The following is a 55246-nucleotide window of genomic DNA, read 5'->3' as shown; positions in this document are numbered from 1 at the left end:
GCCATCTGCTCGACCACCGGCATCGGGATGTATTCGTTCTGCAGGTGCCATTCATGGGCATGCGGCGTGACCTGCTGCTCGCAGAACCGGCGCATCTCCGTGCGGATCGCTTCCAATGTCTCGTCGAGGCCGGGATCGCCGACGCTGGCGAGGCCCTGGCTCTGGCTGAACAAGGCGACGAAGCGGGCGCGGTTCTCCGGTGTGTTGCCCTCGGCGATCAGCTGCTCGGCTGCGTCCGAGCAGGCGGCGGCAACGGCCTTTGCCGAAAGCCCGAGCGTCGGCAGGCGGACGATCTCACCCTGGCTCATCGGGATGCCGCCGAAGATCTGGGCGGCGTATTCGCCGGCGCCGATCCGGATCGCGTAATCCTCGATCGCGCCGTAGCGATCCTCGGCCTGCAGGCGCTCGCCGTAGGCCTTGAGCTCGCGCAGGCCCGTCACATAGGTGGCGAGCCAGGAAAGGCCGTGGGCGGCGTGCTGCTCCTGCTCCAGCTTGGCCGAGGAGATGCGGCCCTCGACCAGCACCTTCTGCCTGACCGCAGCCACTGCCTCTTCCAGCAGAGCCTCGAAACCGGGCAAGGCGGCGGCGATCAGCGCGACGGCATTGGCTTCGGAATCGGCCTTGAGGACGGCAGCATTCATGTCTCTCTCCCTTTGTTGCGGCGCAGCATACGGGACAAATCCCCGATCGGGAAAGCTGTCTTTTGGCGGAGAGCCGCCGATGCGAGCGGACGGCCGTTAACCGCCTTTCAACCCTGACAAGGGATTATCCAACTGTCGCGAATTTGCATCATCGGATTCGCGGCCACTCGTCTTTCGTCTTCTTGGTGTGAGGGCCTGGGTCAGTTGCGTCTGCGTCGGCGATCGAAGCGAATGGGCTGGCAGAAGCTGCGCTGGGCGCTGGCGACCGTCGCTCCCTGGGCGCTTTCGGCCGGCATGCTGGTCTCCTTCACCGCCTCGGCCGGGCAGAAACCCGATGTCCTCGGCCCGCCGGGCTCGCTGATCCCCCGCACCGCGCCCGGTGCGCTCTCGGAACTCGCGGAGGGCCCGTCCCTACTGGTCGCTGCCAGCGCCTTCCGTATGCCGGAGCGCGCCTATGCCAGGTTGATCCAGCCGGCACGCCTCTCCTTCGAGACACCCGAGCGGACCTTCGCGATCGATCCGCGCCAGCCGCGCGAGGACATGAAGCGCACCGCCAGCGCCTTCCCGCAGGTCGACCGCAGCAGCAAGGGCGATCCGATCGTGCCCCTGCGTCCGACGCTGACCCGCAACGGCCCGCCCGGCGAGCTCGAACAGGTCGTTTTCGGCGACACCCAGCCCGGGCTGATCTCGGGCGGCTTTTCGCTCGAAGCGCAGGAAAGCCCGGAGGAGCCGCCGCTCGGCTTCGAACCGTTCCTGCGCGATGAAGGCGTCACTGACCCCGCCCTGTCGGATTCCTCACCGACGGCGGTTCCGAAGAGCCTCGGCTCGCCGCGCCATGGCGAACTCTCTCCGGAAAACCTCGACGGCTCGACGCCATCCGTCTCCACAGCGCTCGGTCAGTCCTCCAACACGCCGACGGCCACCGGCCTCGCCGGAGCGGCCTCCGCCACACCGATGCAGATGGCGCCCGTCGCTGCCGAGCCGAAATCGCGTAGCCGCATCGCCAAGTCGGAGCGTGGCACGACCACGGACCTGCGCACCGTCGATCCCAGCGAGAAGCAGATCTACACCAGCCTGATCGCGCCCGAGAACATGGCCAAGGAGCAGCGCTGCCTGGCCGAGGCCGTCTATTTCGAGGCGCGCTCGGAAGGCGAGCAGGGCCGCGCCGCGGTGGCGCAGGTGGTTCTCAACCGGGTCAAGAGCGGGCTCTACCCGAACACGGTCTGCGGCGCGGTCTACCAGAACGCCAGCCGCCACCTCGCCTGCCAGTTCACCTTCGCCTGCGAGGGCAAGTCGCTGCGCATCACCGAGCCCGGCCCCTGGCGCGACGCCGTCCGCATCGCCCGCGAGGTCTATGACGGCACGACCTATCTGGCGGAAGTCGGCGCCTCCACCCACTACCACGCCGACTATGTCCGGCCGTACTGGGCGCGGAAGCTGAAGAAGATGGACACGATCGGCCGGCACGTCTTCTACAAGCTGCGACCGGGGCAGACATAGTCAACGCGTTGTCCAACTGTCCGACACGGCAATCATTGACTATCATCCTGAGTGCTCAAGCGCACTCATTCATCTGATATCGACGATCTCCAAGCGACACGCGCGGAGTCTATTTGCTTGATCGACCGGGTGTCTTTTCTCCGCGAGAGCCTTATATCGATTCGGCGCTCTTCGCAGATTTCAACAGAAATTATGATTAATATTCGTGGACCGTTGCTTCTTGGCTCCGCCATTAACGCTGCCAATAACATGCTGTGGCACTTTACCGATCAACTAGTAAGGTGACTTCAAAGACGACGAACAGCTGCGTCACAGCAGATCGAGGCGTTTTTGATTTCGGCCTGTGCATCCAAAAGCCTGCTTGGACAGTAAACTGTCTCAAGCTGTTCAGGCTCGCGTGAGCACTCCCGCGATAGAAGCGTTTTCGGTTCTGACGGCCGCAAGCTGCAGGGTGATCTGGTGTGTTGGAGCGCCGCCATGGACCACGACAGAGTTCGGCAGGCTCAGGCCCTGCGCGTGAAAGCGTTGATGTGCCGCCGCTGGGCCGATACCGCCCGGGACAGCGAGGGTGCAGCCCGCCTGGCCGCCATGGCGAGCGCCTATGAAGGGCAAGCGGACGCATTCGAACAGGAAGCCGCGACGCCCGGCTGCGCACAGCGGGGACGATAGGCGCCGGCGACGCTCGTCAGGGCCGTATCGTGGCGCCCTCAGTGCTCTCACTGGCGGGGCTCGAGCCCAGCTCGATCACCCCGAGCGCCTATTCGCCGTAGAGCGCCGAGTGCCGCGCCGCAGCGAGGCGATCGACGTTGTCTTTGGCGACGGCGTCGGGGTTGTAGAGCCAGCAGATCGACTCGCCCTCGTTCATCATCCGGCCCTGCGCCAGCTCGGCGCCGGCATAGCCGGCCTCGCGCAGGTCGCGCTTCAGCCGGCGGACGTCCCATCTGATCGCGGCATAGCCGAAAGCATCGTTGTCGAGGACAAAGCCGTCCTCCTTGATCCGCAGGAGGGCGTTCGTGATGTCTTGCGCTGAGTATGTCATGGCCTGTTCTGGGCTGTGATGCTCTTCCTCTAGCCCGCGCCCCATTGGCCAACTGATACGGATTTAGCTCGCATTTTAGCGGATCGTCGATTTCTAGCTGCGTCGGGGCCGGCTCCACTCCCCGCAAGAGCACGAGGCCAGGACTGATCCCGGCCTCGCTGATATTCCTGAGACAACGCCCTCTAGTCCTGGAAGGCCCAGGCGGCCGGCAGCCAGCGATACTGGCCTTGATCGGCGACGACGCGGCCGAGCCCTGGGAAGGGCATATGCGTCGCGGCGATCAGAGCGCCCTCGCCCACAGCGCGCTGGAAGAAGCGGGTGCGCATCGCCTGCGCTGCCGGGCGGTCCTGCTCGAACAGGAAATTCACGTCGAGCCCCGCCGGATGGACCACCGGGAAGAGCATGTCGCCGGCCATGATCAGGCTCTGGCCGGCATCGGCGATGCGCACGCCGATATGGCCCGGAGTGTGGCCGGCAAGGTCGACGATCGAGACGCCGGGTATGATCTCCCGCTCACCGTCGATGGCCTGCAGCTTGGGATAGAGGCGTGCGACCTCGCCGGAGAGCTTGATGCCGTTCTGGAGATAGGACGGCGAGGCCGAGCGGGTCGCCGGGTCGGTCCAGTGCGCGAGCTCGCGCCGATCGACATAGATCTCGGCCTTGGCGAAATTGGCCTGATCCCCGGAGACGAGGCCGCCGATATGGTCCTGGTGCATGTGGGTGACGATCACGGCGTCGATCCTGCCGCGGTCGAGGCCGAGTGCGGCTAAGCCCGCCGGCAGCTTCCCAGACTGGCCGATGGTGCCGCCCGGGCCGGCATCGATCAGGATACGATTGCTGCCGTCCTCGATCAGGTACTGGTTGAACATCATCCTGACGCCGCCGGGCCGGGCCGAGAACTGCGCCTTCGCCAGGGCCTCGACCTCGGCGGCGGAGCGGCCGGGGAAGTATTCATAGGGCATGTCGACATAGCCGTCGCTCAGCGCCGTCACCTTGAAGCGGCCGATCCTGAGCTGCGCCAAGGGCGGCGGCAGCGCGCGCTCGGCCGTTGCCGGCGCCTGTGCCAGGCCGGCCGCGGGCAAGCCAGCGCCCGCTGCCGCCAGGGCCGGGAGGCCGAGCGAAAATCCCCTGCGTGAAAGACCGGTCATCGTGAACTCCTGGGCTCGTCAGAGCGCGAGGCGCCACGAGCGGCGCCTTCATGGACAACGACGTAGTCCTCCCGATCATCGGGTGCTATGGACAGGCCATGGAGATACCCTCCCGAATTATGGAAACCTGATGGACCGCCTGGACGCCATGGCGGTGCTGCTCGCGGTGGTCGAGGCTGGGAGCCTGTCGGCGGCCGCGCGCAAGCTGCGCATGCCGCTCGCCACCGTCAGCCGCAAGATCGCCGATCTCGAAATGCATTTGCGGGCCAGGCTGATGCTGCGCACGCGGCGCGGGACTGAGCTGACCGAGGCCGGCCTGGCCTATCTCGAAGCCAGCAAGCGCATCCTCGAACAGGTCGAGGAGGCCGAGCGGATCGCCGCCGGTGAATACAGCGCGCCTCGCGGCGAACTGCGCCTCACAGCGTCGACGCTGTTCGGCCAGCGCCATGTCATGCCGGTCGCCCTCGCCTTCCTGGAGCAGAACCCGGAGATCTCCCTGAGACTCCACCTCGAAGACCGGCAGATCAACCTCATCGACGAGCATATCGACGTCGCCGTGCGGATCGGCCACCTCGACGCCGGTGGGCTGATCGCGACGAAGGTCGGCGAAGTCCGCCGCGTCATCTGCGCCAGCCCGGCCTATCTCGACCGCCGCGGTAGGCCGCGGACGCCGGAAGACCTCGGGGCCCATGACGGCATCTCCTTCCGCGGCTTCTCGGTCACCCCGGAATGGCGCTATCGCGGCGACAATCCAGCCCTCGGCGAGGAGCCCAGGGCGCGGCTTTCGGTGAACTCGACGGTCGCGGCCATCGATGCGGCGCTGGCGGGTTTCGGCCTGGTGCGTGTGCTGTCCTATCAGGTCGAAGACGAACTCCGGCAAGGCACCCTCGAAGCGGTGCTGGACGACTTCGCCCCGGCGCCGCTGCCGGTCAGCCTCGCCTATGCGGAAGGAGGCCTGCGCAGCCTGAAAGTCCGCGCCTTCCTGGACTGGGCAGCGCCACGCCTGCGCGCGCGCCTGGTGGCTCGTGGCGGGGACCATTCCTAGGCGATCGCAGAGCCGGCATTTGCCGGTGGCGCAGCTTTTTCTGCCGAACCATTCCGCCGCCCGCGCGTTCCTCCAGCATACCCATCACGAACACGAGGAGCGTCCAATGGACTGGAACCGCGTCGAAGGAAACTGGAAGCAGCTCAAGGGCAAGGTCAAGGAGCAATGGGGCAAGCTGACCGATGACGATCTCGACGTCATCGCCGGCAAGCGCGACCAGCTCGAGGGCAAGATCCAGGAGCGCTACGGGATCGAGAAGGACAAGGTCCGGACCGATGTCGACGACTGGTACGGCCGCCAGACCTGGCACTAAGCACGCCGCTTGCGAGCCGGCACTCCATCTGGCCCGCCGGCTCGCGCCGGCGGGTCTTGCCTATGGGCGCCGGAGACGACGCTCAGCTTCCGTTCATCGCTGTCCCCTATCCTTCTCAGACGATCCCGCCCTTGGCTTTGGCCTCGCGCAGAACAGGAGTACAGGCACGATGTTCAAGACGCTCGCCATCGCGGCCCTCATCGGAGCGGCCATCTCGTCCACAACCAGCGCGAACGCCCAGTATTACGATCCCTACCGGCCGGCGCCGCGCTACGATTACGATCGGCCGCCGCCACCCTATGGCTACGACCGCCCGCGCTATGGCTATGAGCGGCCCTATCGCCGCCAGCGCTTCGGCGATACCTGCGTGACCTCGCGCGGCTCGTGCGAAGCCAGGCCGGCGCCAGCCAATTCGTCCTGCAGCTGCTATATCGAAGGCTTCGGCATGAAGCGCGGCGCGATCGACTGACGGCCGACCGGAAAGCTGCTTCCAGACAAGGCCGGCGGTGCTGGCCGGCTACTGCGCCGGCCCGCATTGAAAGCCTTGAATACTGGGCAGCGCACCCGACGCGACGGTCACAACGGGACTGCTTCCGTTCAGGCAGAATTGGTTAATTTTACCTTGTTTTGCAGTTAACCTTGTCTTCATAGATCGTCTCAGGCTTTCTTACTCCAACGACGCGGCGGCAGTGTTGCGCAACGCAGGGTTGGGGTCAGCTATGACGTTCAGGCTTTTTTCACTTTCGGCTCTCGCCACCACGGCGCTGATGGGCCTCGCCGCTCCGGCGCTCGCCGGCGGCTGCAGCAGTTCTTCCTGCTACCGGGCGCCGGTCAGCTCGTGCGGCAGCGGCTCCTGCTACAAGCTGGTTTCGACCCCGCCGGTCTACGGCACCGTCGATGAAAGCTATGTCGTGCGCCCCGAGCGCACCTTCTCGCGGGTCGTCCCGGCGCAGTACGACACCGTCACCGAGCAGGTGGTGATCCAGCCGGAGCGCCGCGTCGCCCGCCATATCCCGGCCCAGTACCGGACTGTCTCCGAGAAGGTCCTGATCTCGCCGGCGACCAAGCGCTGGGAAGTCACCCGCGACGCCTACGGCCAGACGACCGGCTGCTGGGTGCATGTCCCCGCGCAGTACGGCTATCAGCAGCGCACCGTCGAAGTGTCGCCGGCCTCGGTCGATTACGACGTCGTTCCGGCCGTCTATGGCCAGCGCAGCCGCCGCGTCATGATCAGCGCCTCGCGGGTCGAGCACGAGACCGTGCCGGCCGAGTATGCGACGCGCCAGCGCCAGGTCCTTGTCAGCCCCGGCTCGCAGCATTGGGCCAAGGGCGGCTACTGAGTTTTCGAGTTTTCTTCGTAGTACCTGTCACCACGTACAGACACCTTTCGCCCCGGCTTCGGCCGGGGCTTTTTTTCTGCAAGCCTGGGCGAAGTGACCGTGATGCTCGGGCTTGACCCGAGCATCTCAGACCGGAAGAGACGCCGGCCATCGCCTTTTCGTCAAGAGATTCTCGGGACTGCGCTTCGCTTCGCCCGAGAATGACGGAGGAGGCTCAGGCCAAGCCGCCGGTCAGCAGAATCAGCACGCCGATACCGAGGGCGAAGGCCAGGATGCGGGCAGGCATGGAGAACAGGGTGCCGGGCGGCTGCTTCGTCACGAAGCCAGCGACGACCTCCACCAAAGCGAGCGCCAGCAGCACATAGACGAAGGGCGGGAAGGTCCCCCCTCTGGCGATCCAGCCGGTGTTGACCGCAAGCGAGGCGAGCGCACCAAGGCCGATGCCGGCCGCGGCGAAGAATTGCTCGGGCCGGCTGAAACGCATCGTAAGCTCAGCGCCGACGGAAGTTCTGCGGCCGCGGCGGCATCGGGCCGGGGCTGGCGGTCTTCTGGCGGAAGTTGATCCGGCCACGATCGAGATCGTAGGGCGACATCTCCACGACCACGCGGTCGCCGGCGATGGTACGGATACGGTTCTTCTTCATCTTGCCGGCCGCATAGGCCAGAATGACGTGGTCATTGTCGAGCTTCACCCGGTAGTTGCCGTCCGGGAGCACCTCGACCACGGTGCCGTCGAATTCGAGCAGTTCTTCTTTCGCCATTCGCTGATCCTTCGTCTTGTCCTCGGCGCGGGGCCAAGCCTTTCCGGCTTAGCCCCAGCGGTTACGGTGCCTGTCAGTTCGGGCGCCGCCCGCCGCCGCCGGTGCGTCGTTGTCCCGTTCTTTGCTGCAAGAACGCGACGCCGCCAAGCCCTTCCTTGCCGGAAGTCGCGTCTTTTCGTGCACCGCCCCCATCCTGGCGCTGGGCCGGACGCTCATGACGCTGCTGCTCCGGACGCGCCTGCTGCTGACGCGGCTGGCTCGGACGGGACTGCTCGCGGCGCTGTTCCTGACGCTCGCCCTGCTCAGGGCGCTGGCCATTGCGGCCCTGCGCACCCCGGCCGTCGCGGCGCTGACCCTGACCCGGCTGCTGTCCGTTCTGCGGACGCCCCTGCCCGCGGCCACCACGATTCTGCGGCGGCTTCTTCGGGGTGCGGCCATCCCAATGCGGCACGTCACCGACCGGGGTGAGCGCGATCTTGGTCAGCTTCTCGATCGCGGCGAGATCGCCGCGCTCTTCCGGCGTGCAGAAGGCGATCGCGAGCCCCGAGGCGCCGGCGCGCGCAGTGCGGCCGATGCGGTGGACATAGGTCTCGGGCACGTTCGGCAGGTCGAAATTGACGACATGGCTGATGCCGTCGACATCGATGCCGCGCGCCGCGATGTCGGTCGCGACCAGAATGCGCAACTCGCCGTCGCGGAAGGCGCCGAGGGCACGCTCGCGCTGGCCCTGGCTCTTGTTGCCATGGATCGCGGCGGAGTTGATGCCGGCCTGCTCCAACTGGCGCACGACCTTGTCGGCGCCGTGCTTGGTGCGGGTGAAGACGATGGCGCGCTCCATCTCCGGAACGCTCAAGGTCTTCGCCAGCAAGGCCGGCTTCTGGCCGGCTTCGGTGAAGATGACGCGCTGCTCGATCTTCTCGGCCGTGGTGGCGACGGGCGCGACCGCGACCTCGACCGGGTCGGTCAGGTAGGCGGAGGCGATCTCGCGGATCGCCTTCGGCATGGTCGCCGAGAACAGCAGGGTCTGGCGCTGCTTCGGGATTAGCGTCGCGATCTTGCGCAGCGCGTGGATGAAGCCGAGGTCGAGCATCTGGTCGGCTTCGTCCAGCACCAGGAACTCGATCTCGCGCAGCGAGACGGCGCGCTGGTCGACAAGGTCGAGCAGGCGGCCAGGGGTCGCGACGAGGATGTCGACATGCTGGCCGAGCGCGCGGATCTGCTTGCCGACCGGCACGCCACCGAAGATCACCGTCGACTTCAGCGAGGTGAACTGGGCATAGGTGCGGATGCTGGCCTCGATCTGGGCGGCGAGCTCACGCGTCGGCGACAGGATCAGGGCGCGCACCGAACGCGGCTGCATGCGCCGCGGCTGGTTGAGCAGGCGGTGCAGCATCGGCAGGGAGAAGGCGGCAGTCTTGCCGGTGCCGGTCTGGGCGGCTCCGAGCAGGTCACGGCCATCGCGAATGGAAGGGATCGCCTGCGCCTGGATCGGCGTCGGCGTCTCATAACCTTCGGCGGCGAGCGCTTTGAGAAGCGGCTCGGCCAGGCCGAGGTCGGTAAATTTGGTCAAATCAGGTCTTTCTGAGCCGAACGAAATGGGGCGCACGTGGTGAACGGAAGCGCCTCGACATACCGTCTCGGTCTACGCATGGTCTCTTTCCGCCCGGCGAACCGCTAGCCACTGCGCCGGAGGATGTCGTGTGTCGCGGGCCTCAAGGCTCGCGTGTTGAAAACGGGCGGACGCTAATGGCCCGCCCGATAAGCGTCTTCAGCCGGCGACGAGGTTGCCAGCCGAGGACTTGCCGGTCTTGCGATCGGCGATCAGCTCGTAGGAGACGACCTGGCCTTCGCGCAGTTCGCGCAGGCCGGCGCGCTCGACGGCGCTGATGTGGACGAAAATGTCCGGGCCGCCAGCCTCAGGGGTGATGAAGCCGTAGCCCTTGGTGGCGTTGAACCACTTGACGGTGCCCTTGTTCATATCGGGACTAATCCTTGCACTTCAGATCCGCGTATTCGTGGAACCCATGGCCGGACGCGCGGACGCCTTGCCATGGTCTTGTATCGACGTGTGGTGGATCTGAAGTGGCCCGCCGGTCGGAATACCCGCGCGGAGGATTGGCCAGAACCGGCCGCATCTCGTCTTACATCGGTGGAGCTAGCACAAATTGCAAGGCTGGTCCAGCTAAGGGGCCATTAGCCCCGGCGAAGCCGCGGTTTCGGCCCGGTCAGAGTGTGGGCTCGCGCCACGATCGCCGCGACCTCGTCCCAGTCGGGACCATCGTCGAGACGCATGCCGACCCAGCCCTTGTGACCGACATAGGGCGGTACGAAGAAGCGTCGGGAATCGGCGCCGACCAGTATCTCCTGGCTGCCGTCCGGCGCCTTGCACCAGAGTGAGCAACGGCCATCGCCAGATTTCACCATGGCGAAGATGCGCTCGCGCACCCGAAAGGTCGGGTCGCCCCAGGCCTCCTTCTCGCTGGCGCCGGGTAGAGCAAGGCAGATGCGGCGCAGGCGTTCGACCGGATCGTCTGGCATGCTTGCTCCCGCGTTTGGCGTGCGCTTCAGCCGATCTCGCGCACCAGATCGACCAGCCCGCCGAGATCAGGCAGCTTGCGGAAACGGACCTCCCCAACCGGCTCCTCGGCATGCTCCAGCACCCAGGTCAGCTCATGCGGGACATGCGCCGCCCAGGCACCGGCGGCGAGCGCCGGTACGATGTCCGACTTCAGCGAGTTGCCGACCATCATGGCGCGCCCCGGCCCGTCGCCATGGCGGGCGAAGAGCTTCTCATAGGTCGCAGCGCTCTTGTCGCTGACGATCTCGACCGCGTCGAAGAAATCGCCGAGCCCTGACTGGGCGAGCTTGCGCTCCTGGTCAAAGAGATCGCCCTTGGTGATCAGCACCAGCCGATAGCGGCCGGCAAGCTCGGCGAGCGTGTCCTGCACATGCGGCAGCGCCTCGACCGGATGGCTCAGCATCTCGCGGCCGGCGGCGAGGATCTCGCCGATCACCGCCGGTGGCACCTGGCCACGGGTGATCTCGAGCGCGGTCTCGATCATCGAGAGGGTGAAGCCCTTGATGCCGAAACCGTAGAAGGAAAGGTTGCGCTTCTCCGCTTCGAGCAGCTTGCCGGATATCTCGGCCGCCTCGCCATGCTCGCCGAGCAGCGCGACGAAACGGTCCTCCGTCAGCCGGAAGAACTGCTCGTTCTGCCAGAGCGTGTCGTCGGCATCGAAGCCGATGGTGGTGAGGGCGCGTGCCGCCATGATGGATCGCGCCCTCCCGTTTCTCAGGCGTCCTTGGCCTTGATCGCCCCCAGCGCCGCCTGCGCGGCAGCAAGCCTCGCGATCGGCACGCGGAAGGGCGAGCAGGACACATAATCCAGCCCGACGCTCTCGCAGAAGCCGATGGAGGCGGGGTCGCCGCCGTGCTCGCCGCAGATGCCGAGCTTGATATTCGGGCGCGCCTTGCGGCCGCGCTCTACCGCGATCCTGACCAACTCGCCGACGCCGTCCTGGTCGATCGTCACGAAGGGATCGGATTCGAGCAGGCCGCGGGCCGTATAGGAGCCGAGGAAGGAGCCGGCGTCGTCGCGGCTGATGCCGAGCGTAGTCTGCGTCAGGTCGTTGGTGCCGAAGGAGAAGAACTCGGCGCTTTTGGCGATCTCTTCCGCCCGCAGCGCGGCGCGCGGAAGTTCGATCATGGTGCCGACCTGATAGGTGAGCTCCGTGCCGCTCTCCTTTTTCACGGCCTCCGCCATCGCATCGATCCGGCCCTTGACCAGGTCGAGCTCGGGCGCGCCCATGACGAGCGGCACCATCACCTCCGGCATGACCGGGTGGCCGGTCTCCTTGGCGGCGATCACGGCCGCCTCGAAGATCGCGCGCGCCTGCATCTCGGCGATCTCGGGATAGGCGACCGCGAGGCGCACGCCGCGGAAGCCGAGCATCGGGTTGAACTCGTGCAGCTCGGCGGCGCGGCGCTTCAGCTTGTCGACGGTCGTGCCCATGGCCGAGGCGACCTCGGCGATCTCATCGTCGGTATGCGGCAGGAACTCGTGCAATGGCGGATCGAGCAGGCGGATCGTCACCGGCAGGCCCTGCATGATGGTGAAGAGCTCGACGAAGTCCTGGCGCTGCATCGGCAGGAGCTTGGCGAGCGCGGCCCGCCTGCCCTTCTCGTCCTCGGCCAGGATCATCTCGCGCACGGCGAGGATGCGGCCGGCATCGAAGAACATGTGCTCGGTGCGGCAGAGGCCGATGCCCTCGGCGCCGAATTCGCGGGCCGCCTTGGCGTCGCGCGGCGTCTCGGCATTGGCGCGGATCTTCAGGCGCCGAACCTTGTCGGCCCAGCCCATCAGCGTCCGGAAGTCGCCGGAGAGCTCGGGCTGCTGCATCTTGACCTCGCCGAGCAACACCTGGCCGTTGCTGCCGTCGATGGTGACGAAGTCGCCGGCTTTCAGCGTGGTCGGGCCGACGGTCATCGTACCCTTGGTGTAGTCGACGCGGATCTGGCCGGCGCCGGAAACGCAGGGCTTGCCCATGCCACGCGCCACGACCGCCGCATGCGAGGTCATGCCGCCGCGCGTGGTCAGGATGCCTTCGGCGGCGTGCATGCCGTGAATATCCTCCGGCGAGGTCTCGACGCGGACGAGGATGACCTTCTTGCCGGCCTTCTTCGCCAGCTCGGCGGCCTCGGACGTGAAGACGATCTCGCCGGCGGCAGCGCCGGGCGAAGCCGGCAGGCCGGCGGTCAGCACGCGGCGCTCGGCCTTGGTGTCGATCGTCGGATGCAGGAGCTGGTCGAGCGCGCCGGGCTCGACGCGGCCAACCGCTTCGGTCTCGGTGATCAGGCCCTCGCGGGCGAGCTCGACCGCGATCCTGAGCGCTGCCTTGGCGGTGCGCTTGCCGGAACGGGTCTGCAGCATCCAGAGCTTGCCCTCCTGGATGGTGAACTCCATGTCCTGCATATCGCGGTAATGCTTTTCGAGGATGCCGTAGATGCGGCAGAGCTCGGCATAAGCCTCCGGCATCACCTTCTCCATCGAAGGCTTGTCGGATTTGGCAGCGGCCTTGGCCGCCTCGGTGATGTCCTGCGGAGTTCGGATGCCGGCGACGACGTCCTCGCCCTGGGCGTTGACCAGGAACTCGCCATAGAGCGCGTTCTCGCCGGTCGAGGGATTGCGGGTGAAGGCGACGCCGGTCGCCGAGGTCTCGCCCATATTGCCGAAGACCATCGACTGGACGTTGACCGCCGTGCCCCAGGAGGCCGGGATGCTGTTGAGCTCGCGGTACTTGATGGCGCGGGCGTTCATCCAGGAGGAGAAGACGGCGCCGACCGCGCCCCAGAGCTGCTGCTGCGGGTCCTGCGGGAAGTCGGAGCCGAGCTCCTTCCTGACGATGTCCTTGTACTTGCCGACCAGCACCTTCCAGTCATCGGCCGTAAGGTCGGTGTCGAGATTGAGACCCTTGCGCTCCTTGTAGTCCTCGAGCGCCTCCTCGAAATGGCCGTGGTCGATGTCGAGCACGACGTTCGAGTACATGGTGATGAAGCGGCGGTAGCTGTCATAGGCGAAACGGGCATCGCCCGAGGCCTTGGCGACCGCCTCGACGGTGACGTCGTTGAGGCCGAGATTGAGGACGGTGTCCATCATGCCGGGCATCGAGGCGCGCGCACCGGAGCGGACCGAGACCAGCAACGGGTTGGCCGGGTCGCCGAAGGTCTTGCCCGTCAGCCTGGCCATGCCGGCGAGCGCGTCCTTGACCTGCCCATCGAGCTCGGCCGGGAAGCTCTTGCCGTTGTCGTAATACCAGGTGCAGACCTCGGTGGTGATGGTGAAGCCCGGAGGCACCGGAAGCCCCAGATTGCTCATCTCGGCCAGGTTCGCGCCCTTGCCGCCGAGCAGGTTCTTCATGCCCGCCTCGCCTTCGGCCTTGCCGTCGCCGAAGGTGTAGACCCACTTCTGCCCTGCCATAGCCTGCCTTTCCCAACGTTGTCGCCGACATCAACGCCGGCGGGTCCGCCTGGTTTCGCATTTGCGGTGCCCGCTTGTTGCAGCGCACCGGGTGCGGGGGTGGTCATGCCGAAAACCGGATGAACAATCAATGATCATGCGGTGGAGTCAGCCCACCCACCCGACAATCCCGGGCGACCTGGCGACCGGTCGCGCAATATGGCCAAGGCCATCGCCGCGCGATAGGGTACCGCTCCCGCCTTTCGAGCAGCGACGACCGCCGCCGATCCGATGGTCGCCAGCGCCACGCTCGCCTTGCCAGAACGACACCGAAGCAAACAATGCGCCTGAACGCCTGCCACAATTTCCATGACTTCCGCACCCTCGCCAGGAAGCGGCTGCCGGGCCCGATCTTCAACTACATCGATGGCGGGGCCGACGATGAAGTCACTCTGCGGCGAAATTCCGAGAGTTTCGAGCGTTGCGACCTCGTTCCGAGCGTCCTGCGCGGCGTGAGCAGCCTCGATACGTCCGTCACCGTGATGGGCCAGAAGCTCGCCGTGCCGTTCTACTGCTCGCCGACAGCCCTTCAGCGCCTCTTCCACCATCAGGGCGAGCGTGCCGTCGCCGCGGCGGCAGCGCGCTATGGCACCATGTTCGGCGTCTCCTCGCTCGGCACGATCAGCCTCGAGGAGCTGCGCAAGGCCCATAGCGGCCCGCAGGTCTACCAGTTCTACTTCCACAAGGATCGCGGCCTGAACCGGGCGATGATGGAGCGCGCCAAGGAGGCCGGCGTCAATGTGATGATGCTGACCGTCGACAGCATCACCGGCGGCAATCGCGAGCGCGACCTGCGCACCGGCTTCTCGATCCCGTTCCGGCTCAACCTTGCCGGCATCACCCAGTTCGCGATCAAGCCGCAATGGGCGTTGAACTACCTCACCCACGAGAAATTCAGCCTGCCGCAGCTCGACAGCCATGTCGACATGGGCGGTGGCGTGATGTCGATCAGCCGCTATTTCACCGAGATGCTCGACCCGGCGATGACCTGGGACGACGTCGCCGAGATGGTCAGGCTCTGGTCCGGCCAGTTCTGCCTGAAGGGCATCATGTCGATGGCGGACGCGAAGCGTGCCGTCGAGATCGGCTGCACCGGCATCATCCTCTCCAACCATGGCGGCCGGCAGCTCGACGGCTCGCGCGCCGCCTTCGACCAGCTCGCCGAGATCGTCGACGCGGTCGGCGACAAGATCGACGTGATCATGGATGGCGGCATCCAGCGCGGCACCCATGTGCTGAAGGCGCTGTCGCTCGGCGCCAAAGCCGTCGGCGTCGGGCGCTATTACCTCTACCCGCTCGCGGCGGCCGGGCAGCCCGGCGTCGAGCGGGCGCTGGGCCAGCTCAAGACCGAAGTCGAGCGCGGCATGAAGCTGATGGGCGTGACCAGCCTCGACCAGCTGTCGCGCGAGAATTTGCGGTTCAGGTAGTCAAGCGGCGCGGTTGCCGTCCCTAGCCGGTCAGCCCTTGCCGCGTGCCGCCTTCGGCCAGCGCAGCGGCCAGGCGACGATGCGCTCGACGATCTCCTCCTCGGCGACCTCGTCCTCGTTGGCGTGGACCTTGCCCCTGACGGACACGCCCGCCGCGATGACGGTCTCAGGGTCGCCTGAGACGAGCGGGTGCCACCAGGGCAGGTCCTTGCCCTCCCCGAGCAGCCGGTAGGCGCAGGTCGGCGGCAGCCAGGGCAGCGTGCGCACCGCCTCGGGCGTGAGCGTGACGCAGTCGGGCACCGTCTTCGAGCGATTGGCATAGTCGTGGCAACGGCAGGTCGCGGCGTCGAACAGGCGGCAGCCGATATCGGTGGCGTGGATCTTGCCGGTGTCGTCATCCTCGAGCTTGACCAGGCAGCAGCGACCGCAGCCGTCGCAGAGCGACTCCCACTCCGCCTCGGTCATCTCCTCGAGCGTCTTGCTGCGCCAGAAGGGCGTGCTGTCGGTCATTGCGTCGGCCATGGCCGCTTATGCACCTTGGAGGCGATCGTCGGCAATCGGGCATCAGCAATCGGAACTCGCCCCATCCGCGACGGCGGCCAGCGGCCATTAGCGGTCGCCATTTCTTATATCAATTCTAATCTATACTTAGAGAAGTTATAATCTATGAAAATTGACCCAATACACGGTTCGTCCTAACGGGAAGAAGAATTCCCTCGCTCACGAGCCGTTTCGATGCTGACCCGCCGACATCTGCTGCGCGCCTTTACCATCACCGCAGGCCTGACCGTGGCGGCCCTGCCCGCGCTGGCCGAGAAGGTGACCGTCACCGACATCGTCGGCCGCAAGGTCGAGGTCGAAGCTCCGGTCAAGCGGATCATCCTCGGCGAAGGCCGGCAAATGTACTTCGTCGGCGCGCTCGACAAGGACGAGCCGTTCAAACGCGTCGTCGGCTGGCGCGACGATCTCGGCAAGGCCGATCCCGAGACCTTTCGCGCCTATGCGAAGCGCTATCCCGAGATCGCCAAGCTACCGACCTTCGGCGGCATGAAGGAAGGCGCCTTCGACATCGAGCAGGCGATCGCGCTCAAGCCCGACGTGCTCTTCCTCAACATCGAGGCCAAGATCGCCAGCGACGAGGCTAAGCTGGTCGAGAAGCTCGCCTCGGTCGGCATCCCCGTCGTCTATGTCGACTTCCGCGAGAAGCCGTTCGAGCACACCGAGCCGTCGATGCGACTGATCGGCAAGCTCTTCGGCAAGGAGCAGGTCGCCGAGGACTTCATCAAATTCCGCGCCGAGCAGATCAAGATCGTGACCGATCGCCTCGCCGGCGCCAAGGACCTGAAGCGCCCGCTCGTCATGGTCGAGCGTGCCGGCGGCTATTCCGACGATTGCTGCATGTCCTTCGGCAACGAGAACTTCGGCAAGATGGTCGATTTCGCCGGCGGCCGGAACCTGGCGACGCCGTTGATCCCCGGCACCTTCGGCACGGTCAATGCCGAGCAGATCGTCGCCGCCAACCCCGATGTCGTGATCGTCACCGGCAGCAACTGGGACGGCTATGTCCCGGGCGGCAACTGGGTCGGCCTCGGCTACGGTGCCGATATGACCGAGGCACGCCGCAAGCTGACCAATCTGATGAAGCGCCCGGCCTTCACCCAGACCGCCGCCGTCAAGAACGGCCGCGTCCACGGCATCTGGCACCAGTTCTACAACAGCCCCTACCAATTCGTGGCGATCCAGGAGATCGCGAAATGGCTGCATCCGGAGCTGTTCAAGGACCTCGACCCGGGCGCGACGATGAAGGTGCTGCACGAGCGCTTCCTGCCGCTGCCCTATGAGCCCGGCCTCTGGGTCTCGCTCGAGGCGGGCAAATGAGCCTCGCCCCCGCCAGCGTGGACGAGATTGTGACCCAGCAAGCGGAGGTCTCGCGTAGCGCCCAGGGGCGCGACGCCTATCGGGCGCTGGCGCTGCGCCGCAAGTTGATCCTTGCGGGCTTTGCCGCCGTTTTGCTGGCCTGCCTGATCGTCGACCTGATGCTCGGCCCGGCCCGCTACAGCGTGAGCGAGGTGGTCAACGCGCTGCTCTCGCCCTCGACCGCGCCGGCAGCCGTCCGGGTGGTGATCTGGGACATCCGCCTGCCGGTTGCGCTGATGGCGGTCGTCACCGGCGCCGCGCTCGCGATCGCCGGCGCGCAGATGCAGACCGTCCTGAACAACCCGCTCGCCAGCCCGTTCACGCTCGGCATCTCGGCCGCAGCGAGTTTCGGGGCCGCGCTGGCGCTGGTTTTCGGCGTCTCGATCGTGCCGCTCGCCATCGACTATGTCGTGCCGCTCAACGCCTTCGTGATGGCGATGGGCGCCTCGCTGCTGATCCACCTTTTGAGCCAGCGCCGCGGCGTCACCACCGAGACGGTGGTGCTGCTCGGCATCGCGCTGGTCTTCACCTTCAATGCCCTGCTGGCACTGCTGCAATTCTTCGCCTCGGAGCAGGCGCTCGGGGCCGTCGTGTTCTGGATGATGGGCTCGCTGACCAAGGCGAACTGGCACAAGCTCGCCATCACCTCGGCCGTGCTCGTCGTCTGTATCCCGCTGTTCGCACGCCAGGCCTGGGCGCTGACGACGCTTCGGCTCGGTGACGAGAAGGCGGCGAGCTTCGGCATCAACGTCAAGCGCCTGCGGCTCGAGACCATGCTGCTCGTCGCCCTGCTCGCGTCGGTCCCCGTCGCCTTTGTCGGCACGATCGGCTTCATCGGCCTGGTCGGCCCGCATATCGCCCGCATGGTGATCGGCGAGGACCAGCGCTTCTTCATGCCGGCTTCGGCGCTCGCCGGCGCGGCCGTGCTCTCGGCCTCATCCGTGGTCAGCAAGTCGCTGATCCCCGGGTTGATCTTCCCGATCAGCATCGTCACCGCGCTGGTTGGTGTGCCGTTCTTCTTCAGCCTGATCCTGACAAGCCGGAAACGCTCATGGTGAAGCGCCTGACACTCCGCGATGTCGGCGTCGCTTATGGCAAGCGCCAGATCCTCTCGGGGATCACGACGCCGACCATGACCGGCGGCGAGGTCGTCGCCGTGATCGGCCCCAACGCCGCCGGCAAGTCGAGCCTGTTCCGCCGCATCGCCGGACTGATCCCCGGCGCCGGCAAGATCCAGGTCGAAAGTACGACCGGCAAGACGCCCTGCTACCTGCCGCAGGATACTGCGGTGAACGCGGTGCTGACCGTCTACGAATCGATCCTGCTCGCCCGCAAGCAGGGCGGCTCCTGGGGCGTTGGCGACGACGAGCTCGCCGCAATCGACGAGGCCCTGCACGCGCTCGACATCGCCGACCTCGCCTTCCGCGGCCTCGGCGAGCTCTCGGGCGGTCAGCGCCAGCTTGTCTCGATTGCCCAGACCTTGGTGCGCCGGCCCGAGATCATGCTGCTCGACGAGCCGACCAGCGCGCTCGACCTGCACCGCCAGTTCGAGGTGCTGAGCCTCGTCGGCCGGCTGGCGCGCGAGCGGCAGATCTGCGTGCTGATCGCGATCCACGACCTCAACCAGGCGCTGCGCATCGCCGACAAGGTGATGGTGCTGTCGCAGGGCCGGCTCGCCGCCTTCGGCGCCCCGCGCGAGATCATCACGCCGGCTTTGCTCGAAGAGGTCTACGGCGTCGTCGCGCGGGTCGAGGCGAACGAAGGCGAGACTCCCTTCATCGTTGTCCACGGCTCCGCCCGCAGGCGCAGCCGCGGCGATGCGCAGCTTGCCCCTGCCCAGGCAGCGGAATAACACCCTCTCAGTTCAACTTGGCGAACCGCCGATGTCAGACAGCAGCCTTTCCCCTGGCCTTCCTACCCCGGGCGCCAACTACTCCCTCAAGGAGGAGATCCGGACCTATTGGTCCGGCCGGGCCGCCAGCTTCGACCAGCAGGTCGGCCACGCCATCAAGTCGGACGCCGAGCTCGCCGCCTTCCAGTCGCTGCTGCGGCAATCCTTCGGCGCGGAGCCGCGCGAGGTCCTCGATCTCGCCTGCGGCACCGGCGAGATCACCCGCGCCTTGCTCTCGCTCGGCCACAAGGTCACGGCACTCGACTTCTCCGAGGAGATGCTGGCCCGCGCCCGCGCCAAGCATGGCGACAAGGCCCGTATCCTCGCCGGCGATGCCGAGCGCCTGCTCGACGACGACGGGACCTATGATGCGCTGGTGACCCGCCATCTGGTCTGGACGCTGACCGACCCGGAAGCGGCCTTCGCCGAATGGTTCCGGGTGCTGAAGCCCGGTGGCAAGCTGCTCGTCATCGACGGCGACTGGATCAACCGCTCGTGGCTGCAGCAGATGCTGAACCGCGCCGCGACATTCCTGCGCGAACGCGCCGGCGCCGCCCCGCACGCGGCCGATCGCGACGCCTTCGACTCGATCACCAAGCGCTTCTTCTTCCGCGACGGCCTGAGCTTCGAGCGGCTCGGCACGATGCTGCGCCAGGCCGGCTTCGCCCGTATCGAAGCCGCCGATTATGCGCAGGTGGTCAGGGCGCAGCAGCGCAACGCCGCCCTGCACGACGCGCTCCGGCTGGCCTCCTCGACGCGCTTCGCGGTGCTGGCAACGAAGGGCTGACCAACCCGCGGCATGCCCTTTTTGCCGTGCAGTCGCACCATCGCCCTCTTCCGTTGCCGGCCCCGAGCTCTTACCTTCTGAGATCGGGCCTGGCCTTCGCCGGCCGGTCCGGGACACCGCGGACGCGCGCCCGCGGCAGGCTCAGGATGCCCCACGACCGTGATGGAGTTCAGGAAAGCGAGCTGGACGACCCGTCTCAAGCGCCTCGCGCTGAGCGCCGACTCGTGGATCGACGCCTCGCTCTATGCGGCCGGCCACCGCGCCGGCGAGATCTACGAACGCATCCGCAGCATCACCGACCGGCTGACCGTCAGCGGCCCGAAACGGCTCGCGGCCGAATTCGCCAGCGAGGGCCTGAACGTCGGCATCGCCGGCGCGATCGTGATGCTCATGCTGGCGATCCCCGCCTTCCGCGAAGGGCGCGAGGAGGCGCTGAAGAACCAGGTCTTCGCCGTCACCTTCCTCGACCGCTACGGTTCCGAGATCGGCCATCGCGGCGCCCGCCACGATGATTCGCTGAAGCTCGAGGAATTCCCCGACCACCTGCTCAAGGCGGTGCTGGCGACCGAAGACCGGCGCTTCTACGACCATTTCGGCATCGACGTGATCGGCACCTTCCGGGCGATCACCGTCAACGCCCGCGCCTCGGGCGTGGTCCAGGGCGGCTCCTCGCTGACCCAGCAATTGGCCAAGAACCTCTTCCTCAACAATGAGCGCTCGCTCGATCGCAAGATCAAGGAAGCCTTCCTCTCGCTCTGGCTGGAATACCGGCTGACCAAGAACGAGATCCTGAAGCTCTATCTCGACCGCGCCTATATGGGCGGCGGCACGTTCGGCGTCGCGGCGGCGGCCGAATACTATTTCGGCAAGTCGGTGAAGAACGTGACGCTGGCGGAGGCGGCGATGCTCGCCGGCCTGTTCAAGGCGCCGACAAAGTTCGCACCACATGTCAACCTGCCGGCCGCGCGGGCGCGCGCCAACGATGTGCTGAACGCCATGGTCGATGCCGGCTTCATGACCGCCGGCCAGGTCGATTCCGCCCGGCGCAACCCGGCGACGCCGATCGACCGCAAGCGCGATGCCAGCCCCGACTACTATCTCGACTGGGCCTTCGACGAGATCCGCAAGCTCGCCGATGACGGCAAGCTCGGCCCGGAGCGGGTGCTGACGGTCAAGACCCCGCATGACCCGGCGATCCAGAAGCGCGCCGACGAGGCGGTCGAGTCGATCCTGCGCCAGCACGGGCCGGCCTATCGCGCCAGGCAGGCGGCGGCGGTGATCATGGACCCGGACGGGGCAGTGCGCGCCATCGTCGGCGGGCGCGACTACGGCGTGAGCCAGTTCAACCGGGCGACATCGAGCCTACGCCAGCCCGGCTCCTCCTTCAAACCATACGTCTACGCGGCGGCGATGAGCGCCGGGCTCTACAAGCCGACCACTGTTGTCACCGACCGGCCGGTCTGCATCGGCAACTGGTGCCCGAATAATTACGGGCGCTCCTATGCCGGTTCGATGCCGCTGACGGTCGCGCTGGCGAAGTCGATCAATACGATCCCGGTGCAGATGTCGATCGCGATCGGCAAAGCGACCGGCGAGACGCACGAGGCCCGCGCCGCCCGAATCGGCCGGATGAAGATCGTCGAGACCTGCCGCGCCATGGGCCTGACCACGCCGCTGACTGACACGGTTTCGCTGCCGATCGGCGCCGGCGAGGTCACCGTGATCGAACAGGCCGCCGGCTATGCCGTCTTCGCCAGTGGCGGCAAGCGCGCCAAGCCCTATGCCGCCTTCGACATCCGCAACTCGGCCGGCGAGGAGATCTACCGCCACGACCGCGACGAGCCACAGCCGGCGCAGGTGCTGAGCACGCAGGTCGCCTTCGAGATGAACCAGATGCTTTCGACCGTTCCGACGGCCGGCACCGGCCGGCGCGCCGCGCTCGACGGCGTCGTCAGTGCCGGCAAGACCGGCACGACCAATGGCTACAAGGACGCCTGGTATGTCGGCTACACCGGCAACCTCGTCGGCGCGGTGTGGTTCGGCAACGACGATTCCTCCGAGACCAACAACATGACCGGCGGTTCGCTGCCGGCGATGACCTGGAAGGAGATCATGGCCTTCGCGCATCAGGGCATCGAGCTGAAGCCGATCCCGGGCGTGACGCCGCAGCCGGGCGACGCCAAGGCGGCGGTGGCGAAGGCCACCGACCCGGCCGCCGCGGCGCGCGCCAGCGCCGGCCATATGCCGCGCAAATCCTTCGAGGTCCTCTCCTCGGTCGGCGCGATGTTCAAGGCGGTCGAGGTGCCGCGGACCGCCCGGGCTTCCGTCCAGGTCGGGGCCCGCGAGGCCGCGTCCGGCCTCACCGCCATACGCTAGCATGCTACTCATGCGGCCCCGGATCGTTCCATGCGCATCCTCCCGCTGGCCTATGTGATCGCACTCGGGGCGGGCCTCGGCCTGACCTCCGCCCGCTATGCGGTGGCGGAACGACCCTGGTTCGGCCGCGCCCAGGTCGGCGCCTGGACGAGCTGGCCGAACAGCGGCGCGCGCGACATCGATCCCTATATGCGGGCCTATCTGGCGCGCGGCGTGCACCTGCCGCTCGGCGCCGGCGAGGGGCTGGAGCTGATCGCCGGTGAAGACGACGCCGGGCAGGCGCTCGATGCGCGCTGCCGCTATCTCGTCAGCGGGGCGACACCGCCGGCGCGCGGCTGGTCGCTCGGCGTCGCCGATCCGAGGGGCCGGCCCCTGCAGCTGCCGATCGAGCGCGAAAGCTTCACCGATGCCGAGATCATCCGCGGCGAGCGCGGCGGCATGCGCATCGCGCTGGCGACGACGCCCGAGACCGGCAACTGGCTGCCCCTGCCGGCAGGAGGGCGCTTCCAGCTGCGCCTGCGCCTCTACGACACGCCGATTTCGAGCCATGCCGGCGAGCTCAGGCCCGATACCCTGCCCCGCATCACCAGGGTCGACTGCCGGTGAGCGCGATCGACGATAGCCTGAAGGTGCCGGCCGCGGCGCCCCTCCCAGCCCGCGCAGGCGCGCCGCGCCGTTTTCTGGCGCGCCTCGGCAGTGGCCTTCTGCGGTTCGCGCTGCTGACCCTGGCCGGCCTGCTGCTCGCCGGCATCGTCCACATCGTCACCGTGTTGCGCATCCCGGCCCTGGCCGCACATGACGCGGCCACGGTCTATGCCGCGCTCGGCGCCAACGGCCGCGCCGAGCTGGTTACGCCGCCACCTGCGGGTTTGCCGGCCATCCTCGATGGCGATCCCAACAGCGTCGCGGCGGTGTGCAGCTACGATCTTTCGGCCGGGCCACTGCGCGTCGTGGCGCGCACCGGCTCGCTGCCGCTCGGCCTCACCGTCCATCGCCGCGGCGGCGGCGTCGCCTATGCGATCACCGACCGGGCCGCGATCCGCGGCGTGCTCGAATTCGTGGTGATGACGCAGGAACAGCTCGACGAGCGGCTGGCCAATGACGAGGAAGGCGAGACCTCGCGGGAGCTGCGCGTGGTCTCACCGTCGCAGCAAGGGCTCGTCGTCGCCCGGGTGGTGGTCCGCCGCGCCTTCGACCGCAGCGAGGCGGAAGCGCAGGCGACCGGCGTCGCCTGCGGACTCGCAGATTAGTCCGGCTTCGCGCTCAGCGTTCCGAAGAGCGATTCGAGCTGCGCGCTCATCGGCAGGCGCAGGCGCTCGCCGCCCGGCAGCTTGTGCATGAACCAGCGGTTATAGCTGTGCTCGAGCTCGCGGCTTTCGGCGATGCTGCGGAACATCTTGTCGACCAGGACCGCCATCGCGGGATCGTCGCGGCGGAACATGATGCCGTAGGGGTCGTAGGAGAGGAAATCGCCGACGACCATCACCTTGTCCTCGGCCTTGGCGCGCGCGATCATGCCGTAGAGCAGGATGTCGTCACCGGCATAGGCGTCGGCCTTGCCGGCCATGAACTGCGCGAAGGACTGGTCATGGTCCGGCGTGGTGACGATCGTGGCGCCGGTCTTGAAGCGCGTTTGGAGATCGTTCATCGCCTTCTCATTGGTGGTGCCGGCGGTCACGACCACGGTCTTCCCGCTGAGATCGCGGAAGGAGCGGATGCCGGCATCCTTGCGGACCATGAGCTTGGTGCCGGCAACGAAGGTCACCGGCGAGAAGGCTGCGATCGCCTGCCGCTCGCGATTCTGCGTGGTCGAGCCGCATTCGAGGTCGATCTCGCCCCTGGTCAGCGCGTCGAAGCGCGAGGCCGAGGTCACCGGAACCCATTTCAGCTGCAGCTCGCGGCCGAGCTCGTCGCTCATCGCATCGACGATCAATCGGCAAAGATCGATCGAATAGCCGATCGGCTCGCGCCTGGCGTCGAGATAGGAGAAGGGGAAAGAGGCCTCACGATAGCCGATGGTCACCGCCCCGGCATCGCGCGCCTTCTTCAGCGTGCCGGTGAGCGCATTCGACTGGGTCTGCGCCGAGGCTGCGGCCCCGACGAGGCACCCGAACACGGCGATCAGGCCGACAAAGAGCCGTCGCATCGTCGCTCCTTTCGGGCGGCCGCCATGGCCGCCCTGTGATCCCGGGATGAGCGGCTGCCGGATCAGGCAGCCTGCCCGGCGAGAGCTGCCGAAGCTCCGGCGACAGCCGGATCGTCGACCGGCTCGCCGAGCTGCCCCTCCCATTTGGCGACGCTCGCCACCGCGATCGAATTGCCGACGGCGTTGGTGGCGGAGCGGCCCATGTCGAGGAACTGGTCGACGCCCATGATCAGCAGCAGCCCGGCTTCGGGAATGTTGTACTGGTTCAGGGTCGCGGCGATGACGACCAGCGAGGCGCGCGGCACGCCGGCCATGCCCTTCGAGGTCAGCATGAGCAGCAGCATCATCGAGATCTGCGTGCCCCAGGACAGTTCGATGCCATAGGCTTGGGCGATGAACAGCACGGCGAAGGTGCAGTACATCATGCTGCCGTCGAGGTTGAAGGAATAGCCCATCGGCAGCATGAAGCTGGAGATCTTGCGGCTGACGCCGAAGCGGTCGAGCGCCTCCAGCATCTTCGGATAGGCCGCCTCCGAGCTCGCCGTCGAGAAGGAGATCAGGAACGGCTCCTTGACCAGGCTGACGAGCCTGGCAACGCTCGGCCCCAGGATCAGGAAGCCGACGAGAACCATCAGCCCCCAGAGCAAGAACAGGCCAAGATAGAACGAGCCCATGAACTTGGCGAAGGTGACGAGGATGCCGAGCCCCTGGGTGGTGATGGTCGAAGCGACGGCGGCGAACACCGCGATCGGCGCGAAATACATCACCATGCCGGTGATCTTCAGCATCAGATGGGCCATCTGATCGATCATCTCGGTCAGGGCCTTGCCGGTCTCGCCCATCGAGGCGAGCGCGACGCCGGCGAAGAGCGAGAACACCACGATCTGCAGGATCTCGTTGGTGGCGAGCGCCTCGGCCACCGATTTCGGCACGAGATGGGTGATGAAATCCTTCAGCGTGAAGGAGGAGGTCTTGAGATTGGTCGCGGCGCCGACATCCGGCAGCGGCAGGCCTATATTGTGACCGGGCTGGAGGAGGTTCGCCAGGATGAGCCCGAGCGCCAGCGAGATCAGCGAGGCGACCATGAACCAGCCCAGCGCCTTGATGCCGACACGGCCGATCGAGGAGGTGTCGCCCATATGGGCGATGCCGACGATCAGGGTCGTGAGCACCAGCGGGCCGATGATCATCTTGATCAGCCGCAGGAACACGGTGGTGATGATATTGATGTTGTCGGCGATCTGCCCGGCGACCTTCGGGTCAGGGTAGTTCGTATTGCACATATAGCCGACGATGACGCCGAGGATCATGCCGATCAGCACGTACATGGTGATCGGTGGCCGTTTCTTGGTTTCCGCCGCGGCTGCCATTGTCTCGCTCCCTCATGTCCAAGGTCAGCAATGCAGTGCCCGCCGGCGCGCCTATCGGCGTAGCCGGCCGATCACAACCAGAAGGTTCAACTTGCAGTATCCGATGTCAATGACGCGCATCTCGGCGTGTCTGGCCGGACCATCGAAAGGGCGCGATATCGCCGCCATCAAAGCCAGCCATTGCGCTTGAAGCGCCAGAACAGTGTCAGGCAGGCGGTGACGATGAAGGCAAGGACGATGTAGTAGCCGTAATGCATCTCCAGTTCCGGCATGTTCTTGAAGTTCATGCCGTAGATGCCGGCGACCGCCGTCGGCACCGCAAGAATGGCCGCCCAGGAGGCGAGCCGCTTGGTGATGGAATTTTCCTGGCTCTGGCCGACGAGCAGGCTCGCCTCGAAGGCGAAAGCCAGCACCTCGCGCAGGCTGTCGATCTTCTCCTGCACGGTGCGGACATGGTCGGTCACGTCGCGGAACATCGGTGCCAGCGTCGGGCGGACCTGCAGCACGCTGCCATTGGTCAGGCGCTGGCAGACGTCGACAAGCGGACCGGCTGCATTGCGCAGGCGCAAGAGGTCGCGCCTGAGCATGTAAAGGCGCTCGATGTCGGCACGCGTCATCGGCCTGGCGAGGACCTTGTCCTCGATCTCCTCGACCTCGTCATGGATCGCCTCGAGCACCGGCATGTAATTGTCGACGATGAAATCGAGGATGGCGTAGAGGATGAAGTCCTCGCCCTTGGCCAGCGAGGTCGGGCAGGTCTCCCAATGCTGCCGGACCGATGTGTACGAGGTCGAGGCGCCGTGCCGGACACTGACGATATAGCCACGGCCGATGAAGATGTGCGTCTCGCCGAAGGCGATGCGCTTGTCGACCATCTGGGCGGTGCGGGCGACGACGAAGAGCGCGTCGCCATATTGCTCGAGCTTCGGCCGCTGATGGGCGTTGGTCGCGTCCTCGACGGCGAGCGGATGCAGGTTGAACTGCTGCTGCACGCATTTGAGCAGCGCAGCCTCCGGCTCGAATAGCCCGATCCAGACGACATGGCCGTCCTTGCGGGACCATTCTCCGGCTTCCTCGACCGGGATGTCGGCGACGCGCACGCCATGGGCGTAGACGCTCGACGCGATGACGCCGGCCTCATGGCGATGGCCATGATCGACGGGCGGATCGGAAGGCGCTTCCGCGGCGGCCGAAGCTGCGAACCTGATTTGCATCACTGACATGCGATCCCCCACCGATCGCCGGCTCATGATCGGCAGGCTAGACCCAATGCGCGGGAGATGGGAACCATTTTTCGCAGCACGGAACGACAAGGCCTTCGACCAATCGAAGGGCAGGCCTCCGGCGACCGGCCGCTAGCCCTTGTAGACGACGGGAGCGCGCGGCGGCGCTCCATCGCCCTTGCCGCCGAAGACGCCGATCAGCGGCAGGTTGCAGGCAGGGCCGAGCTCGCTCTCCATGCCCATGATGGCACGCTCGGCCCGGATCGCCTCGCGCGAAGGCATTTCGACGACCAGATTGTCGAGCGAGAAACGATAGCTCTTCAGCCTGAAGCGCGCCCGCTCGCAAACCCAGAGCATCAACCCTTCGTTCTCGGCGACGCGCTGGGCGGCCGAATCGCGCTGTTCGGGCGACACCTGTTGCGAGGCGTCGAGGACGCGCAGGCGTGCGCGGTCGGCATTGATGACGCGCAAGGCGTTGGCGCGGAACTGGCCGAGCAGCAGCCGGTCGCCATTGGCGTCCTCGCCCAGGCGATTGTAGCGCGAGGCCTGCGAGGCGAAGGAGCCCGAGGTCAAAGCGCGGTGATAGGCGGAGACATCGTTCGATTGCGCCTCGACCGGCAGGATGCGGGCGTGGGCAAGCTTCGAGACCTCCCGGTCGAAATGGCTGCGCTCATGCGCAGGCAGGACGAGTCGCCAGGCGCGGGCCCGCAACTGCTCCTCGTCATCCGTCAGGTGGAACCAGGACGAGGCCTCGCCGCGAAAGCGCGCACTCCAATCGCCGATCGCCGGCGCGATCTTGTCGGCGAGGATGTTGGGGCGGGGCCGGCCGAGGTCGCCTGTGGTCGAGCAGCCGGCGAGCAGAAGGCAGGACAGCGCCGCCGGGACGACGACAGCTCTCACCCGGGACGCCTGCGCCGTGTCTCGCGCTCACCGCGGCCGGCAGGGCGCGGGCGCCGGGGCGGCTTGCTCGTGGCCGGCTCGTGCTGGCGCTCGTAGCGCACGCCGGTGAAGAACAGGATCTGGCCGAACGGGCCCGCCGCTGCGGTCCCCTGGCTGGCTGAGCGCCTGCGCGGCGCGAAAGGAATGACGTCTGCCATGATGCGCCTCCCTTGCTGGCGCCTGCGCCCAATTCGCTGATAACGCGGAAGCTGGATAGCCGCCTGCACAAACCACGCCAGCCATCCTCAAGATCATCAAGCGCCATCATGGTTAACGCCGTGCTAACGCATCGGGGATAAGTTTCGCAAAAGTGCAGTTCGCCGACGAGAATCGCCCATGCCGTCCCGCATCGCCACAGACCTTGCCGAACTCGCCAGGCTGGCCAGCGATGGCGGGCTCGACCTGCGCCAGGTCGCGCTGCGGGTGAAGACCGATCTGCTCCTGGCGACGCCCAGCCCCTCTCCGGAGGACATGGACGCCTTCCGCGCCATGGCCGAGGCCCTGATCCCCGTGGTCGACGAGGCGACGGCGACGATCCTCGCCCGCAAGCTCGCGAGTTGGCCGCATGCACCGCGCGAGGTGCTCGCTGCCTTGCGCGACCGCGGGGACGAGGTGCTGGCCGCGCTGATCAAGCATGACATGCCGCTCAGCACGACCGAGATCGAGGAGATCGCGGACGAAGGCGATGATGAGGCCAGGACCGCCCTCGCCGGCCGGCGCGACCTGACCAGTAGCGCCAGCATCGCACTCGCCGGCTGCGACAGCGCGGAGATCGATGCGGCACTGGTCGCGAACGGGGCCGCATCGCTGCCCCATGCCGCGCTCGACCTGCTGCTGCCGCGCGCGGTGGGCACGCCGGCTCTCGGCGCTGCCTTGTTGGCACGGGCCGATCTGCCCGTGTCGGAGCTGACGCCGCTCTTCCTGCAAGCGAGCCTGGAAAAGCGCCTCGCCATGATCGACGCCGCCACGGCCCGTGAGGCGCTGGCGCCTTCACCACGCCCGGCGACGCTCCCCGGCGAGCAGCTCTCCGCTCTGATCGCGACAGCGCTCTCTGGCCGACACAACGCCTTCACCGCGCTGGCGGACGCCTTCGGCGGCGATGCGCGCTTCGCGACGGCAATGGCGAACGATGGCTCCCGTCAGCTTGCGGCCTTGGCGCTGATCGGCTGCGGAGCGGCCCCTGAGGATGCAACGCGCTTCCTGATCGGCCTCGGCGACGATGCTGCCCGCTCGGTCGAGCGCATCTTCGCGCTAGTCGAGCTGATGCGGGCGCTGCAGCCGGCGGTGGCTCGCCGGCTCGCCCAGCAGATCGGCGGGATCGCGCCACGCAGTGCCCGCTCCGGCGTCCTGCAGCCAGCCATGGACCCCAGCGGCACCCCGGCCCGTCCAGGCGCCGAGCGGGCGCCGGTTCGCGGCATCGTTCAGGAGGTCAGGCGCAGGCTCGGCGGCGGCGCTGACTGAGCGCTAGCTTTCGACGATGTCGAGGCGCGCATCGCCAGCGCGATTCTCGATCTCGACCAACCAGAGATCGCTGTCGAAGCGGACCTCGCGTTCGACACGGTCCTCGATCGCGAGCGGATCGGCATCGAGCACGAGCTGGAAGCGCCGAGCGCCGGCCTCGTCCGCCAGCGCCTGCGGCGCCGGGCCGTAGAGCACCGCGGTACCGTCCAATCGGTCGAGCTTGACGAAGATCGCGCCGGCTTCGCGTGCGCCGCGCCGGCGCAGCACCGCGACGAACCCGTCATGCGCAGCCTGGCGCAGATAGGCCGAGACCCAGAAATCACTGGTCAGGCGTGGCAAGATCGGCCCTCGCAGGACTGAGAATGTCCGCGCCTCTCCGAAGCGCGGACATTCTCAGCCTTCTTGTTCTGTCGCATTTTCTTCACGCGAACCGGCCGCCACTTCGCTCGAAAATGCTCTAGCGCCGCTGGCCCTTAATGTCTGCTGGCGGGCGGATGTCGGAGCCGTTGATCAGGTCCGCGATCGGATCGCGCGCCACCGGCTGGGCAGCGGGAGCCGGACGTGCCGGGGCTGGCGCCGCCTGGGCCTGGCGCTGCTGGGCGGGCGCAACCGGTGCCGGCGGGCGCGGCGCCGCGTCACGAGCGGCCGGCGCCAGGGTGCCGGGCCGCGCCGGCGGCATCACCGCCTGCGGGGCGGGCGCGGGCTCGGCGACGACCGGCGTCTCGACGCGGCGCTGTTCGGCCGGTCGCGCCGCAGACTGCGAAGGCGGCGACAGCATCGGGGCGGGGTGGCGGCCCTTCTGGAACAGCACCGCATTCAGGACGATCAGCACCGAGACCGCCGCGAACAGCAGCACGATGAAGCCCCGGCCCGGACGGCGGACGAACCAGCGCAGCAGCCGCGCCGGCATCGACGGCGCGGCGCGGCGGCCGGCCGGGCGGCGAACAGGCATCGACAGCGTCGCATCGGAGCGGGCACGGGCGGCAAGCGTGGCTGACATGGGTCTTGAGCTCTCGGGTCAGGCGGTCAGACGAACGGGTTGCTTGGTGTCGAGGCCACGGCGCGGGGCGCGGGCAAAGGTCGCGATACGGGCCGGCTCGCTCGCGGCGGCGACGCCGCCGATCGGCAGGCGCACGCCAACGCGGGTGCCGATGCCCGGCGCGCTCTCGATGGTGAGCGTGCCGCCATGCAGGCCGACGAGGCCGCGCACCACCGACAGGCCGAGGCCGGTGCCGTCATGAGCGCGGTCGTAGGACGATTTGGCCTGGAAGAAGGGATCACCCAGCCGCGGCAGATCGGTGGCGGCGATGCCGATGCCGGTATCGGAAACCGAGAGGTCGATCATGCCGCCATCGCGCACCAGAGCGAGCGTGACGCGCCCACCGGGCGGCGTGAACTTGATCGCGTTCGAGAGCAGGTTGAGCATCACCTGCTTGAGGGCGCGCCGGTCGCCAAGCAGCTGCGGGAGGTCCGGACCAACGACGCGTTCGAGCGCGACCGTGCCGCTGCCGGCCTTGAGCGCGACGACATTGCAGCAATCCTCGGCGAGCTCGGCCATATCGAGCGCATCCTGCTCGATCGTCATCGCGCCGCTCTCGATCTTCGAGACGTCGAGCAGCGTGTTGACCACGTCGAGCAGGTGCTGCCCGGAATCATGGATGATCCTGGCGTATTCCTGACGCTGCGCCTGGCTGAACGAAACCGCGAGATCGCCGCTCAGCATCTCCGAAAAGCCGATGATGGCATTAAGCGGGGTGCGCAGCTCATGGCTGACCGTCGCCAGGAACTGGCCCTTGACGTCGCTCGACTTGACCGCTTCGACCCGATTGCGCTCGCGCTCCTCGTCGATCGCATGCCGGTCGGTGACGTCGCGGCTGACGCAGACGACGGCGGCGGCGCCATGCGGGCCGGACTGCTCGATGCGCCGGGCGCTGAGGTCGAGCCAGCGGACGACCGGGCTCGCATTGGCGCGCCCATCCGCTCCCGCCGGGACGAAGAGGACACGAAAGCACGCGCTGGCCCGGCCACTGCCATGAGCGGCATCGCTCAGCGCCTTCAGGAAAAGCGGCCTGTCGGCGATGTGAACGCGCTCGAACAGGCCGCGGCCGAAGAGTCCCGCGGGCTCGGCTCCGGTCAGGTTGCGGGCAGCCTCGTTGGCGAAGACGACGGAACCGGCCGCGTCATGCCAGGTGACGAGATCGCCGACATGCTCGAGCATCAGCCGAGCCCGCGCATCGGAAGCCCGGTGCTCACGCAATTCGTCGTCGCGGCGATAGAGGAAGCCGACCGTAATGAGCGCCGCGTGCAGGATCGCGACGGCGGCGAAGATGGGCATCGCCTGCCAGGTCCAGGATGCCGGCTCCGCGATCACCCCGGTTCCCTGCAGGGCGACGACGACGCCGAGACCGATCACCGCGAGCGCACTGGCACGCGCCACATAGGGCCGGGAGCCGAAGAACATCGCTTCTGCGGGGACCGCGGCCAGCCAGAGCAGCAGCGGCGAGGCAGCGCCTCCCGTCAGGCAGGCGAGCGTGGTGACCAGCAAGGTCAGGGCCGCGCCGGACAGGCAATGCGCGAGATCGAGCCGGCCGGTGCGAGAGAGGAGGAACACGGCCAGCAGCGGCATCGCCATGGCGACGAGCACGAGCAGTTCGAGCGCGCCGATGCGGCCGCGCCAGGCGATATAGGCCGGCATCAGGCTCAGCGCCGCGACCGAAGCGGCGAGCCTGCTCAGCATGAAGCGCTCATGACGCATGCGCTCGAGCGAATCGGCCAGCGCCGATGGATGGACCATCGCCGCGACCTGCGCCCTCACCGCCGTCATCAAACTGGAAAACCGCAACGCGCACCTCTGCCGGCCGTCGGCACTTTCGCCTCGCCTTGTTGAGCCGATCCTCGCGGCTGCCGTTTAAGCGGGGCTTAAGGCGAGAGCGCCGGAAACCGGACCCTTTGCCGGCGATCGTAGAAATAGCCATTTCTTTTCAACGAATTGCGCGGTCCGCTGCAGGCTTCCCGATGCCAAGCTGTTGTTCGCGGCAAGGTGAATGGAAGCTGAAGACGATATCCCGCCTTTGATTCAAATCGATGCTGTCGCCAACACCTGATCTTTCGACCCAGGCGCTATGGTTCGCTCATCCGAGGGCTGGGGAGCCCGGAACCGGATGGGGACGAAAGATGGCTTATCTTCTGCGCAGCATGGCGATCGTCGGCGTGATCGCGCTGAACTCGCCCGTGTACGGCACGAAGAGCGAGCCCGATGCGCTCATGGTCGATGCGAAGGCGGCGATCGCCATCCTCGCCAAGATCGATCCCAAGGCGGCGCTGCAAGGCGCCGCCAGCATACGCGAAGCCGCGGAGGTCCTGGCCGGGCTGGAACCGGAGACCCGCGCCCGGGTGCTTGCCCTGGCCGCAAGCGCCGCAACCCGCAGCAGCGAAACGTCGCCGCGACACCGCTGAGACTTGACCTCGCCGCGCGGCAGGCCGAAGAGCTTCGCCATCCCCGCCCCAGGGCTGGCGGGTGAGCCGGAGGCCGACAGCGGAATTCATGAGCGAGAGCCTCGACGAGATCGTCGCCAATTTCGAGCTGCTCGACGAGTGGGACGATCGCTATCGCTACCTGATCGAGCTCGGGCGCACGCTCGCGCCCCTGCCTGACGAAGCGCACAACGACGCCAACAAGGTGCGCGGCTGCGCCAGCCAGGTCTGGCTCGAGACCAAGGGCGAAGGCGGCCCCGGCGAGGCGACGCGCCTCTCGTTCCGTGGTGACAGCGACGCCCATATCGTGCGGGGGCTGGTCGCGCTCGCCATCGCCATCCATTCCGGCCACACGGCGCAGGAGATCCTGGCCACCGACGCCTTCGCGATCTATGAGCGCCTCGGCCTTGCTGCCCATTTGACGCCGCAGCGCTCGAACGGCGTGCGCGCCATGATGGAGCGGATCAAGAACGACGCCCGCGCGGCGCTCACCTAATCGAGGCGCTCCGGCGCCTGGATCGTCGGGCGCGCACCCTGCGCGCGCCAGGCATGGCTCGCCGGTCGTTCCTGTTTTGCGCCGAGCCCGTAGTGCTCGACCAGCGCCGACAGCACCAGCCGGAGCACGACCTTGGCAGAGCGCGCCGGCCATTTGCGCTCGCGCTCGACCTGGTCGAGCCCCTTGAGGAAACCGCAGACATCGATCGCCAGGCCTGACAATTCGGGGCCGAGGCGCTTGCAGGCGAGGCGCACGCGCTGGCGCGCCGCCAAACTGGAATCGGAGGCATCAGCCGGCCCGCGCGTCGGGGCATGGGTGCCGGCGGCAAGGGCCGCATCCCAGTTGACCGTCACCCGCGGCAGCATCTGCGCCAGGGTCAGATCGGCACGGAAGCGCTCGCCGGCCGCAAACTCCGCTGCCGAGATCTGCGGCGCCCCATCCTTGCCGGGACGACGATGGAGCCAGAGCAGCGGGCTCTCGCGCTCGTCCAGCACGACCTGCTGCGCTTCCCCGTCCACCATCACCGTCGTGGTCGCGCGCGGCCTGCCGGGCTCGGCGCCGGCAAGGCGCAACCGCCGCTTGCCCGCTTGCGTGACCCAGCAGGCGAAGCCGGCCTCGACCAGGGCCTGCGCCTCGGCGGCCTCGACATAGCCGGCCCCGAGCGTCGTTCCGCCGGCGCCGCGGCGATAGAGCGCGATCCGGCCACAGCCGAGCGGGGAGTCGACGCCATAGGCGCCCGGCTCGCTTAGATGCCGCAGCAGGCGGGATGGCGACTGGTTGCGATCGTCAGCGCTCATCATGCAGCCTCCGAGGCGAAACCCAGCTGCAGCCCGAAGGCGAGGTGCGCCAGACCGGTCTCGAGCGCTGATACCGCGAGGTCGAAGGCCGGCTGATCACGCCGGTCCTCCACCAGGGCGCAGGCATGGCGCACGGTGGTACGGTCGCGCTCGAAGCAGGCGCCGACCTGCGTCAAGGTCAGGCCGAAGCCGACATGGGTCAGGTACATCGCGAGCTGGCGGGCGAAAGCGATCCGGCGCTGGCCGCGCCCGGTCCGCAGCGCCCCGGCGGGCAGGCCCATCGCGCCGCAGACGGCGGCTTCGACCAACCTCGCCGGCGCGCTCCACCGTATCACGTCTGGCCGCTTGGCAATCAGAATGTTCATGATATGTTCCATTGCGGGCATCGCCTCCCCGAATTCAACCGCGACGCTTAGAGGTATATATTCCTATCACCCTTCGCCACAAGCACGAAGTCGACTATCCCGACAGGCTCCTGACATTTTTGGGTCGGAGCCGGCCCGGCTCGCAGGTCACAAACTCCCAAAAGAAAAAGCCGCCGGGTAATCCGGCGGCTTCACTGCATGGGCGATGATACAGCTTGGTCCGCTGTGCCTCAGCGGCGCTTGCGGCGCTGCTGGCCCAGACCCATCTTCTTGGCAAGCTGCGAGCGCGCCTCGGCATAGTTCGGCGCGACCATCGGATAATCGGGCGGCAAGCCCCACTTCTCGCGATACTGCTCGGGCGACATGTTGTACTGCGTGCGCAGATGACGCTTGAGCGACTTGAACTTCTTTCCGTCTTCCAGGCAGATCAGATAGTCGGCCGTGATCGACTTCTTCACCGCGATGGCAGGCTTCGGCGCCTCGACCGGAACAATCGGAGCGGCACCGCCGACAACACGATTGAGGGCGGCGTGAACGTCGCTGATCAGCGACGGCAAGTCTGATGCCGGGACAGAATTGTTCGACACGTAGGCGGAAACGATATCTGCCGTGAGCTCGATGAAATCGGAACCGTCTTGGTCAGCCATGATGGCGTTGCTCCATTGTTATATTGACCGGTCATAGCGGTGACTGCGCCCAGCTCTGTTTCCAGGCGCAAGCGCCCTCCCTGATCGCCGCCGACGAACGGTCGAATTTCCGCCGGAATAGAATCATGCAAAACGGACCAGCGGCATTCGTCTAAGCCATGCAGTTCAATATCGCAAGTGGCATGACAAGGATTCGAATACATTCGTTGAGACATATTATTGCTTATTTTGTGAGCTCAGATCGTAACCATGACGCTTTGCGCTGCAGCATTTGCGCCAAAAGGTTGTCCTTGTCAGTGTCCACCCCGACCTCTACCTGTCGTCAACCGCAGAGATAGCGCGATCCCTATATGGATCGCCTCTTTGGAAATGATCAAACCGAGTCCGGAGACCAAGCATGACTAGCCAGGGCAAGGTCGCCTCGCCGCCGATTGCCGCGGTCCGCCCCCAGAGCCGCGTCATCCATGGCGTCACCTTGAACGACGATTATGCCTGGCTGCGCGCCGAGAACTGGCGCGATGTGCTACGCGACCCCGATACGCTGCCAGCCGAGATCCGCAAGCATATCGAAGTGGAGAACGCCTGGTGCGATACACTGATGGCGCCGACGAAGGCACTCCAGCGCGAATTGATCAAGGAGATGCGCGGGCGCATCAAGGAAGATGACAGTGAGCCGCCGCAGCCGGACGGACCGTTCCTCTACTACAGCCGCTATCGGCGTGGCGGCGAGCACCCGCTGATCTGCCGCAAACCACAGGCGAGCGAAGGCGGCAAGCCCGGCCGCGAACAGGTCATGCTCGACGCTGACGCGCTGGCCGAAGGCAAGGAGTTCTTCGATCTCGGCGACGCCGAGCACAGCCCCGACCATCGCCTGCTGGCCTGGAGCGCCGACGAAGCCGGTTCGGAGCTGTTCCTGATCCGGGTGCGTGACCTCGCCACCGGCAAGGAGCTGCCGGACGCGATCGCCGATACCTCCGGCGAGATGATCTGGACGGCCGATTCCAGCGCCTTCACCTATGTCGCTCTCGATGACGACCACCGCCCGACGCGTGTGCTGCGCCATCGGCTCGGCACGCCGCAGAGCGAAGACGAACTGCTCTATGAGGAGACCGATCCCGGCCTGTTCGCCGATATCGACCAGACCCAGTCGCGGCGCTTCCTGCTGATCTCCAGCAGCGACCACGAGACCTCGGAGGTGAGCCTTGTCGACCTCGCCGACAAGGCGGGCAAGCCCAGGCTGGTCGCGCCGCGACTGGCGGGACGCCAGTATAGCGTCGAGCATCACGGCGACGAGCTGCTGATCCTGACCAATGCCGACGGCGCCGAAGACTTCAAGATCGTGCGTGCGCCGCTCAGCGATCCCTCGCCGTCCAACTGGGTCGATCTCGTGCCGCACAAGCGCGGCCGGCTCATCCTCAGCCATATCTGCCTCGCTGGCCGGCTGATCCGCCTGGAGCGCGAGGAGGGGCTGCCGCGCATCGTCATCCGCGACCTGAAGAGCGAGACGGCAAGCAGCATCGCCTTCGACGAAGAGGCCTATGGGCTCGGCGTCGACGCCGGCTACGAGTTCGAAACCGACCGCTTGCGCTTCATCTACGCTTCGATGGCGCGGCCGGCCGAGACCTATGACTACGACCTCGCAACCGGCGAGCGCACTCTGGTGAAGCGCCAGGAGGTGCCGTCCGGCCATGATGCCGAGGCCTATGTCGTGCGCCGCATCTTCGCGACGGCCGAGGATGGCGCCAGGGTGCCGGTCTCGCTGCTGCATCGGCGCGACCTCAAGCTCGACGGCTCGGCGCCCTGCCTGCTCTACGGCTACGGCTCCTATGGCGCGGCGATGTCCGCCTCGTTCCGGACGCGTCCGCTCAGCCTGGTCGATCGCGGCTTCGTCTACGCCATCGCCCATATCCGCGGCGGCACCGACAAGGGCTGGGGCTGGTATCTCGACGGCAAGCGCCAGAACAAGCCCAACAGCTTCACAGACTTCATCGCCGCTGGCGAAATGCTCGCAGCCGAGGGCTTCACCAGCCGCGGCCGCATCGTCGCCGAGGGCGGCAGCGCCGGTGGCATGCTGATGGGCGCAGTCGCCAATCTCGCACCGGAGCTGTTCGCCGGCATCATCGCCGAGGTGCCGTTCGTCGACGTGCTCAACACCATCCTCGACGAGAGCCTGCCGCTGACCCCGATGGAATGGCCGGAATGGGGCGACCCGATCCGGGACCTCGCCGCCCTCCGGACGATCCTGGGCTATTCGCCCTATGACAATGTCAAGGCGCAGGCCTATCCGCCGATCCTGGCGACGGGCGGTCTTGCCGATCCGCGCGTGACCTATTGGGAGCCGGCGAAGTGGGTGGCGCGCCTGCGCGCGACCATGACCGGCGGCGGCCCGATCATGCTGCACACCAATATGGACGCCGGCCATGCCGGGGCGGCCGGACGCTTCGATTCGCTGAAGGAGACCGCCCTCGCCTATGCCTTCGCCATCACGGCGGCAGGCGGCGGCTGGGGCAAGACCGACGAGGCGGAAGGCGTCAGCTAGATCGCGATGCGTCCTATCGGACGCAAAATGGCGATCCAGCTCCTTGTCTAAGCATCAGATTGGACCGAAACGTGGATTCCACGTTTCGGTCCAATGCTCTAGGCGCCGAGCTTGTCCTTTTCGCTGGCGAGATAGGTCTTCAACTCGTCCATCGAGGCGAAGACATAGTCGCCATCCGGCGTGCGGGCATGGATCGAGCCGTCGGCGAACATGGTGAACTGCGTCTCGCCGACCTGATAGGCGCCGATCACGCCCTCGTTGGACGCCGCAGGCTCTTCGTTCGGCTTTGCTTCCTCAGGCTTGGCTTCCGCCGCTGATGGCTCGGTTTTCTCGACAGGCGACTCGTCCATCGTTGCGATGGCAGGCTCGGCGGCCAGTTCCGGCTCCGGTTCGGACTGCGAAGCCTCGTCCACCAGGGGCGTGGGCTCGCCCTTCGCCTCCTCCGGCGGCACCTTGTCGGCGGCCTCGGCCTCGACCTCGCTCAGGGCACCGGGATCGCGCGGCTGCGTCACGGGCGGCCAGGCCCGCGGCGCTATCCAGCTCTCGGCTGTATCGACGTTATCACGGTCGCGCCGCGGCGGCTCGACCTCCGGCGCATTGACGACCCCGGCGAGTTGATCGCGCAGCGCGTTGAATTCGTCGTCGACTGATGAAGACGGTTCCGACCGCGCGGAGTGATCGATGCGCGGCCACCACAGCTGCTCCTCAGAGCTCGTCGCAGGCGCGGCCTGCAGCTTGGAGGCATCGTCGCGCTCGTCCTCGTCCTGCCCGGCTTCGGGCTCATCCACCGCGGCATCAGGTTCGGCGATGTCATCGACCTTCTCGTCAGCCGGATGCGAGGCCTCGTCGATATCGGCGGTGTCCAGGTGCTTCGGCTTGTCCTGCGCGTCCTCGGCCTTCTCGTCCGCCTCCCTGCTCTCGTCTCGCTCGTTTGGGCGAACATCCGCGGGGGCGATATCGAGCACCGGCGCGACCGGCGGCAAAAGCCAGTCATCGATGTCGCCGGCCGTGGCGACGGGCGCCTGGGATGGTTCGGCGACGACAGTCGAGGGCAGCTCGGCGCGATCGGAACGGGGCCGTTCGTCGCCCTCTGCCTTGTCGTCTTCGTCCGCCGCCTCGATTGCATTCTTCTCGTCAGGCTTATCCTCAGCCTTGCCGAGGCTGGTCAGCGCACCGACCACTGCAGCAGCGCCGGCTCCGGCCGCCAGCGTGGTCGCGATGCCGACAGACCCGGCGTCGGACGCCGGTGCCTTCTCGAGCACGGGCTCCGGACGCGAGGGCGCCGTAGCCGGCACCGGACGCTCGGCGACACGCGGCTCGGACAGCGCCACCGCCGCCATGGCGCCGCTGACCAGCCCCTTGAGACGGCGGACCTCGGCGAGAACCGCCGCGAGCGCGAGCAGGATCAAGCCCGCGACCATCGACAGTCCTCCGAGGATGACCTCAGTGAAGCCACGCTCCAGGACGCGATATGGCCAGCCATCGACGATGGCATAGGCACCGCCCGCCAGCAGGGCGAACCCGAGAACCACGAAAAGCCTGACCAACGCTTGCTCCTTTGGGGCGAGACGAGCTGCGACAGCTTGCCGCCTCGGCGGTTAACCTATCGATACCATCCGGTATTGCCAACCAAACGGCCTGCGCCGGCCCTTCCAACGGAACGCAGGCCGGCCGTGCCGGAATTCTCGGGCTATGGCGGTTGCCGCTGCGAACCGGGCGGCTTAACTAACAGGCGAATGGCGGGGTGTTCCGCCGGGCGTACATTGCCCATGCGTTGCGTCATTGCAGCCATTCTCACGTCGCGATTTCGACAGCCCAAGGAGAGGCCCCATGTCCTTTACCCTGCCCGATCTTCCCTATGCGCATGACGCCCTCCAGCCCTTTATGTCGAAGGAGACGCTGGAGTACCACCACGACAAGCACCACCTCGCCTACGTCAACAACGGCAACAACGCGATCAAGGGCACCGAATTCGAGGGCAAGTCGCTCGAGGAGATCGTCAAGGGCTCCTACGGCAAGAACCCGGCCGTGTTCAACAATGCTGGCCAGCACTACAACCACCTCCACTTCTGGAAGTGGATGAAGCCCAATGGTGGCGGCAAGCTGCCGGGCGCGCTGGAGAAGGCGCTCACCGATTCCTTCGGCTCGGTCGACAAGTTCAAGGAAGACTTCGTCGCCGCCGGCGTCGGCCAGTTCGGTTCGGGCTGGGCCTGGCTCGAGGTCAAGGGCGGCAAGCTCGCCGTCAGCAAGACCCCGAACGGCGAGAGCCCGCTGGTGCATGGCGGCACGCCGATCCTTGGCGTCGACGTCTGGGAGCACTCCTACTACATCGACTACCGCAATCGCCGCCCGGACTATCTCAAGGCTTTCCTGGAGAGCCTGGTGAACTGGGACTACGTCGCCGAGCTCTATGACGGCGCCAAGGCCTGATCGTCACATTCGATCGATGAAGACGGACGGGGCCCTGCGGGGCCCCGTTTCGTTTGGCCAACGCTCAAGCTGCGACGCGCTTGAGGAACTGGTCGACTGTCGAATCGAGCCGCATCGCCTGGGCCGAGACCTCGCCGGCGGCCTGGCGGACCTGCTCGGCAGACCGGCCGGTCTCCTCGACGCTGTCGGCCAGCACGCTGAGATCACTCGACACGGAGAGGGCCGAGGTGCTCGCCATCGCGACGCCGCTGGCGATCTCGCCGGTAGCGATCGCCTGCTGCTCGATCGAGGTCGCGACCGAATTGGCGAAGCTCTCGATCGCGCCCATGCGGGTGGCGATGTTCTGGATCGCGTCGACGACCTCGGTGGTCGCGCCCTGGATCGCCCCGACCTGGCTGACGATGCGATCGGTGGCGTCGGCGGTCTGGGAGGCCAGGCTTTTCACCTCTGCGGCGACCACCGCGAAGCCGCGACCTGCCTCGCCGGCACGCGCCGCCTCGATCGTCGCGTTGAGCGCCAGGAGATTGGTCTGCGCGGCGATGTCGCGGATGAGGTTGACGACTTCGCCGATCGCCCGCGCCGTCTCGTCCAGCGCCTGGACCGAGCCGGCCGTGTCGCGGGATGCCGAGGCCGCCTCGACGATCTCGGTGCGGACCCGGCGGATCTGGAACTCGACCTCGCGGATCGCCGCGCCCATTTCCTCGGCCGCCTGGGCGGCGTTCTCGACATTGGCCGACGCACCGTGCGAATTCTGGGCGGCGCGGGCGGCGCGTTCAGACGACTCCGCCGCGACCCGCGCCAGGCCGTCCGAAGCCTCGCCCATCCGGTCGGCATTGCTCTTGAAGGCCTCGAGCGCGACGCCGACCTCGCCGCGGAACAGCGCGATGGCCTCCTCGACATGCTTCTGGTGACGATGGCGATCAGCCTCGGTCGTCAATTGCTGCTGCTGCAGGCTCGCCCGCTCGGCGAGGCGCAGCTTGAGCACGCCGAGCGCCCTGGCGATCGCGCCGATCTCGTCCTGGCGGCCAACCGCGTCGATCGGCGTGTCGAGCTTGCCATCGGAGATGCCGACGATCGCGCGGGTCATGCTCTTCAGCGGCCGCATGGTCCGCGACAGCGAGATCCAGAGCAGCGGCCCGAGCACGACGAGCAGGGCGATGCCGATCCCGATCGTCAGGAACTGCTCCCAGGCCGAGCGGGCGACGAGCCGGGTCTTGTCGAAGCGCAAGGCAACGTAGCCGATCTGCTTCTTGAAGCCGCCGACCTTCACCGAGAGCAGCTGCGTCACATAGGTCTTGTCCTCGAGCCGCAGGGTGTCCTTCTCGGCGAGCAGGTCCCAGGCTTCGCGCCCGAGCTCCCGGCCGAGCTTGTTCGGGGTCAGCGACAGCCGCGCCTCGTCACTACGACCGGCAGAGGCGAGCGCGACGAGGTCATCGGCGACGAAACCCGCGTCGAAATCGGGATCGCGCTTCAGCGATTCCAGGATGTAGGTCAAGGTGACGGTGTCGCGCGCCAGGATCAGCGGCGGAGAGGCATGGACGATCATCGCTGTCAGCGACATCATCTTCTGCTCGAGATCGCCGCGCGTCTTGGCTTCGTTGTAGCGGGCGGCAGCGATGACGACAAAGACGATCGCAACTGCGACGATGGCGACCGCAGCCCCAGCGATCTGGCTGCTGAGCGAGCGCATCACCCTCTCGACCTGGCCGAGCTGCGGCGCGGCCACATGCGATCGCGGCGCCCGCGATTGAAACCAGGCCATCACGCTCATCTTCCGCGAACTCCAGACACCGACATCCCCAGGCTGTCGGGACCGTCACTCCGCAGGGTGAACGAATGGGGTAAATTTTCGATTGCGTGCGGCGATCCTGCACGCGACCCGACAGGATCAACGCCGGCCAGAGTCGGTGAAACGACCGATCCGCAGCCCCGGTGGCGCGAACGCCATCAGCGCGGCATGCTCGAGCGGGCGCGTCGCGACGACAGGATCGAGCGCGACGAGCTCGTCGTCGACATGGCCGGGATGGCACATCACCAGATGCGCCGGCCCCGGCTGAACGAGGAAGGCCTCGAGATCGTCAGCGAAATCGCGCTCGGGATCGAAAGGCGAGAAACCAGAGAAGCCGCGATTGGTCGGGATGCCACGTCGGACTGCGGACCGGCGCAGTCCCATGGCGAGCCCCGCCACGGTCAGCGCCTTGCCGACCGCGATGCCCCGGGCCCGGATCGCCGCGATCGAATCGCTGGGGTCGCGCAGATAGACCGAGCCGGCGGGATAGCGGGCCGCCAGCGCATCGAGCACCTGATGGCGGACACCGGGCAGGACATGGACATGCTGGTGGCCGTCGACGAAATCAGGCGCCCGGCCGAGATGCTGCTCGAAGGCGTCGAGCTGGCGGGCGATCTCGGCCGCAATCTCGGCACGCGCCGCGCCGGAGCGCAGCGCCAGCGGCGCGAGCCCGCCGAGCCTCGGCAGGGTGCCCGATGGCGCGACAGTCGGCATGGCCGAGAGCGGGGCAGCGCAGGTCAGGTTGAGGTGAAGGCCGAGATCGGCTCGGCCGGAGAAGGCTGCAAGCTCGCCGGCGAGGCGCGGCCAGTGCGGCCGGTTGGTCATAGCCCCGGTGGCCGAGAGCCTGCCGGCGGCGAGCAGCTCCAGGATCGAGCGGCTGACGCCCTCGGTCATGGCGAAATCATCGGCGCAGAGCACGAAGCTGCGGGTCATGCCGGCTGTTACCCCCTATTCATCAGCGCTGGTATATGGAGCCTGCGGTTGGTTCCACAGCCCTAGCCGAGCAACGAAGGTCCTGAAAGCCTTGTCCGCGATTGCGCCCAGCTCCGCCTCCACCACGATGCCGGCCCTCGCTCCGCGGCCGGAGCTCTCGATCGTGGTGCCGGTCTACAACGAGGCCGACAATCTCGCGCCGCTGATCGCACGGCTCGAGCCGATCCTCGACGCTAATGCCGCCTCCTGGGAGATCGTCTGCGTCGACGATGGCAGCCGCGACGGCACGCTGGCGGCGCTACGGGCCCTCAACGCGCAGGACAGCCGGATCCATGCCATCTCCTTCAGCCGCAATTTCGGCAAGGAGGTCGCGATCGCCGCCGGGCTCGACCATGCCAATGGCGACGCCGTGGTGATCATGGATGCCGACCTGCAGCATCCGCCGGAGGTGATCCCCGCCTTCCTGGCGAAATGGCGCGAGGGTTTCCTCAATGTCTACGGCCAGCGCACCGACCGCGAAGGCGAGAGCCCGCTGAAGCGCAATTTCGCCAAGGCCTTCTACAAGCTCTTCGCCAGCTTCGGCGAGACCGAATTGCCGGAAGGGGCCGGCGACTTCCGACTGCTCGACCGGCGCGTGGTCGAGGCGCTGCGGGCTCTGCCCGAACGGGCGCGCTTCTCGAAGGGTCTCTATGCCTGGGTCGGCTTCCCGGCGACGGGCGTGCCCTTCGCGGTCGCCGACCGTGCCCATGGCGAGAGCAAGTTCCGCTTCCGCAAGCTGTTCAGCTTCGCCTTCGATGGAATCTCCTCATTCTCGACCGTGCCGCTGAAGATTGCGACCTGGCTCGGCGTGCTGATCGCTATCGTCGCGACCCTGACCGGCCTGTATTTCATGGTCCGGACGCTGCTCTTCGGTACCGACCTGCCGGGCTTTCCCTCGCTGATCGTCTCGATCATGTTCTTCTCCGGCATCCAGCTGATCTCGCTCGGGATGATCGGCGAATATGTCGGGCGCATCTTCGCCGAGGTGAAGCGCCGGCCGCTCTATCTGGTCGGCGAGCGGGTTGGATTCGACAAGCACGACAACGCCCATCCGCGCGGCAATGTGCTGCCGCCGGGGATCGGGTAGGCGTCATAGCGAGTCCGGTGCTGGACCATCTCCCGCGACGCAGCTATGCGGCTACCTGCAAAGGAGACTGCCGACCGTGGCGGGCCCGAGTGGCGCGATGCTGAGAAAGATCCTCTCCGTCAGCGGCTTCACGCTGCTCTCGCGGCTGTCCGGTTTCCTCCGCGACACCGTGCTCGCGGCGACGCTCGGCGTGAGCGGGCTGATGGACGCCTTCTCGGTGGCCTTGCGCCTGCCGAATCATTTCCGCGCCATTTTCGGCGAAGGCGCCTTCAACCAGGCCTACATCCCGGCCTATAGCCGCATCCGCGAGCAGTCTGGCGAAGCCGCCGCGGCACAGTTCTCGAACCGCGTCTTCTCGCTCAACCTCATCGTCCAGATCGTCCTGGCGGGGCTCGCCATCCCGTTCATGCCGGAGCTGGTCCGGCTGCTGGCGCCTGGCTTCGCTGGCGATCCCGTGCGCTTCGACCTTGCGGTGACGCTGACGCGGATCACCTTCCCCTATCTGCTCTTCGTCACGCTGGTGACGCTGCTCTCGGCCAATCTCAATGCCGTCGACCGCTTCGCGGCGGCGGCGGCCGCGCCGATCCTGCTGAATATCTGCCTGATCGGGGCGCTCTTCGTCGCCTTCCTGTTCCCGAGCGCGGCCCATGCCGCCGCCTGGGGCGTCGCCGTCGCCGGCGTGCTGGAATGGCTGCTGCTCTGGATCGCGGCGCGGCAGGCAGGTGTCTCGGCGGCGCTGACCCGGCCGCGCCTCGATGGTGAGGTCAGGGGCTTCTTCAAGGCCTTCGGACCGGCGGTGATCGGCTCGGCCGGCGTGCAGATCGCCCTCTTCGCCGACACGATCATCGCGTCGCTGCTGCCGGCCGGCGCCTATTCGGCGCTGTACTATGCCGAGCGCCTCTACCAATTGCCGCTCGGCGTGATCGCGATCGGCGTCGGCACCGTGCTGCTGCCGACGATGAGCCGCGCCATCGCCAACGGCAACGAAGCCAAAGCGGAGGCGGCGCAGAACCGCGCGATCGCGCTCACCCTCGTCGCGGCCGCGCCTTTCGCCGCCGCCTTCCTCGCCATCCCCGAGCTGATCGTCGCGGCGTTGTTCGAGCGCGGCCGCTTCGACGATGCGGCGACGCAGGCTGCAGGGGCCGTGCTGTTCGCCTATGCGATCGGCCTGCCGGCGATCGTGCTGATCCGGGCCCAGGTCTCGAGCTTCCAGGCACGCGGCGACACGACTACACCAATGCTGGTCTCGCTCGCCGCCATCGCCGCCAATGTCGGGCTGAAGCTGCTGCTCTGGAAGAGCCATGGCGCACCGGGCCTTGCCTTCGCCACCGCTTGCGGCGCCTGGATCAATCTCGGCGCGCTCTATGGCCTGGCCCTGAAGCGCGGCTGGACGAATCCCGATCGTGCCCTGCCGCTGCTGATCATCATCGTCGGCGTCGCTGCCGGCTTTGCCGCGCTGGTCGCCCGTTTGCTGGCCGAACCGCTCTATGGACTGCTGATCCGGTTCCCTTACGAACCGCGGCTGATTGCGCTCGCCATCCTCAGCCTGGTGGCTACCGGCATCTATGGCGTGGTGGCGCTCGGTGGGCTGAGGTCGGCCGGGCTGTGGCGACTGCTGCGCTAATTCAGCCTGCGATCAGTCTCGCGCCAGCTTTCAGTTGGCCGGCCGCCTCGTCGACCATGCGCGCGACGATCTCGCCCGCCGACGAGATATCCGAGATCAGACCTGCCGCCTCGCCGAAGACCACTGCCGCCCTGTCCGGATCGCCCGCCATGAAGGCTTCGCGGTAGGCCGGCGCTTCATCCTCGATCGCAGCTCGCAGTTCAGCCTCGCGGTCGCGCCATGTCGCGATGAAGGCGTTGTCACTGACGCGGATGTCGAAAGGCTTTGGCCAGTCGAGCCGGCGGGCGATGTCGGGCAGCGCCGAGCGCACCGTCTGGTCGCCTGTCGCCGCGACCGCCGCCGCGTGATGGTTGGGATGGACCAGCGCCTCGCGGCTCGCCCAAAAGCGCGTGCCGACCAGGACGCCGTCGGCCCCCAACATCAGCGCCGCGGCAAGACCGCGCCCATCGGCGACACCGCCGGCGGCAAGCAGCAGAGTGTCTGGACTTTCACGCGCCAAGAGGTCGGCGACCTCCGGCACGAGCGGGAGGGTGCCGCGGCTATGGCCATGGCCGCCGGCCTCGGCGCCCTGCGCGACGATGATCGCCGCACCTGCCTCGAGCGCAGTGCGGACATGGGCAAGGCTCTGGCACTGGCAGATCAGCGGCACACTGGCCGCAGCGATCTCGCCGGCGAAAGGCGTGGGATCGCCGAAAGAGAGCATCAACGCCGCCGGTCGATGCGCCAGCACCTCGCCCAGCAGATGCGGTTGCTTCGCCAGCGACCAGGTGATGAAGCCGCAGCCGGTGCGGGTGTTGCCGGCAGCGGCGTATTGCGTCACGAGCCAGCCGCTGTCGCCATAGCCGCCGCCGATCAGGCCAAGGCCGCCGGCGCGAGTCACTGCGGCGGCGAGCGCCCCACCGCCCGCCAGAGCCATCGGCGCCGACAGGATCGGATGGTCGATCCCCAGGCGCTCGGTCAGGCGGGTGGCGAGCCGGGCCATCTGGCCTCAGGCGCCCTTGCTGTGGGCGAAGTCCATGTAGAGCTCGCGGGCCTTGCGGAACATCGGGCCGGGCTGCAATTCGCGATCGTCGATCTTGTAGATCGGGATCACCTTCGAGTAGTTGCCGGTCGAGAAGATCTCGTCGGACTGCTCGAAATCCTCATAGCGCAGCGTCGTCTCCTCGACGGTGACGCCGGCCTGGCGCAAGAGGCCGATGGTGCGCTGGCGGGTAATGCCGTTCAGGAAGGTGCCGTTCGGGGCCGGCGTCTTCACCACGCCGTCCTTGGCGAGGAAGATGTTGGAGGTGCCGGTCTCCGCGACATTGCCGAGCATGTCGAGCACGAGGGCGTTGTCGAAGCCCCTGCCCTTGGCCTCACGCAGGACGCGGGCATTGTTTGGGTAGAGACAGCCGGCCTTGGCGTCGGTCGGCGCATTTTCCAGGGTCGGGCGACGGAAGGCGCCCTTGGTCACCGAGAAGCCCTTGCCGGGATCGCCCATCGCCGCCTCGAACAGGCAGAGCGCGAACTGGGTCGACTCGGGGTCGCCGATGATGGTCGACGGGCCGTCGGCCTCGGCCCAGTACATCGGCTTGATGTAGAGCGCGGCGCCGCCAGTGAATTTCTTCACGCCTTCGGCGGCCTTGGCGACGATCTCCTCGGCCGACATGGTCGGCTTCAGGCCGAGCGCGAGAGCGGAGCGGTTCACGCGGGCGGCATGCCGGTCGAGATCGGGCGAGACGCCGTCGAAATGGCGGGCGCCGTCGAAGACCTGGGAGGCCTGCCAGGCGGCGTGGGTGCGCGGGCCCATGATGCCGGGGTTACCCTCGCGCCACTCTCCGTCGAACCAGGTCCATGTCTGCGAATACCAGGCCATCATGCGCTCCGATCGGTGAGAGTTTCTGGCCGGCACCGTCTGCCGCAGGCAGGACGACGTCAACATGCCGGCCGCATGCCGACGAACGATTGCTGTGATGGATGCGATCGTAGCCGGTGATGGATCGCGGCGGCAGGCGCAGCTTCGCTCACAGGCCTGCGCGATCGCGCCCAGGCCTCAAAAGCCTGCTGCCCGCATCAGCGAGACGACCAGCATGCCGGTCACGAGCGCCAGCAGTTCGCTGCGCCTGATCACCATGCTGGCGATCGCCGCCAGCAAAGCGAGTCCGGCAGCGAGGCCGAGCCGCTCGATCAGCGGCAGGACGGTCGCGACCACGATCGAGCCCGGCAGGGCGGCAAGCCCGCGCCGCACCCGCGGTGTCAGCGGGATGAAGCTCATCAGGACGACGCCGGAGATGCGGCAGAGATAGGTTGCCAGCGCCATGCCGAGGATGGCGAGATAGGGGCCCCAGCTTCCGGGTTCAGGCAGGGTCATCGAGCAAGGCTCCCGCCACGGCGCCGGAGAGCGCGCCGACGATGATGAAGGCATAGCCGTCGACCAGCCGTGCGGTGACCAGCGCGACGATGCCGGCGATGATCCAGGGCAGCGCCGCGCGCTTGCCGCGCCAGAGCGGCACGATCATCGCCGCGAAGAAGATCGGCATGACCATGTCGATCCCGTATTTGCGGGGGTCGGCGACGAGGGTGCCGAGGAGGTAGCCAGGGATCGTCATGGCGACCCAGAGGACCCAGAGCGCAAGGCCGGCGCCAAGCACGACACCGACGTCACGTCCGCCCTCGCCATGATAGCGCGTGCCGACCAGCCAGTTGGCATCGGTGAAGAAGGAGAGCTGGAAGGCGGTCACGAACCAGGGATAGCGCGAGAACCAGGGCTGCAGCGACGCCGCCTGCAGGATGGTGCGGGCGTTGACCGTCGCCGTCACGAAGGCGAGCGCGACGATCGCGCCCCAGGTCCATTCCGGCCGCCAGAGCTCCATCGCGACGAGCTGCGAGACGCCGGCATAGACCAGCGCGCTCATCAGCACCGCCTCGAACAGGCTGAGGCCCTTGGCCGAGGCGGCAGCACCGAAGGCGACGGCGAAGACGACGACGCCTGGCATCAGCACGGAGACGCGGCGCAGGCCGAGCCGCATGCCGGCAAGGGTGAGCTGGGCCGCAGGTTGCGGCTCGGAGTTGTCGTCGGAAGGCATGCGTCCTCGAACCGGTTTCATGGGCTCACGTCAACGCCTTGCAAGCTCCGGGCCTCCATGAGCGTCGCGCAAGGCAAGCCAAAGCCGTGTGCTTCCGGGGCGCGACAGCGTGCACTAGCATCGTGACATGCTCTGGCTCTCCTCCATCGATCAGACTGCTCCTGCCCTGCCAGCGGCCTGGCTGATCGCGACACAAGCGCGGCCCGCCAATCTGCCGGAGCGCTCGGAGTTGCGGCGTTCGCTGGCCCGCAAGGTTCTGGCGCACCAACTCGGTCTAAAGGAGGATGCTGTCGAGATCGGGCATGAGCCGGCGGGACGCCCGCTCATCCTTCGCCCGCGCGGCACCGGTCTGCACCTGTCGCTGGCGACACGCTCGGGTCTCGTCGCGATTGCACTGGCGCACGGGCCGGTCGGTGTCGATGTCGAGCAGGTCGCCCCCGCAAGCGAGCCGCCGCTCGCCGCGCTGCATCCGCAAGAGCGGCGCTGGCTGGAGGGTTTGCCCGCCTTTGCCCGGCCGCCGGCCTTCGCCCAGCTCTGGAGCGCCAAGGAAGCCTATGTGAAAGCACTCGGGGTCGGCTTCGCCCGCGCACCCGAGAGCTTCGCAGTCCGCCTCGATAACGCCGAACGTTTCGCCGTGACCGACGAGCAGACCAACCGCACCGCAAGCGGTTTGGTCCGGCTCATGAAAAACGGCGGCCATGAGAGCATGGCCGCCGCGTTCATTGTTCTCGATCGAGCCTGATCTTTCAGCCCGGCTGGTCGACCGGCTTCTTCTTCAGCGCATAACCGACGACGACGACGAACAGAGCGCCGAGAGCGGCGGCCGCGTAGTGCGGCATGCTCGCAGGCGCAAGCCCGACCGGATTGACGTCGAGCGGCACCGTGACGACCCAACTCGGGACCACCGTCATCAGCCAGCGCAGCACAGCAGCATCGCCGAGGATCATCTCCGCCGCGATCCAGCCGAGCAGGGCTGCGCCGAGCCAGACGATAATCGGATAGCGCTCGATGATCTTGGTCAGGAGCTGGGCGCCCATGATGATCAGCGGGATCGTCAGCAGCAGGCCGAAGATGAAGAGCTCGGCATGGCCGCGCGACGCAGCCGCGATGGCGACGACGTTGTCGAGACTCATCACCGCATCGGCGATGGCGATGGTGCGGACGGCACGCCAAAGATTGTCGCTGGCTTCGATATCGCTATGAGCTTCCTCCTCGCCCATGGCGAGCTTGATCGCGATCCAGAACAGCAGGACGCCACCGACGACCTTGAGAAAAGGCACTGCCAGCAGATAGCTGACGACCAGCGCGAAGATGATGCGCAGGCCGACGGCAGCGCCGGCGCCAAGCCAGATGCCGAGCTTGCGCCGGTTTTCGGGCAGCGAGCGGCAGGCGAGCGCGATGACGACCGCGTTGTCGCCCGAGAGCAGGAGGTCGATCCAGATGATCTGAAGAAGCGACACCCAGAAGGTCGATGACGAGAAATCCATAGGTCGGTCAGTCCCTGTGTCAGAGGGCCGGATCTGGCCGGCGATGCTTGAGGAAATAGCCGAGACCGAGCACCAGCACGGCGCCCAGGATCGCGGCGGGATATTCGAGCTGGTGCGCCAGCGTCTCGCCGAGCTTGCCGATCAGCCAGGGATCGGTCTCGAACATCTCGCCCGCGACCCAGCCGAGCAGGCCGGCACCAGCCCAGACCAGGATCGGGAAGCGGGTCAGCAGCGAGGTGATCAGCGAGGCGCCGAGCACGATCAGCGGGATCGAGATGATCAGGCCGCCGACCAGCAGCGGGATCGAGTCCTTGGCGACCGCCGCGATGGCGAGCACGTTGTCGAGGCTCATGACGATGTCGGCGATGGCGACGGTCTGCACCGCCTTCCAGAGCTTGCTGCTGGCGGCGACCGCGTTCTCGTCGCTCTCGCCGTCTTCGATGATCAGCTTGACCGCGATCCAGACGAGCAGCAGCGCACCGACGATGTGCAGGAACGGCATGTTGAGGAGGGAGGCGATCAGCACAGTGAAGACGACGCGCAGCAGCACGGCGACGCCGGCGCCAAGCGCGATGCCCTTGGCGCGCTGCTCGGGGGCGAGCGCCCGGCAGGCGAGCGCGATCACCACCGCATTGTCACCCGACAGCACGATGTTGAGCGCGATGATCTCGAAGAGCTTGCCCCAGAGCGCCGGGTCGAGCAGTGAGAATGTCAGATCGGGCACCTTATCCCCCTCCTTTAGTCTTACGTCTTTTCGGCGCCGACCACTGCTTGTGGTCAGCGCCAGCGTCGTCGTCAACCCAGCGCCTGCTCGATCGCCTTGCCGGCAGCCTCAGTCTTTAGGCTACCGCCGAGATCGCGCGTGCGGGTACGGGCATCGCCGAGCGCGCGCTCGATCGCCGCCTCGATCGCCTTGGCCGCCTCGTGCTCGCCGAGATGATCGAGCATCATCGCCCCCGACCAGATCTGGCCGACCGGATTGGCGATGCCCTGCCCGGCGATGTCCGGCGCCGAACCGTGCACGGGTTCGAACAAGGACGGGAATTCGCCGGTCGGGTTGATGTTCCCCGACGGGGCGATGCCGATCGTGCCGGTGCAGGCCGGGCCGAGATCGGAGAGGATGTCGCCAAACAGGTTCGAGGCGACGACCACGTCGAAGCGATCGGGATTGAGCACGAAATGCGCGGTCAGGATATCGATATGGTACTGGTCGACGGCGACGTCCGGATAGTTCTTGGCCATCTCCTTCACCCGCTCGTCCCAGTACGGCATGGTGATCGAGATACCGTTCGACTTGGTCGCCGAGGTCAGCTTCTTGCGCGGCCGGCGCTGCGCCAGCTCGAAGGCATATTTCAGCACGCGGTCGACGCCGACGCGGCTCATCACCGTCTCCTGGATGACGATCTCGCGCTCGGTGCCCCCATACATCCGCCCGCCGACCGAGGAGTACTCGCCCTCGGTGTTCTCGCGCACGACGAAGAAGTCGATATCGCCCGGCTTGCGGCCGACCAGCGGGCCGGGCACGCCCGGCATCAGGCGAACGGGCCGCAGGTTGACGTACTGGTCGAACTCGCGGCGGAACAGCAGCAGCGAGCCCCAGAGCGAGATGTGGTCCGGCACCTGGGCGGGCATGCCGACGGCGCCGAAGAAGATCGCGTCATGGCCGCCGATCTTCTCCTTCCAGTCGTCCGGCAGCATCTTGCCGTGCTTGGCGTAGTAGTCGCAGGAGGAGAAATCGAACTCGTCGAGCTGGATCTCGAAACCGTACTTCTTCGCGGCCGCCTCGAGCACGCGCAGGCCCTCGGGCATGACCTCCTTGCCGATGCCGTCACCGGCGATGGCGGCGATGCGGTAGACGCGATTGGTGCGGCTCATGTGTTCTCTCCGAAGAAGGCCGAGAATTCGGCGACGACGAGATCGGGGATCTCCTCCGCCAGATAATGCCCGCCCGGCAGGGCCCGGCCTTGGACGTTTTCCGCGCGCTCGCGCCAGAGCGCCAGCACATCGAAGCATTTTCCGACGGCGCCGCGATCGCCCCACAGCGCCAGCAGCGGGCACGAGACCTTCCTGCCGGCGTCGGCATCGTCATGGGCGATGTCGATCGTCGCCGCGGCTCGGTAATCCTCGCAGCTGGCATGGATCATCGCGGGATCGCGGAAACAGCGCAGATATTCGGCGAGCGCCGCCGGCTCGAACAGCCTCATGTCCGAGGCGCGCCGGCTGGTCCAATAGAACTCGGGATCGGCGCCGATCATGCGCTCCGGCATCGGTGCCGGCTGGATCAGGAAGAACCAGTGCCAATAGGCGCGGGCGAAGGCGTCGGTGGTGTCGCGATACATCTCGCGCGTCGGCGCGATGTCGAGCGTCGCCAGCTTCAACACCCGCCCGCCATGGTCGAGCGCCAGCCGATGCGCGACGCGGGCGCCGCGATCATGCGAGCCGACGAAAAAGCGCTCATGGCCGAGCGCGCTCATGACCTCGGCCATATCCTGCGCCATGGCGCGCTTGGAATAAGGCGCATGATCAGCCGCGCTCGGCGGCTTCTGCGAATCGCCGTAGCCGCGCAGATCCGGGCAGACCAGTGTGAAGCGCTGCGCCAGTTGCGGAGCCACGCGCCGCCACATGATGTGCGTCTGGGGATAGCCGTGGAGCAGCAGGAGCGGAGGCCCCTCCCCGCCGGTGCGAACGCGGATGCGCGCACCTGACGTCGTGACGTCGAGCAGCTGGAAACCGGGGAACAGATCGTCCGCGACAGGGAGCTCGACCAGCGACATCAGGCCTCTCAGATTGCAACAATCAGAGCCGATACCCGGATTTTCAAACGATTTCGTGCGCCGATTATTTCATAATTCTGGTCAATAACGGGAGCGGCGCTGGCTGCCCCCGGACGTCATTCTCCGGCGAAGCGAAGCGCAGACCCGGGAATTTCATGACGAAAAGGCGCTGGAAGGCGCCTCTTCCGGTCTGAGATGGTCGGCTCAAGGCCGACCATGACGTTCCTTACCCGCGCAGCACCGCGCCGTAGCGCTTGCTCATCTCGGCAACAATCTTGGCCGCGACGGCCTCGATCTCGGTGTCGGTCAGCGTCTTCTGCGTCGGCTGCAAGGTCACCGCCAGCGCCACCGACTTCTTGCCCGGCTCGACGCCCGTGCCCTCGTAGAGGTCGAAGACGCCGACATCCGAGACCAGCGCCCGATCGGCATTCTGGGCGCTCTTGGCCATCTCGCCGGCCGCCACCGCCTTGTCGACGATGAAGGCGAAATCGCGCGTCACCGGCTGGAAGTCGGAGAGCGCCAGCTTTGGCTTGACCTTGGTCGGCTTGTATTTGGGCAGGGGCAGCGCATCGAGATGGATCTCGAAGGCGACCAGCGGGCCCTTGACGTCGAGCGCCTTGAGCACGCGCGGGTGAACCTCGCCGAAAGCGCCGATCACGACCTTGGGACCGAACTGCAGCGTGGCCGAGCGGCCGGGATGAGCCCAGGCCGGGCCACCGGCGACGATCTGCAGACCGCCGACCGGCACGCCGAGGCCGGAGAGCAGGCCGAACACGTCAGCCTTGGCATCGAAGGCGTCGACCGGCTTGGCGCCGCCGTCCCAATGGCGGCCGGCCCCCTCGAGCCTGGCCGTGCCGCGGCGAAGGCCGGCGGCGGCAATGAGCTGGCCCTCCGGCTCGTCGCTCTGGAAGACTTGGCCGACCTCGAACAGGGCGACGTCACTGAACCCGCGGTCGGCATTGGCCTGCGCCGAGCGGATCAGCCCCGGCAGCAGCGAGGGCCGCATGTCGGAGAGATCGGCCGCGATCGGGTTGGCGAGCACGAGCTTGCGCGAGCCGCCGCCGAAGAGCTTGGCGGCATCATGCGAGATGAAGGACCAGGTCACCGCCTCGACCAGGCCGCGGCTGGCGAGCAGGCGCTTCGCCGCGCGGGTGCGCTTCTGCAGCACGGTCAGCACCGGCTTGATCACCTCGCCCTTGATGCGCGGCAGCGGCGCCGGAGCGACGCGGTCGAGCCCGGCGATGCGCAGAATCTCCTCGACCAGATCGGCCTTGCCCTCGACATCGGCGCGCCAGGACGGCGGCGCGACCTTGACGCGGTCACCGGCGCCCGAGACGTGGAAACCGAGCGAGGTCAGCGCCAGCTTCATCTCGACCACGGGCAGGTCTAGCCCGGTCAGGCGCTTGACCTCGGACCAGGGGAAGTCGATGGCGCCGGGGCTGTCGGGCAGGTCGCCGGCGACGACGACCTCGGAGGGCTCGCCGCCGCAGAGCGAGATGATCATCTGCGTCGCCATGTCGAGGCCGGGACGGGTGAAGTCCGGATCGATGCCGCGCTCGTTGCGGTAGCGGGCATCGGAGTTGATGCCGAGCGCACGGCCGGTGCGGGCGATGTTGAGCGTGTTCCACACCGCGCTTTCGACCAGCACGTCGGTGGTGGTCTCGTCGCAGCCGGAATGCTCGCCGCCCATCACACCGGCGATCGATTCGACGCCGTTGTCGTCGGCGATCGCGACCATGTCGGAGGTCAGCGCATAGGTCCTGCCGTCGAGCGCCAGCACCTCCTCGCCATCCCTGGCGCGGCGGACGACGAGGTCACCCTTGACCTTGGCGGCGTCGAAGACGTGCAGCGGCCGGTTGCGGTCGAAGGTCATGAAGTTGGTGATGTCGACCAGCGCATTGATGGGGCGCAGGCCGATGGCGCGCAGGCGCGCCTGCAGCCATTCCGGCGACGGGCCGTTCTTGACGCCGCGCACCAGCCTGAGCGCGAAGACCGGGCAGAGATTGCGGTCTTCCTCGGCGAAATCGAGCTTGAGCGCGACCGGGCATGGGAAGGCGCCGCGCACCGGCTGGACCGGCGTGGTCTTAATCGTGCCGAGGCCGGCGGCGGCGAGGTCGCGGGCGACGCCGGCGACACCGAGCGCATCGGCGCGGTTCGGCGTCACCGCGATCTCGATCACGGCATCGTCGAGGCCGGCATAGGTCGCATAGGGCTGGCCGAGCGGCGCGTCCTCAGGCAAATCGAGGATGCCGTCATGGTCCTCGGAGATCTGCAACTCGGCGGCCGAGCAGAGCATGCCGTTCGAGTCGACGCCGCGGATCACGCCCTTGCCGAGGGTGATGTCCTTGCCCGGGATATAG

General features: G+C 67.1%; 56 protein-coding genes (2 of these 56 only partly in view). 22 read left to right on the top strand and 34 right to left on the bottom strand.

Annotated elements, in window-relative coordinates; translation table 11 throughout:
• Positions 1–641 carry the 5' portion of an acyl-CoA dehydrogenase family protein gene (locus tag GV161_RS18085; RefSeq protein WP_152016995.1) on the bottom strand. 1033 nt of this gene lie to the left of the window's left edge, so the window shows 641 of its 1674 coding nt (coding positions 1–641); its start codon is at positions 639–641; its stop codon lies off the left edge, out of view.
• 231 nt (positions 642–872) lie between these two features.
• Between GV161_RS18085 and GV161_RS18080 the strand changes: the two genes are divergently transcribed.
• Together GV161_RS18080 and GV161_RS18075 are read left to right on the top strand one after the other, a co-directional pair.
• Positions 873–2141: a cell wall hydrolase gene (locus tag GV161_RS18080; protein ID WP_152016994.1), complete on the top strand. Its 1269-nt coding sequence runs from the start codon at positions 873–875 to the stop codon at positions 2139–2141.
• 477 nt (positions 2142–2618) lie between these two features.
• The gene (locus GV161_RS18075; RefSeq protein ID WP_152016993.1) at positions 2619–2810 is read left to right on the top strand and encodes a hypothetical protein; all 192 of its coding nucleotides are present in this window, start codon (positions 2619–2621) and stop codon (positions 2808–2810) included.
• An 88-nt stretch (positions 2811–2898) separates the two neighbouring features.
• Here GV161_RS18075 and GV161_RS18070 read toward each other — a convergent pair whose 3' ends face one another.
• Both GV161_RS18070 and GV161_RS18065 read right to left on the bottom strand, forming a co-directional pair.
• Complete coding sequence (locus GV161_RS18070) at positions 2899–3180, bottom strand: hypothetical protein (RefSeq protein ID WP_152016992.1); 282 nt, start codon at positions 3178–3180, stop codon at positions 2899–2901.
• 182 nt (positions 3181–3362) lie between these two features.
• A complete protein-coding gene (locus GV161_RS18065) occupies positions 3363–4328 on the bottom strand; it encodes an MBL fold metallo-hydrolase (RefSeq protein ID WP_152016991.1) in 966 nt (321 codons plus the stop codon).
• A gap of 130 nt (positions 4329–4458) precedes the next feature.
• Between GV161_RS18065 and GV161_RS18060 the strand changes: the two genes are divergently transcribed.
• From GV161_RS18060 to GV161_RS18045, 4 genes are all read left to right on the top strand, one after another.
• The gene (locus GV161_RS18060) at positions 4459–5373 is read left to right on the top strand and encodes a LysR family transcriptional regulator (protein ID WP_152016990.1); all 915 of its coding nucleotides are present in this window, start codon (positions 4459–4461) and stop codon (positions 5371–5373) included.
• Positions 5374–5479: 106 nt separating this feature from the next.
• On the top strand, positions 5480–5686 hold the full coding sequence (locus GV161_RS18055; RefSeq protein ID WP_057187726.1) for a CsbD family protein: 207 nt from the start codon (positions 5480–5482) through the stop codon (positions 5684–5686).
• Positions 5687–5855: 169 nt separating this feature from the next.
• Positions 5856–6155, top strand: coding sequence for a hypothetical protein (locus tag GV161_RS18050; protein WP_152016989.1), 300 nt, complete (start codon positions 5856–5858; stop codon positions 6153–6155).
• A 250-nt stretch (positions 6156–6405) separates the two neighbouring features.
• Positions 6406–7026 carry a hypothetical protein gene (locus GV161_RS18045; protein ID WP_152016988.1) on the top strand — a complete coding sequence of 207 codons (621 nt, stop codon included), beginning with the start codon at positions 6406–6408 and terminating at the stop codon, positions 7024–7026.
• A 214-nt stretch (positions 7027–7240) separates the two neighbouring features.
• Here GV161_RS18045 and GV161_RS18040 read toward each other — a convergent pair whose 3' ends face one another.
• The 7 genes from GV161_RS18040 to ppdK all read right to left on the bottom strand — a co-directional run bounded on the left by GV161_RS18040 (position 7241) and on the right by ppdK (position 13764).
• Positions 7241–7510 (bottom strand): hypothetical protein, encoded by a 270-nt coding sequence (locus tag GV161_RS18040; protein WP_100965558.1) that lies wholly within the window; start codon positions 7508–7510, stop codon positions 7241–7243.
• A gap of 7 nt (positions 7511–7517) precedes the next feature.
• A complete protein-coding gene (gene infA / locus GV161_RS18035; protein ID WP_057187732.1) occupies positions 7518–7787 on the bottom strand; it encodes a translation initiation factor IF-1 in 270 nt (89 codons plus the stop codon).
• A gap of 73 nt (positions 7788–7860) precedes the next feature.
• Entirely contained in the window at positions 7861–9357 is a 1497-nt protein-coding gene (locus tag GV161_RS18030) for a DEAD/DEAH box helicase (RefSeq protein WP_152016987.1), read from the bottom strand.
• 198 nt (positions 9358–9555) lie between these two features.
• On the bottom strand, positions 9556–9765 hold the full coding sequence (locus GV161_RS18025; RefSeq protein WP_152016986.1) for a cold-shock protein: 210 nt from the start codon (positions 9763–9765) through the stop codon (positions 9556–9558).
• Between the two features lie 215 nt (positions 9766–9980).
• A complete protein-coding gene (locus GV161_RS18020; RefSeq protein WP_152016985.1) occupies positions 9981–10325 on the bottom strand; it encodes an MmcQ/YjbR family DNA-binding protein in 345 nt (114 codons plus the stop codon).
• 26 nt (positions 10326–10351) lie between these two features.
• Complete coding sequence (locus tag GV161_RS18015) at positions 10352–11056, bottom strand: HAD family hydrolase (RefSeq protein WP_152016984.1); 705 nt, start codon at positions 11054–11056, stop codon at positions 10352–10354.
• 23 nt (positions 11057–11079) lie between these two features.
• On the bottom strand, positions 11080–13764 hold the full coding sequence (gene ppdK, locus GV161_RS18010) for a pyruvate, phosphate dikinase (RefSeq protein WP_152016983.1): 2685 nt from the start codon (positions 13762–13764) through the stop codon (positions 11080–11082).
• Between the two features lie 320 nt (positions 13765–14084).
• Here ppdK and GV161_RS18005 point away from each other — a divergent pair, with 320 nt between their 5' ends.
• On the top strand, positions 14085–15230 hold the full coding sequence (locus GV161_RS18005; protein ID WP_152016982.1) for an alpha-hydroxy acid oxidase: 1146 nt from the start codon (positions 14085–14087) through the stop codon (positions 15228–15230).
• Positions 15231–15260: 30 nt separating this feature from the next.
• Here GV161_RS18005 and GV161_RS18000 read toward each other — a convergent pair whose 3' ends face one another.
• Positions 15261–15752 (bottom strand): YcgN family cysteine cluster protein, encoded by a 492-nt coding sequence (locus GV161_RS18000; RefSeq protein WP_244624262.1) that lies wholly within the window; start codon positions 15750–15752, stop codon positions 15261–15263.
• Positions 15753–15965: 213 nt separating this feature from the next.
• On the opposite strand from GV161_RS18000, the gene GV161_RS17995 reads away from it, so the two are divergent.
• The 7 genes from GV161_RS17995 to GV161_RS17965 all read left to right on the top strand — a co-directional run bounded on the left by GV161_RS17995 (position 15966) and on the right by GV161_RS17965 (position 23451).
• Positions 15966–17108, top strand: a complete 1143-nt coding sequence (locus GV161_RS17995) for an ABC transporter substrate-binding protein (protein WP_152016981.1) — start codon at positions 15966–15968, stop codon at positions 17106–17108.
• 29 nt (positions 17109–17137) lie between these two features.
• The gene (locus tag GV161_RS17990) at positions 17138–18205 is read left to right on the top strand and encodes an iron ABC transporter permease (RefSeq protein WP_201303095.1); all 1068 of its coding nucleotides are present in this window, start codon (positions 17138–17140) and stop codon (positions 18203–18205) included.
• Positions 18202–18999: an ABC transporter ATP-binding protein gene (locus GV161_RS17985; protein WP_152017516.1), complete on the top strand. Its 798-nt coding sequence runs from the start codon at positions 18202–18204 to the stop codon at positions 18997–18999. Before GV161_RS17990 ends, GV161_RS17985 begins: the two co-directional genes overlap by 4 nt.
• 31 nt (positions 19000–19030) lie before the next feature.
• Complete coding sequence (locus tag GV161_RS17980) at positions 19031–19825, top strand: class I SAM-dependent methyltransferase (protein ID WP_152016979.1); 795 nt, start codon at positions 19031–19033, stop codon at positions 19823–19825.
• 162 nt (positions 19826–19987) lie between these two features.
• Positions 19988–22201 carry a PBP1A family penicillin-binding protein gene (locus GV161_RS17975; RefSeq protein WP_152017515.1) on the top strand — a complete coding sequence of 738 codons (2214 nt, stop codon included), beginning with the start codon at positions 19988–19990 and terminating at the stop codon, positions 22199–22201.
• A gap of 30 nt (positions 22202–22231) precedes the next feature.
• Positions 22232–22807, top strand: a complete 576-nt coding sequence (locus tag GV161_RS17970; protein WP_152016978.1) for a DUF1214 domain-containing protein — start codon at positions 22232–22234, stop codon at positions 22805–22807.
• Positions 22804–23451, top strand: coding sequence for a hypothetical protein (locus tag GV161_RS17965; RefSeq protein ID WP_152016977.1), 648 nt, complete (start codon positions 22804–22806; stop codon positions 23449–23451). Before GV161_RS17970 ends, GV161_RS17965 begins: the two co-directional genes overlap by 4 nt.
• Here GV161_RS17965 and GV161_RS17960 read toward each other — a convergent pair.
• From GV161_RS17960 to GV161_RS17940, 5 genes are all read right to left on the bottom strand, one after another.
• Positions 23448–24347 carry an amino acid ABC transporter substrate-binding protein gene (locus GV161_RS17960; RefSeq protein ID WP_152016976.1) on the bottom strand — a complete coding sequence of 300 codons (900 nt, stop codon included), beginning with the start codon at positions 24345–24347 and terminating at the stop codon, positions 23448–23450. The genes GV161_RS17965 and GV161_RS17960 overlap by 4 nt on opposite strands.
• Positions 24348–24409: 62 nt before the next feature.
• A complete protein-coding gene (locus GV161_RS17955; RefSeq protein ID WP_152016975.1) occupies positions 24410–25717 on the bottom strand; it encodes a dicarboxylate/amino acid:cation symporter in 1308 nt (435 codons plus the stop codon).
• A gap of 167 nt (positions 25718–25884) precedes the next feature.
• On the bottom strand, positions 25885–26940 hold the full coding sequence (gene corA, locus GV161_RS17950; RefSeq protein ID WP_193219596.1) for a magnesium/cobalt transporter CorA: 1056 nt from the start codon (positions 26938–26940) through the stop codon (positions 25885–25887).
• Positions 26941–27072: 132 nt separating this feature from the next.
• Positions 27073–27840, bottom strand: coding sequence for a hypothetical protein (locus tag GV161_RS17945; RefSeq protein WP_152016974.1), 768 nt, complete (start codon positions 27838–27840; stop codon positions 27073–27075).
• Positions 27837–28037, bottom strand: a complete 201-nt coding sequence (locus tag GV161_RS17940; RefSeq protein WP_152016973.1) for a hypothetical protein — start codon at positions 28035–28037, stop codon at positions 27837–27839. Before GV161_RS17940 ends, GV161_RS17945 begins: the two co-directional genes overlap by 4 nt.
• A gap of 178 nt (positions 28038–28215) precedes the next feature.
• On the opposite strand from GV161_RS17940, the gene GV161_RS17935 reads away from it, so the two are divergent.
• The gene (locus tag GV161_RS17935) at positions 28216–29340 is read left to right on the top strand and encodes a DUF2336 domain-containing protein (RefSeq protein WP_152016972.1); all 1125 of its coding nucleotides are present in this window, start codon (positions 28216–28218) and stop codon (positions 29338–29340) included.
• A gap of 3 nt (positions 29341–29343) precedes the next feature.
• Here the strand turns inward: GV161_RS17935 and GV161_RS17930 are convergent, their stop codons facing one another.
• The 3 genes from GV161_RS17930 to GV161_RS17920 all read right to left on the bottom strand — a co-directional run bounded on the left by GV161_RS17930 (position 29344) and on the right by GV161_RS17920 (position 32182).
• Complete coding sequence (locus GV161_RS17930; RefSeq protein ID WP_152016971.1) at positions 29344–29679, bottom strand: DUF1491 family protein; 336 nt, start codon at positions 29677–29679, stop codon at positions 29344–29346.
• 118 nt (positions 29680–29797) lie between these two features.
• Positions 29798–30340, bottom strand: a complete 543-nt coding sequence (locus tag GV161_RS17925; RefSeq protein WP_152016970.1) for a hypothetical protein — start codon at positions 30338–30340, stop codon at positions 29798–29800.
• Between the two features lie 18 nt (positions 30341–30358).
• The gene (locus GV161_RS17920) at positions 30359–32182 is read right to left on the bottom strand and encodes a PAS domain-containing sensor histidine kinase (RefSeq protein WP_152016969.1); all 1824 of its coding nucleotides are present in this window, start codon (positions 32180–32182) and stop codon (positions 30359–30361) included.
• A gap of 332 nt (positions 32183–32514) precedes the next feature.
• Between GV161_RS17920 and GV161_RS17915 the strand changes: the two genes are divergently transcribed.
• Both GV161_RS17915 and GV161_RS17910 read left to right on the top strand, forming a co-directional pair.
• Positions 32515–32796, top strand: coding sequence for a hypothetical protein (locus GV161_RS17915; protein ID WP_143079671.1), 282 nt, complete (start codon positions 32515–32517; stop codon positions 32794–32796).
• A gap of 88 nt (positions 32797–32884) precedes the next feature.
• Positions 32885–33310: a SufE family protein gene (locus GV161_RS17910; protein ID WP_152016968.1), complete on the top strand. Its 426-nt coding sequence runs from the start codon at positions 32885–32887 to the stop codon at positions 33308–33310.
• On the opposite strand, the gene GV161_RS17905 is transcribed toward GV161_RS17910, so the two are convergent.
• The 3 genes from GV161_RS17905 to GV161_RS17895 all read right to left on the bottom strand — a co-directional run bounded on the left by GV161_RS17905 (position 33307) and on the right by GV161_RS17895 (position 35119).
• A complete protein-coding gene (locus tag GV161_RS17905; RefSeq protein WP_152016967.1) occupies positions 33307–34107 on the bottom strand; it encodes a DUF6456 domain-containing protein in 801 nt (266 codons plus the stop codon). The two genes, GV161_RS17910 and GV161_RS17905, sit on opposite strands and share 4 nt — an antisense overlap.
• Positions 34107–34472: a helix-turn-helix domain-containing protein gene (locus tag GV161_RS17900; protein WP_244624261.1), complete on the bottom strand. Its 366-nt coding sequence runs from the start codon at positions 34470–34472 to the stop codon at positions 34107–34109. The genes GV161_RS17905 and GV161_RS17900 overlap by 1 nt, the downstream gene beginning before the upstream one ends.
• A gap of 230 nt (positions 34473–34702) precedes the next feature.
• Positions 34703–35119 (bottom strand): MucR family transcriptional regulator, encoded by a 417-nt coding sequence (locus tag GV161_RS17895; protein ID WP_091831652.1) that lies wholly within the window; start codon positions 35117–35119, stop codon positions 34703–34705.
• A 397-nt stretch (positions 35120–35516) separates the two neighbouring features.
• Between GV161_RS17895 and GV161_RS17890 the strand changes: the two genes are divergently transcribed.
• Positions 35517–37658: a S9 family peptidase gene (locus GV161_RS17890; RefSeq protein WP_152016965.1), complete on the top strand. Its 2142-nt coding sequence runs from the start codon at positions 35517–35519 to the stop codon at positions 37656–37658.
• A 98-nt stretch (positions 37659–37756) separates the two neighbouring features.
• Here GV161_RS17890 and GV161_RS17885 read toward each other — a convergent pair whose 3' ends face one another.
• Entirely contained in the window at positions 37757–39205 is a 1449-nt protein-coding gene (locus GV161_RS17885) for a hypothetical protein (protein ID WP_152016964.1), read from the bottom strand.
• Positions 39206–39488: 283 nt separating this feature from the next.
• On the opposite strand from GV161_RS17885, the gene GV161_RS17880 reads away from it, so the two are divergent.
• Positions 39489–40088, top strand: coding sequence for a superoxide dismutase (locus GV161_RS17880; RefSeq protein WP_152016963.1), 600 nt, complete (start codon positions 39489–39491; stop codon positions 40086–40088).
• Positions 40089–40152: 64 nt separating this feature from the next.
• Here the strand turns inward: GV161_RS17880 and GV161_RS17875 are convergent, their stop codons facing one another.
• On the bottom strand, positions 40153–41850 hold the full coding sequence (locus GV161_RS17875) for a HAMP domain-containing methyl-accepting chemotaxis protein (protein ID WP_159650288.1): 1698 nt from the start codon (positions 41848–41850) through the stop codon (positions 40153–40155).
• Positions 41851–41976: 126 nt separating this feature from the next.
• On the bottom strand, positions 41977–42810 hold the full coding sequence (locus GV161_RS17870; RefSeq protein ID WP_152016961.1) for a ChbG/HpnK family deacetylase: 834 nt from the start codon (positions 42808–42810) through the stop codon (positions 41977–41979).
• 127 nt (positions 42811–42937) lie between these two features.
• Here GV161_RS17870 and GV161_RS17865 point away from each other — a divergent pair, with 127 nt between their 5' ends.
• Together GV161_RS17865 and murJ are read left to right on the top strand one after the other, a co-directional pair.
• The gene (locus GV161_RS17865; RefSeq protein ID WP_152017513.1) at positions 42938–43936 is read left to right on the top strand and encodes a glycosyltransferase family 2 protein; all 999 of its coding nucleotides are present in this window, start codon (positions 42938–42940) and stop codon (positions 43934–43936) included.
• Positions 43937–44033: 97 nt separating this feature from the next.
• Positions 44034–45560, top strand: coding sequence for a murein biosynthesis integral membrane protein MurJ (gene murJ / locus GV161_RS17860; protein WP_152016960.1), 1527 nt, complete (start codon positions 44034–44036; stop codon positions 45558–45560).
• A gap of 1 nt (position 45561) precedes the next feature.
• Here the strand turns inward: murJ and GV161_RS17855 are convergent, their stop codons facing one another.
• The 4 genes from GV161_RS17855 to GV161_RS17840 form a co-directional block, all read right to left on the bottom strand.
• Entirely contained in the window at positions 45562–46542 is a 981-nt protein-coding gene (locus GV161_RS17855) for a nitronate monooxygenase (RefSeq protein ID WP_152016959.1), read from the bottom strand.
• A gap of 6 nt (positions 46543–46548) precedes the next feature.
• Positions 46549–47415 (bottom strand): branched-chain amino acid aminotransferase, encoded by an 867-nt coding sequence (locus tag GV161_RS17850; RefSeq protein WP_152016958.1) that lies wholly within the window; start codon positions 47413–47415, stop codon positions 46549–46551.
• Between the two features lie 177 nt (positions 47416–47592).
• Complete coding sequence (locus GV161_RS17845) at positions 47593–47910, bottom strand: AzlD domain-containing protein (protein ID WP_152016957.1); 318 nt, start codon at positions 47908–47910, stop codon at positions 47593–47595.
• A complete protein-coding gene (locus tag GV161_RS17840; RefSeq protein ID WP_152016956.1) occupies positions 47897–48625 on the bottom strand; it encodes an AzlC family ABC transporter permease in 729 nt (242 codons plus the stop codon). Before GV161_RS17840 ends, GV161_RS17845 begins: the two co-directional genes overlap by 14 nt.
• A gap of 127 nt (positions 48626–48752) precedes the next feature.
• Here GV161_RS17840 and GV161_RS17835 point away from each other — a divergent pair, with 127 nt between their 5' ends.
• Positions 48753–49367 (top strand): 4'-phosphopantetheinyl transferase superfamily protein, encoded by a 615-nt coding sequence (locus GV161_RS17835; protein ID WP_152016955.1) that lies wholly within the window; start codon positions 48753–48755, stop codon positions 49365–49367.
• Between the two features lie 4 nt (positions 49368–49371).
• Here GV161_RS17835 and GV161_RS17830 read toward each other — a convergent pair whose 3' ends face one another.
• The 5 genes from GV161_RS17830 to pheT form a co-directional block, all read right to left on the bottom strand.
• On the bottom strand, positions 49372–50112 hold the full coding sequence (locus tag GV161_RS17830) for a TerC family protein (protein ID WP_152016954.1): 741 nt from the start codon (positions 50110–50112) through the stop codon (positions 49372–49374).
• A 19-nt stretch (positions 50113–50131) separates the two neighbouring features.
• Positions 50132–50836: a TerC family protein gene (locus GV161_RS17825; protein ID WP_244624260.1), complete on the bottom strand. Its 705-nt coding sequence runs from the start codon at positions 50834–50836 to the stop codon at positions 50132–50134.
• A gap of 71 nt (positions 50837–50907) precedes the next feature.
• A complete protein-coding gene (locus GV161_RS17820; protein ID WP_152016953.1) occupies positions 50908–51987 on the bottom strand; it encodes a tartrate dehydrogenase in 1080 nt (359 codons plus the stop codon).
• Positions 51984–52886, bottom strand: coding sequence for an alpha/beta hydrolase (locus tag GV161_RS17815; RefSeq protein ID WP_152016952.1), 903 nt, complete (start codon positions 52884–52886; stop codon positions 51984–51986). The genes GV161_RS17820 and GV161_RS17815 overlap by 4 nt, the downstream gene beginning before the upstream one ends.
• A gap of 226 nt (positions 52887–53112) precedes the next feature.
• A protein-coding gene (pheT, locus tag GV161_RS17810) for a phenylalanine--tRNA ligase subunit beta (protein ID WP_152016951.1) crosses the window boundary here: on the bottom strand, positions 53113–55246 show its 3' portion. 290 nt of this gene lie beyond the right edge of the window; only the last 2134 of its 2424 coding nucleotides appear in the window; the start codon falls outside the window, past its right edge; its stop codon occupies positions 53113–53115.

This window comes from Bosea sp. 29B (assembly GCF_902506165.1).
Lineage (GTDB): Bacteria > Pseudomonadota > Alphaproteobacteria > Rhizobiales > Beijerinckiaceae > Allobosea.
The sequence above is the reverse complement of the archived record's forward strand: the minus strand, read 5'-3'. Positions and strand labels throughout refer to the sequence as shown.

Excerpts from the sequence above, each read along its gene's own strand:
- GV161_RS18080 (WP_152016994.1), top strand. The coding sequence starts at position 873 with ATGGGCTGGCAGAAGCTGCGCTGGGCGCTGGCGACCGTCGCTCCCTGG.
- GV161_RS18075 (WP_152016993.1), top strand. The coding sequence starts at position 2,619 with ATGGACCACGACAGAGTTCGGCAGGCTCAGGCCCTGCGCGTGAAAGCG.
- GV161_RS18070 (WP_152016992.1), bottom strand. The coding sequence starts at position 3,180 with ATGACATACTCAGCGCAAGACATCACGAACGCCCTCCTGCGGATCAAG.
- GV161_RS18065 (WP_152016991.1), bottom strand. The coding sequence starts at position 4,328 with ATGACCGGTCTTTCACGCAGGGGATTTTCGCTCGGCCTCCCGGCCCTG.
- GV161_RS18060 (WP_152016990.1), top strand. The coding sequence starts at position 4,459 with ATGGACCGCCTGGACGCCATGGCGGTGCTGCTCGCGGTGGTCGAGGCT.
- GV161_RS18055 (WP_057187726.1), top strand. The coding sequence starts at position 5,480 with ATGGACTGGAACCGCGTCGAAGGAAACTGGAAGCAGCTCAAGGGCAAG.
- GV161_RS18050 (WP_152016989.1), top strand. The coding sequence starts at position 5,856 with ATGTTCAAGACGCTCGCCATCGCGGCCCTCATCGGAGCGGCCATCTCG.
- GV161_RS18045 (WP_152016988.1), top strand. The coding sequence starts at position 6,406 with ATGACGTTCAGGCTTTTTTCACTTTCGGCTCTCGCCACCACGGCGCTG.
- GV161_RS18040 (WP_100965558.1), bottom strand. The coding sequence starts at position 7,510 with ATGCGTTTCAGCCGGCCCGAGCAATTCTTCGCCGCGGCCGGCATCGGC.
- infA (WP_057187732.1), bottom strand. The coding sequence starts at position 7,787 with ATGGCGAAAGAAGAACTGCTCGAATTCGACGGCACCGTGGTCGAGGTG.
- GV161_RS18025 (WP_152016986.1), bottom strand. The coding sequence starts at position 9,765 with ATGAACAAGGGCACCGTCAAGTGGTTCAACGCCACCAAGGGCTACGGC.
- GV161_RS18020 (WP_152016985.1), bottom strand. The coding sequence starts at position 10,325 with ATGCCAGACGATCCGGTCGAACGCCTGCGCCGCATCTGCCTTGCTCTA.
- GV161_RS18015 (WP_152016984.1), bottom strand. The coding sequence starts at position 11,056 with ATGGCGGCACGCGCCCTCACCACCATCGGCTTCGATGCCGACGACACG.
- ppdK (WP_152016983.1), bottom strand. The coding sequence starts at position 13,764 with ATGGCAGGGCAGAAGTGGGTCTACACCTTCGGCGACGGCAAGGCCGAA.
- GV161_RS18005 (WP_152016982.1), top strand. The coding sequence starts at position 14,085 with ATGCGCCTGAACGCCTGCCACAATTTCCATGACTTCCGCACCCTCGCC.
- GV161_RS18000 (WP_244624262.1), bottom strand. The coding sequence starts at position 15,752 with ATGGCCGACGCAATGACCGACAGCACGCCCTTCTGGCGCAGCAAGACG.
- GV161_RS17995 (WP_152016981.1), top strand. The coding sequence starts at position 15,966 with ATGCTGACCCGCCGACATCTGCTGCGCGCCTTTACCATCACCGCAGGC.
- GV161_RS17980 (WP_152016979.1), top strand. The coding sequence starts at position 19,031 with ATGTCAGACAGCAGCCTTTCCCCTGGCCTTCCTACCCCGGGCGCCAAC.
- GV161_RS17975 (WP_152017515.1), top strand. The coding sequence starts at position 19,988 with ATGGAGTTCAGGAAAGCGAGCTGGACGACCCGTCTCAAGCGCCTCGCG.
- GV161_RS17970 (WP_152016978.1), top strand. The coding sequence starts at position 22,232 with ATGCGCATCCTCCCGCTGGCCTATGTGATCGCACTCGGGGCGGGCCTC.
- GV161_RS17960 (WP_152016976.1), bottom strand. The coding sequence starts at position 24,347 with ATGCGACGGCTCTTTGTCGGCCTGATCGCCGTGTTCGGGTGCCTCGTC.
- GV161_RS17955 (WP_152016975.1), bottom strand. The coding sequence starts at position 25,717 with ATGGCAGCCGCGGCGGAAACCAAGAAACGGCCACCGATCACCATGTAC.
- corA (WP_193219596.1), bottom strand. The coding sequence starts at position 26,940 with ATGTCAGTGATGCAAATCAGGTTCGCAGCTTCGGCCGCCGCGGAAGCG.
- GV161_RS17940 (WP_152016973.1), bottom strand. The coding sequence starts at position 28,037 with ATGGCAGACGTCATTCCTTTCGCGCCGCGCAGGCGCTCAGCCAGCCAG.
- GV161_RS17935 (WP_152016972.1), top strand. The coding sequence starts at position 28,216 with ATGCCGTCCCGCATCGCCACAGACCTTGCCGAACTCGCCAGGCTGGCC.
- GV161_RS17925 (WP_152016970.1), bottom strand. The coding sequence starts at position 30,340 with ATGTCAGCCACGCTTGCCGCCCGTGCCCGCTCCGATGCGACGCTGTCG.
- GV161_RS17915 (WP_143079671.1), top strand. The coding sequence starts at position 32,515 with ATGGCTTATCTTCTGCGCAGCATGGCGATCGTCGGCGTGATCGCGCTG.
- GV161_RS17910 (WP_152016968.1), top strand. The coding sequence starts at position 32,885 with ATGAGCGAGAGCCTCGACGAGATCGTCGCCAATTTCGAGCTGCTCGAC.
- GV161_RS17905 (WP_152016967.1), bottom strand. The coding sequence starts at position 34,107 with ATGAGCGCTGACGATCGCAACCAGTCGCCATCCCGCCTGCTGCGGCAT.
- GV161_RS17900 (WP_244624261.1), bottom strand. The coding sequence starts at position 34,472 with ATGAACATTCTGATTGCCAAGCGGCCAGACGTGATACGGTGGAGCGCG.
- GV161_RS17895 (WP_091831652.1), bottom strand. The coding sequence starts at position 35,119 with ATGGCTGACCAAGACGGTTCCGATTTCATCGAGCTCACGGCAGATATC.
- GV161_RS17890 (WP_152016965.1), top strand. The coding sequence starts at position 35,517 with ATGACTAGCCAGGGCAAGGTCGCCTCGCCGCCGATTGCCGCGGTCCGC.
- GV161_RS17880 (WP_152016963.1), top strand. The coding sequence starts at position 39,489 with ATGTCCTTTACCCTGCCCGATCTTCCCTATGCGCATGACGCCCTCCAG.
- GV161_RS17875 (WP_159650288.1), bottom strand. The coding sequence starts at position 41,850 with ATGGCCTGGTTTCAATCGCGGGCGCCGCGATCGCATGTGGCCGCGCCG.
- GV161_RS17870 (WP_152016961.1), bottom strand. The coding sequence starts at position 42,810 with ATGACCCGCAGCTTCGTGCTCTGCGCCGATGATTTCGCCATGACCGAG.
- GV161_RS17865 (WP_152017513.1), top strand. The coding sequence starts at position 42,938 with ATGCCGGCCCTCGCTCCGCGGCCGGAGCTCTCGATCGTGGTGCCGGTC.
- murJ (WP_152016960.1), top strand. The coding sequence starts at position 44,034 with ATGCTGAGAAAGATCCTCTCCGTCAGCGGCTTCACGCTGCTCTCGCGG.
- GV161_RS17855 (WP_152016959.1), bottom strand. The coding sequence starts at position 46,542 with ATGGCCCGGCTCGCCACCCGCCTGACCGAGCGCCTGGGGATCGACCAT.
- GV161_RS17850 (WP_152016958.1), bottom strand. The coding sequence starts at position 47,415 with ATGGCCTGGTATTCGCAGACATGGACCTGGTTCGACGGAGAGTGGCGC.
- GV161_RS17845 (WP_152016957.1), bottom strand. The coding sequence starts at position 47,910 with ATGACCCTGCCTGAACCCGGAAGCTGGGGCCCCTATCTCGCCATCCTC.
- GV161_RS17840 (WP_152016956.1), bottom strand. The coding sequence starts at position 48,625 with ATGCCTTCCGACGACAACTCCGAGCCGCAACCTGCGGCCCAGCTCACC.
- GV161_RS17835 (WP_152016955.1), top strand. The coding sequence starts at position 48,753 with ATGCTCTGGCTCTCCTCCATCGATCAGACTGCTCCTGCCCTGCCAGCG.
- GV161_RS17830 (WP_152016954.1), bottom strand. The coding sequence starts at position 50,112 with ATGGATTTCTCGTCATCGACCTTCTGGGTGTCGCTTCTTCAGATCATC.
- GV161_RS17820 (WP_152016953.1), bottom strand. The coding sequence starts at position 51,987 with ATGAGCCGCACCAATCGCGTCTACCGCATCGCCGCCATCGCCGGTGAC.
- GV161_RS17815 (WP_152016952.1), bottom strand. The coding sequence starts at position 52,886 with ATGTCGCTGGTCGAGCTCCCTGTCGCGGACGATCTGTTCCCCGGTTTC.